Below are 55,970 nucleotides of genomic sequence, written 5' to 3'. Positions count from 1 at the left end.
TGCCCGACGAAAAAGGCAAAGCGCCCGAACAGCTCTTCCAGCCGAAGCAGCGTGCGAATGCGTTCGTTGAGCGGATATTCGTACAGGATCAAGCGCGTTGGCCCAGAAGTTGGCGCTTTTCAGCGTAATGGCGACATTCTAATGCCGGAATCTGTCGAGGCGCAACGCGAGTGGTCGCTCAATCGACGGTGGCGCGTGCGCGCGACGCCGTCCACGCACCCGCCAACATCGATCAACGACCTTCTGCCTGCGCCGCGAGCTTCAGATACGCGGCGTGCAAACGGTCGACCTGCGGGGCGAGCGAGGCATGCTGGGCGTCGTTGTCGATGACGTCGTCCGCCGCGGCAAGCCGTTGTTCCCGGCTCGCCTGCCGCGCCATGATCGCCAGCACCTGGTCGCGTGTGAAGCCGTTGCGGGACATGACGCGCGCGATCTGCGTCTGCTCGGTGCAGTCGACGACCAGCACGCGTTGCACGCGTTCGCGCCACCGACCGGATTCCACCAGCAGGGGCACAACGAAAATCAGATAGGGCCCTTGGGCTTCACTGGCGGCACGCTCGCACTCCGTGCGAATCAGCGGATGGGTAATGGCCTCCAGACGCGCCTTGGCGGCGTCGTTCGAGAAGACGGCTTCGCGCATGCGCGCACGGTCGAGCGAGCCGTCCGGGGCGACAAATGCGTCGCCGAACTCGCGCCGGATTGCGGGCATGGCCGCGCCGCCCGGGGCGGTGATGCCGTGCGCGATGGCATCGGTGTCGATGATGGCGATACCGTGCGTGGCGAACAGGTTGGCGACGGTCGTCTTGCCGCTGCCGATGCCGCCGGTCAGGCCGATGGCGTAAGTCATGGCGTTCCTCCAATCCAGATCATCAGACCGTTGCCGCCGAACAGCGTGGCGATGCCTGCTGCAGCGAGAAACGCGCCGAAAGGAAACATTTGGTCGCTGCGCAGTCGTCCAATGAGCCATGCGCTGCCGGCGATCACGATGGCGAGCAGGCACGCCAGCAGCAGGATCTGGAGCAGCGCGGTCCAGCCGAACCAGGCGCCCAGCGCCGCGTAGAGCTTGAAGTCGCCGAAGCCCATGCCTTCGCGACGACGTAGCCACCAGTAAACCCAATACAGCGCCCACAGGCTCAGATAGCCTGCCGCGGCCCCGATGACCGCGGCCGGGAGTGTTGCGAACCAGTGCCCGAGGTTGCACAGCAGGCCGGCCCACAGCAGCGGCAGCGTCAGGATGTCGGGCAGGAGCTGTGTGTCGTGGTCGATGTATGCGAGCGCGATGAGCGTCCAGACGAGGCCGAGTGCGCCGAGGCTCTGCCAGGTTGGACCGAGGCGCCACGCGACGGCGACGCTCAGCACGCCGCTGAGCAGAGATAGCTGCCAGCGGCGCGGCCGAGCGGTGTTGGCTAGCGGGGGCCGTGACGGCGTTGCTGAAGGGGCGGGCGACGCGGCGGGAGATGCATTAGGCAACGCGGCGGGTGATGCAGCGGGTGATGCCGCGGGTGATGTGGCAGGTGATGCGGCAGGCGAAGCGGCAGGCGAAGCGGCCAGTGATGGGCCGGATGCAATGGCGAGCGGCCCAGCCAGCACCAATGGCGCGCCGGGTGGGGCGGCCTGAGACACGGGGGCGTGCAGCGGCGACGGGTTCGCGGCGTCGACAGCCTGCATCTCTTCGAGCCACGCCCGTTCGATCGCAGCGGGCACGCGTCGGACGACGACATCGAGCCCAAGTCCGGCGACGACGCCCAATGCAGCGAACAGCGCGAAGCGCCAGTGAGGTTCCAGTTGCGCTAGCCAATCGATCGGCAGCAGCGCTGCGTAACCGCTTATGCCATTCATGCGACACCGTATCCGAGTTGGAACATCGGCAGGTACATGGCGAGGACCATGCCGCCGATCAGCAGGCCGAGAAGCGTAATCATCATGGGTTCCAGCGTCGCACAGGTACTCACCAGCGCGTGCGAGGCGTCTTCGTCGAGCAGGCCCGCGGCCTGGTTGAGCATGCGCCCGAGTGTACCCGATTCCTCCCCGATCACGGCGAGTTGCGCGATGACCAGGGGCCAGTGCGCATCGGCCTCGAGCGCGGTGGCGAGACGCATCCCCCGCGCGACCCCGCGGTGAACCTCGTGGGCCGCGCGCTGCATGACGAGGTTGCCGCATGCGCTCGCGGCGGCGTCCATAGCGTCGGGAAGCGCGACGCCCGCGTCGAGCAACGTGCCCAGGGTTCTGGCCCACCGGGCGGCGCTCAACATGCGCAGGATACGGCCGGCGCCCGGCAATCGTAAGCACAGACGATCGCGAAGCCGTCGCATTCGCGTGCTGCGGCGCAAAGTCGCCGCGATGACGAGCCCCGCGGCACCCAGCGTGGCCAGCAGCCACGGCCCGCTTGTCAGCGATGCGCGTGAGATGTCGATGAGCCATCGTGTGAGCATCGGCAGCGGTATGCCGCCTCCGGCGGCGCTGGCGAACAGACGCTCGAACTCGGGGATCACCCATTGGAGGAGCGCGATCACGACGGCCAACGCGACGCCCAGCACCGTCAACGGATAGGCGAGCGCGCGCTGGAGCTTCTCTCGCACACTGCGTGTGTGATCGTATTGTGTGCTCAGCCGCGCCAGCGTTGGGCCGAGCTGACCGCTCAGTTCCGCCGCGGCAATCAACTGGCAGTCAATGGCGCTGAAACGGCGGCTGGCCCGCGCCATGGCCTGCGCCAACGGATGCCCTCGCCCGACGTCCAGGCCGATGTCGGATGCGAGCCGCTTGAGTCCTCGCGTATGCGCGCCACGTGCGAGGACGTCGAGGGCTGATGTGAGCGGCACACCGGCCCCGAGCAAGGTGGCCAGGCGCCGGACGAGGTCGGTGGCATCGGCGGATCCGACACGCCCCACTGGGGTATATCGGCGCCCCGGGCGCAGATGCGTGACCGACAGGCGTTGGCCACGCAGCAGCAGACGCGCGGCGGCTTCACCGTGCGCGATGACCTCGCCGCGCCGGTATCGCCCGTCGGCGTCCTGACCTTGCCAGTGCCAGCGGCGGGGTTGCATCATCGGTGGCATGGGTCACCTCGTCGCGATGCGGCGCATGGCACGGGTGGCAGTGAGCGCACCGCCGCAATGTGCCCGGTGTATGCCAAGGCAAGCGACGCGTTGTGCCAGGCATGCGGCCTGCGGCGGTCAAGCGGGCGTTGTCGCATCGACATCCTCCTCGCTGACGGTGCCCGCGGCGCAATGCCAGAGCCCGGCTTCTCGCAACGTCATCACGCCTTCGCGCTGGGCTTGCGTCGCGAGTTCGTGCGGACTGCGTGCCTGCGCAATGTTGGTCGCCTGTGTCGCACTGATCGGCATCACCTGGAATGCGCCGATGCGCCCGGCGAAACCGGTGCCATGACAGCGCATGCACGGGTGTTCGGCCCGGGCAATGTTCCCTGGCGCACGACCGGGTTCGCAACCCGCCGGACATCGACGCCTGAGCAAGCGCTGTGCGCTGATGAGCAGCAACGTCGACGAGAGATTGAACGGTGCGACACCGAGATCGAACAAGCGTGCGAGGGTGCTCGTCGCATCGTTCGCATGCACGGTCGCGAAAACGAGGTGTCCGGTCTGAGCCGCCTGCACGGCGATCCCGGCGGTTTGCGCATCGCGAATCTCACCGACGACGAGTACGTCCGGATCCTGTCGGAGAAACGCGCGCAAGGCGGTCGCGAAGTCGAGCCCCGCGCGCTCGTTGAGATTGACCTGCGTGACACCCGGCAGACGGATTTCCACCGGGTCTTCGATGGTGACGATATTGCGCGACGTGTCGTTGAGCCGTCGCAGGCAACTGTAGAGCGAGACGGTCTTGCCGCTGCCTGTCGGTCCGGTCAGCAGGATCATGCCGTGGGGCCGGGCAATGGCGCGCGTGAGCGCTAGGTATTGCTTCGGCGTGTAGCCAAGACCTTCGAGCGAGAGTGGAACCTTTGCGCCGTCGAGCAAGCGCACCACAAGCTTCTCGCCGTGTAGCGTCGGCATCGCACTGACGCGGCACTCCACGGGCTCGCCCGCGTCGCGCCACACCATGCGTCCGTCCTGCGGCAGGCGCTTCTGGGCGATATCCAGATTGGCGAGCACCTTGAGGCGCGAGACGAGCATGTCGCGCCACGGCAAGGGCACATCGCAGTGCTCGTACAGATGGCCGTCGATCCGCAGCCGAATGCGAAAGCGTTGTGCCATCGGTTCGAAGTGCACATCGGACGCGCCTGCCCGAACCGCCTCGCCCAGCCGCTGTTCGAGAAACTGCAAGGGCGTCGTGGCGTCGCGCGAGGCGCGCGACCCGTCGGCTAAGGGTTCGGCTGCGGCTGCCGCGCTCTCGGATTGGGAAAAATGAAATGACATGACAGGGCCTGGCGAGTGCTGCGTGAAACGTCAGTCTCGTCAAAACCCTGGGGCGGCTCAATCGGAATTGCCCGAAAAATGGGCGGGTGTCACGTGCAGTGAACGGGGACGGCTCAATCCTGCGACGGCGTTCGCGTGCCCGGCTTGAACAGACGCACCATCTTGATTGCCTGATTGTCGATTTGCACGATTTCCATGCGAACGCCGCTGATCTCGAGGCTGACGGCCGCTTCGGGAATCTCGCGCAGCACTTCGAGGATCAGCCCGTTGAGCGTCTTCGGGCCATCCGTCGGCAGATGCAGGTTCAGCCGGCGGTTCAGGTCGCGCAGCCCCACGCCACCGCTGACCAGGCAATCGTCGTCCGACGTCCAGCCCGAGCGGCTGCCTCCCGTGCCCGGCATGCTGGTCGTGAACTCGCCGATGAGCTCCTCGATGATGTCCTCGGTGGTCAGCAGTCCTTCGACTTCGCCGTATTCGTTGACGACCAGACCCACGCGCCGGTGGTTCTCCTGGAAATACTGCAATTGGCGCAACGCGGGCGTGTCGCTCGGGATGAAGTACGGTTCGACGAGCAATGCGCGCAGCGTATCGGCCGAGAGATCGTCCGGGTGCTGCAGGGCGGCCAACGTGCGGCGCACCGGCAAAATACCGATGACGCGGTCGATGTCGCCGTCGTAGACCGGCAGCTTGTTGTGATAGCAGGTCGCGAGCTGCGAGAGGATCGTGTCGAGCGGCGCCGAGATGTCGAGCGCCTCGATGCGTGCGCGCGGCACCATCACGTCATCGACCGCGATGTTTTCGAGATCGAGCAGATTGAGCAACACGCTGCGCGGCTTGGTCGGCATGTAGTTGCCGGCTTCGAGCACGATGGTGCGCAGTTCTTCCGTCGTGAGGCGTGCTTCGCTCGCCGCGCGGCGCGTGTCGATGCGCAGCACGCGCAGCATGCCGCGCACGAAGCCGTTGAGCACCCAGACCAATGGCGCGGCCACCGTCACGATCGGTTTGAGTAGCGTGCTCGCCGGCAGTGCGATGCGTTCAGGATACGTTGCACCGACAATCTTCGGGCCGATCTCGGCAAAGATGATGATGAGCAGCGCAATGAGTGCTGTCGCGACCGATAGCGTAATGGCATCGTTACCGAAGTAGCGCACCGCGATCGACGTGGTGAGCACGGGCACGACGGTATTGATGACGTTGTTGCCGACGAGAATCGTCGAGAGCAGGGCTTCGGTGCGAGAGAGCAGCCCCTGCGTCGCACTGGCGCCGTGCACGTTCATCCTGACCAGGTGCTTCAGGCGATGGCGGTTGAGCGCCATCATGCTCGTTTCGGAAATGGAGAAGAATCCCGAGCAGACGATCAGGAGGGCGACGGCGCAAATCTGCGCCCACAAGGGCAAGGCTTCCAAGCGTTTGGGCGCGCGAGTGGCGCGAGCGGGTGGCAATGAGTTGCCACTATAGCAGAGGGGATGCGGGCGTCGTCCGAGCGGGTTGCGGGGTGAGCGGTACCGGCGCGTATGTGTTGGACGCCAAGCCATTCGCGCAACGTTGTTGACGCGTCGGCGCATCGAGATCGGCACCCATCTGCATTTGCAGCAGGCATAAAAAAACCGCCGGACGCGTCCGGCGGTTTTTTTGCTTTGCTCGTAAGCAAAGGTAATCCTGGTCGGGGTGAGAGGATTCGAACCTCCGGCCTCTACGTCCCGAACGTAGCGCTCTACCAGGCTAAGCTACACCCCGCTTCGATACTGCTACTTCGCCGTTAAGTGCGTCGCGCTATCGAGTAAGAACATAATTCTAGCAGGCTATTTTTGTAATGGGAAGAGGGGAGCGTAGAAATAATTTGTGCGGCAGCATCCGCTTCTTCTTTGGCGCGTGCGAGCGTGTAATCGAGCGCGCCGGTGCGCGTGATCGCGGCGAGGATCGGATCGAACTTGTCGGTGCCGCCGTTCTCGATGGCTTCGCGCACGAGTGCGCGTTCCGCGTCGGTGCCATGTTGCAGCACATGAATCAGCGGCAGCGTCGGCTTGCCCTCGCGCAGATCGTCGCCCGCGTTCTTGCCCATCGCGTCGGTGTCGCCGGCGTAGTCGAGCCAATCGTCCATCAACTGGAATGCCGTGCCGAGACGCCCACCGTATTCGCGCACGGCCGCTTCGGTTTGTGCATCGGCGTTGGCGAGCACGGCGGCGAGTTGCGTTGCCGCTTCGAACAGCGTGGCCGTCTTGTATTGAATGACCTGCAGATAGCGGGCTTCGTCGACGTCCGGGTCGTGCATGTTCAGCAACTGCAGCACTTCGCCTTCGGCAATCACGTTGGTGGTGCGCGCCAGAATCTGCATGACGCGCATGTTGTCCACGCTCACCATCATCTCGAAGGAGCGCGAATACAGGAAGTCGCCCACCAGCACCGATGCCGCGTTGCCGAACAGTGCGTTCGCCGTTTGCTTGCCGCGGCGCAGGTCGGATTCGTCGACGACGTCGTCGTGAAGCAGCGTCGATGTGTGAATGAACTCGATGACCGCTGCCAGTTCGAAGCGATGCGGCGAGGTCACGCCGAGCGCACCGGACACGAGCAGCAACAACGCCGGACGCAGCCGTTTACCGCCCGAATTGATGATGTATTCCGAGATCTGATTAATCAGGACCACCTCGGAGGCCAGCCGGTGGCGGATAAGCTGGTCGACGGCACGCATGTCGTCGGCGATGGCGGCCAGTACGTTCTGGGGAGAAGTCGAAGCAGTCAAGACAAGGCTCGGGTGAGGAAAAATTCGCCCCAAATTATATAGTGGGCACGGTGACTTTCGGGCGCCAGCCCCGCGGATTGACAGGTTTCACGGAAGTCTTTGACGCAAAAGGGGAAAGTCTGTATAATCCCCCGTTTTCGTGCGCGCATTCGTTGCGCCAAGTCTGAAAATACCTCGGTATGACGGTCTGCGGTGGTGCGATGGGCTGGTAAGTCGAGTCCTTTCGGGACCCTCGGCCTGCACGGAAAATTCTCTTGTTTATGAGTGAGGTTCAACAATGTACGCGGTCATAAAAACCGGCGGCAAGCAATATAAGGTTGCGGCTGGCGAAAAACTCAAAGTAGAACAGATACCGGCTGACATTGGCGCTGAAATCACCATCGACCAGGTTCTCGCCGTTGGCGAGGGCGAATCGATTAAGTTCGGTGCGCCGTTGGTCAGTGGGGCTTCCGTCAAGGCTACCGTTATTGCCCAAGGTCGTCACCCCAAGGTGAAGATTTTCAAGATGCGCCGTCGCAAGCACTACCAAAAGCGTCAAGGCCATCGCCAAAACTACACCGAGCTGCGTATCGACAGCATCAACGGCTAATCGATCGAGCTAGGTAAGGAGTTAAGTCATGGCACACAAAAAAGCAGGCGGATCGTCCCGTAACGGCCGCGATTCCGAGTCGAAGCGCCTTGGCGTGAAGGTGTACGGCGGTCAGGCGATCCTGGCTGGCGGCATCATCGTTCGCCAACGTGGTACTCGTATGCATGCCGGCGAAAACGTCGGTATTGGTAAGGACCACACGCTGTTTGCACTGGCCGACGGTCACGTGCAATTCGCCGTCAAGGGCGCAGCGAAGAAGCAAGTGGTTAGCGTGGTGCCGGCAGCGTAAGCTAAGCCTTTTGCCACCAAAAGGCTCCGCTCCCATGCGGAGCCTTTTTTGTTTTTCCCACCGATGCCCGGCGAACCGTCGGCACGTCGGGCGGGCCAATACACAGAGTTTGGATCGTCTGCGGACGGTCGATTGAGCGGAACGGACCTTCATGAAATTCATTGACGCAGCGCGCATCGAGGTGATCGCCGGGAACGGCGGCAACGGCTCGGCATCGATGCGCCGCGAGAAATTCGTGCCGTTCGGCGGACCCGACGGCGGCGACGGCGGTCGCGGCGGCAGCGTGTTTGCCGTGGCGGATCGCAACATCAACACCCTGATCGATTACCGTTATTCGAAGAAGCACCTGGCGAAAAACGGCGAATCCGGTCGCGGCTCGGATTGCTACGGCAAGGGCGGCGAGGACATTTTCCTGCGCATGCCCGTCGGCACCATCATCAGCGACATGGAGACCGGCGAGACCATCGCCGACCTGACCGAACACGGTCAGGAAGTCGTGCTCGCACAAGGCGGTGCGGGCGGTCTGGGCAACCTTCACTTCAAGTCGAGCACGAATCGCGCGCCCCGTCAGAAGACGGACGGCAAGCCGGGCGAGCGCCGCATGCTCCAGCTCGAGCTCAAGGTGCTCGCGGACGTCGGTCTGCTCGGCATGCCCAATGCGGGCAAGTCGACGTTCATCGCGTCGGTGTCGAATGCACGCCCGAAGATCGCCGATTATCCGTTCACGACGCTGCACCCCAATCTGGGGGTCGTGCGCACCGCGCCGGGCAAGAGCTTCGTGATTGCGGACATTCCCGGTCTGATCGAAGGCGCGGCCGAAGGCGCCGGACTCGGTCACCAGTTCCTGCGTCACTTGCAGCGCACGGGCCTGTTGCTTCACATCGTCGACATCGCGCCGTTCGACGACGGCGTCGATCCCGTGGCGGAGGCCAAGGCCATCGTCCTCGAACTCCAGAAGTACGACGAGCAACTGTTCCAGAAGCCGCGCTGGCTGGTGCTCAACAAGGTTGACATGGTGCCGGAGGCGGAGCGTGCCGAGCGCGTTGCCGACTTCCTGAAGCGCTTCGCATGGGATGGCCCGACCTTCGAGATTTCCGCCTTGACCGGGGAAGGCTGCGAGAAGCTGTGCCTGGCCGTGCAAGAGTATCTGTATCAACAACGGGGTGCCGTCGAAGAGGCCCTTGAAGACGCCGCGCAGGATCCGCGTTTTCGCGCAGGCAGTGCCGCCCCGGCGGTTGACGTCGCCCCGCAAACGCCCCCGGACGACGCGCCAAAGGCGTAGACTCCACCTCACTCAAACGCTGGCGATGGCGCGGCCTGTCATCGCACCCACGCCAGCGACTCGGCTGCGGTAGCGGCCCGTCTTCCCAATACATTCGCAGGAGAATCCAGTTCCATGCGTTCGGTCATCGCCGATGCCAAGCGGCTCGTGGTGAAAGTGGGATCCAGTCTCGTGACCAACGACGGTCGCGGGCTGGACGATGTCGCGATTGCGCGATGGGCACAACAGATCGCCGCGCTGCGGCACGGTGGCGAAGGGCGTCCGCCAAAGCAGGTGGTGCTCGTCAGCTCGGGCGCCATTGCCGAGGGGATGCAGCGCCTCGGCTGGGCGCGCCGTCCGACGGCCATCGATGAGCTGCAGGCCGCGGCAGCCGTGGGGCAGATGGGCCTCGCACAGGTCTACGAGACCCGCTTTGCCGAGCACGGCGTGCGCACCGCGCAGATTCTGCTCACGCACGCCGACCTGGCCGACCGCGAACGTTATCTGAACGCGCGGACGACCTTGCTGACGTTGCTGCGTCTGGGCGTGGTGCCGATCATCAACGAGAACGACACGGTTGTGACCGACGAAATCAAGTTCGGCGACAACGACACGTTGGGCGCGCTCGTGACGAACCTGATCGATGGCGATGCGCTGGTCATCCTGACGGATCAATCGGGTCTGTACACGGCCGATCCGCGCAAGGACCCCGAGGCCGCGTTCGTGCACGAGGCCGAAGCGGGCGACGAGCGCCTGGAAGCGATGGCCGGCGGGGCGGGCACTAATATCGGCCGCGGCGGCATGCTGACCAAAATCCTGGCGGCCAAGCGCGCGGCGACGAGTGGCGCGCATACGGTGATTGCGTCGGGGCGCGAGGGCGACGTGCTCGTGCGTCTGGCGAGCGGCGAGGCTATCGGCACGCAGTTGGTTGCGCGCACGGCGGTGCTGACGGCCCGCAAGCAATGGATGGCGGATCATTTGCAGGTGCGCGGTCGCGTCGTGATCGACGCGGGCGCGTCCAAGAAGCTCAGGCAAGAGGGCAAGAGTCTGTTGCCGATTGGCGTGATCGATGTCGAAGGCACGTTTGCGCGCGGCGAGGTGATTGCCTGCGTGGACGAGGGCGGTCACGAAGTCGCGCGGGGGCTGTCGAACTACAGCGCGTCGGAAGCGCGTCTGATTCGGCGTCACCCGAGCAGTGACATCGAGCAAGTGCTGGGCTTTGCGAACGAGCCCGAGCTGATCCATCGCGACAACCTGATCTTGCGCTGAGGCGCAGGGCGGGGCGAATGCCTCGCACCAGACAGGCGAAACGCCGGCACGCTATGCGTGACCGGCGTTTTTTTACGTCGGCGCTCAAGGGCGCTCGACCGTTCACCGCTCCTTACCGATAGTTCTGGTTCTGATCGAACTTCGGGAAGCGCAGGTTCTGCACGATTTCCCTGGCGTCACCCAGCGGCGTCTTGTCCCGACAGAGGTAGTCGCGGAACAGAATACCCTGATAGGCCGTCGACCCATACGGGCGAATCGGGCGCCATTCGCTGTTGCGCGCCGCGACCCATGTGCCATCCGGGCGACCCGTCGCGTACAGGCGCGATTCGAACGACGCGCAATGGATGCCTTCGAATGAGACGTTGCGCGCGCCTTGCTTGCTGCGGATCACGGCGACATAGCGGACCACGCCGTCCTTCGTCACCTGCACCGACTTTGTGTCGATCGCATAGTCGAGTGTGGCGTTCGGCAGGGTGGGGAAGCTCACCAGATCGGCGTCTTGCGGCGCCGTGGTCGGCAGGGTGGCTTCCGCTTCCTTCCACTTGCCCTTGGCGGCTTCCTGTTGGGCGACATATTCGTCGAAGTCCTGGGGAGGCTGCATCGTGCCGCTGCAGGCGGTGATCAGGGTTGTCAGCGCCAGCGCGGCCAGTGGCGTGAGGGCGGTCAGGCGCGGGGCGCGGCGAACGAAGGAAAGACGCATGGACTTGGGATCGAGATGTCGGTTGGACGGCGGTTGGACAGCGGATGAGCGATCGCGGACAATCCGCGCGGCATCCCGGAGGATGCCTGGGCTAAAGGAGAGGACGCGGGCATGACGCCCGCGACCGATGATGGGACAGGCCGACGGCGTGCCGGTTCAGTGCTCCCGAGGCGGTGTGCCGACACCGGCGGCGCTTGCCAATTCACCGGCGCCACTGGCCCCGCTACCGTCGTCGTCACTGCCGCAGGTGTCGTCATGCGCACGGGTCGCGCCCGGCGGCAATTCCCCGACCCGGGCTCCGGCGCGCGGAAACCGTCGCCGATCCTGCTGTGTGCGCGCGGCCGAGCGTCGCAGATAGCGCGAGAGTTCGTTCAGCGCGAGCTGGTACACCTCGCGCTTGAACTCGATCACGGCATCCAGCGGCACCCAGTATTCGTTCCAGCGCCAGGCATCGAACTCTGGATGCTCGGTGGCGCGCAGGCAGATATCGCAGTCGCGACCGACCATGCGCAGCAGGAACCAGATTTGCTTCTGGCCCCGGTAATGTCCGCGCACTTCGCGCTTGATGAATTTGTCCGGCACCTCATAACGCAGCCAGTCGCGTGTGCGACCGATGATTTTGACGTGTTCTGGCTTTAGCCCGGTTTCCTCGTGCAATTCTCGGAACATGGCCTGTTCGGGCGTTTCGCCGTACTTGATGCCGCCTTGCGGGAACTGCCAGGAGTGCTCGCCCAGCCGCTTGCCCCAGAACACTTCATTGCGTGCGTTTAAGAGGATGATGCCGACGTTCGGGCGAAAGCCTTCACGGTCAAGCATACAACCACCCTTGAATCCTTTAAAATTGCTTCGATTATAAACAGATAATCACCGGCGCGGCGGCCGGCGGCGGCTCGGGTGACCGGGGCGGCGTGTACGGCCGGCGGGTGTCTCAAGGGGCTGCGACGAGGTTCGGGCGCGCCCCGGCTTCGCTCCCGGCAACAGACCGAACCACCGCCCGTGCCGTTGACCCTCATTTTTCCCGGAAATCTGCATGAAAGCCTCTCGTTTCTTCATCGGCACCCTCAAGGAAGCCCCCGCCGACGCCGAAATCGTCAGCCACAAGCTGATGATGCGCGCCGGCATGATTCGCCGCGTGGCCGGCGGGATCTACGATTACCTGCCGATCGGCCTGCGCTCGATCCGCAAGGTCGAAGCCATCGTGCGTGAAGAAATGAACCGCGCCGGCGCGCTCGAACTGCTCATGCCGGCGGTCCAGCCGGCCGAACTGTGGCAGGAATCGGGGCGCTGGGAGAAGTACGGCCCGGAACTGCTGCGCCTGAAGGATCGCAACGATCGCGAATTCGTCGTCGGCCCGACCCACGAGGAAGTGGTGACGGACATCGCCCGCCGCGAAATCAAGAGCTACCGCCAACTGCCGGTGAACTTCTATCAGGTGCAGACGAAGTTCCGCGACGAGATTCGTCCGCGTTTCGGCGTGATGCGCGGGCGCGAATTCATCATGAAGGACGCCTATTCCTTCGATAAGGACCGTGCCGGCATGGAGGTGTCCTATCAGAAGATGTTCGACGCCTACGTGCGCATCTTCACGCGTCTGGGCCTGGAATTCCGCGCCGTGGTGGCCGACAACGGCTCCATCGGCGGCTCCGGTTCGCACGAGTTCCACGTGATTGCCGACACCGGCGAAGATGCCATCGCCTATTGCCCGACGTCCGACTATGCCGCTAACGTCGAAATGGCCGAGGCGCTTGCCCCCCAAGGCGAGCGCGCAGCGCCCGCCGAGACCATGGCCAAGACGGCCACGCCGGGCAAGGCCAAGTGCGAAGCCGTCGCGGAACTGCTCTCGATCCCGCTCGCGCGCACGGTCAAGTCGATCGTGCTCGCCACCGACAGCGAAGATGCCGGCACGACCGTCTGGCTGTTGCTGCTGCGCGGCGATCACGAGCTGAACGAGATCAAGGCGAGCAAGGTGCCGGGGCTGTCCGGCCTGCGCTTTGCCAGTGAAGCCGAGATCGTCGAGGCTTTCGGCACGCCGCCGGGCTATCTGGGCCCGATCGGCACGAAGCAGCCCGTGAAGCTCGTGGTCGATCGCACGGTCGCCACGATGAGCGACTTCGTAGTCGGCGCGAACGAGGTCAACTTCCACATCACCGGGGTGAACTGGGGGCGCGATCTGCCCGAGCCGGAAATCGTGGCCGATCTGCGCAACATCGTGCCGGGCGACGTTTCGCCGGACGGCAAGGGCGAGATCGCCCTGTGCCGCGGCATCGAAGTGGGTCACGTGTTCCAGTTGGGCACCAAGTATTCGGAGGCCATGGGCGCCACCTTCCTCGACGAGACCGGCAAGCCGGCGCCGATGGAGATGGGCTGCTACGGCATCGGCATCACGCGTATTCTCGGCGCGGCCATCGAACAGAACTTCGACGATCGCGGCATCATCTGGCCGGAATCGATCGCCCCGTTCGAAGTGGTGCTGTGCCCGATGGGCTACGACCGCAGCGACGCCGTGCGCGCGGCGGCCGATAAGCTCTACGACGATCTGCTGGCCGCCGGCGTCGATGTCATTCTCGATGATCGTGGCGAGCGTCCCGGCGTGATGTTCGCCGACTGGGAACTGATCGGCGTGCCGCATCGCGTGGTGATCGGCGATCGGGGTCTGAAGGACGGCAAGCTCGAGTATCAGGGGCGCCGCGATACCGAAGCCCAGTTGCTCGACGTTGCCGGCGTCGCGGACGTCGTCATCGGCAAGGTGCGCGCCGCCAAGGCGGTCTGATCACGTGCCGTGCCGGTGGGCGTAAGCTCGCCGGTGCGCCAGTCATGAAAGCAGAAAGGCATGACTGGCATGACTCGTATGACTCGTATGACAAAGGGGCCTCGCGGGCCCCTTTGTCGTCAGATGCGTACGGGATGTCGTCCCGCGGCGGCGCTCAGCGCGGCGTGGTCAGCGCGCGGATCGCCGGCAGGTTGCGCCAGTAGCCCTTGGCATCCATGCCGCAACCGAAGACGTAGCGGTCCGGCACAGTGAAGCCGCAGAAATCCGGATGCGACGGCTTATCCTTCGTCAGGATCTTCTCGCACAGCACCGCGCTGTAAAACTTCGAGGCGCCCATTTCCAGGATCCGGTCGCGAATCGCCGCCATGGTGGCGCCTTCGTCGAGGATGTCGTCGAGCACGAGCACCACGCGATCGCGCACCGAGTCGCGCGGCGCCACGCGCCATTGCATCGCACCGCCTGTCGTAGTGTTGTTGTAGCGCGAGAGGTGGATATAGTCGAACTCCAGCGGGAAGTCCAGGCGCGGCAGCAGCATGCCGGTAAAGACGGCCGCGCCGCCCATGACCGAGAGCACCATCGGGAACTCGTCGCCAATGGCGTCCTTGATGGCCTTGGCCATCGTGTCGACGGACCGGTTCACCTCGTCGGCCGAGACGATCTCTTCGGAATTGCGGAATACTTCGAGGGCTTCTTCGCGGTTCATATGGGGCGACCCTGGGGAACGTGTTGCGGGGAGATGGCGCGATGTGCGGCCCGGAGTATATCCGGAATGCCCGCCGGCGTGAGCGGCGGCCACCGGATAGGCCCCGGTCAGCGCATACCGGGCATCATGCCTTTCATGCTGCGCATCATCTTCATCATGCCGCCGCCTTTGAGCTTCTTCATCATGGTGCGCATCTGGTCGTACTGATTGAGCATGCGGTTGACCTCCTGCACCTGAACGCCCGCGCCGGCGGCAATACGGCGCTTGCGGCTCGCCTTGATCAGTTCCGGCTTGGCGCGCTCGGACGGTGTCATCGCGTTGATGATGCCCTCCATGCGACGCACCTGCTTCTCGGCCTGATCCATGTTGGTCTGGCTGGCGGCCGCCTGGAATTGCGCAGGCAGCTTGTCCATGAGCGACGACAGGCCGCCCATGTTCTTCATCTGGCCGATTTGCGCCTTGAAGTCGTTCAGGTCGAAGTCGCCGCCTTTCTTGACCTTCTCCGCGAGCTTTTGCGCGGCTTGCACGTCGACGCCGCGTTGCGCTTCCTCGACGAGCGCGAGGATGTCGCCCATGCCGAGAATCCGGTTCGCCATGCGATCCGGGTAGAAGACTTCGAGGCCGTCGAGCTTTTCGCCCACACCGACGAACTTGATCGGCTTGCCGGTGATGTGACGCACCGACAGCGCCGCACCGCCGCGCGAGTCGCCGTCGAGTTTGGTCAGCACCACACCGGTGAGCGGCAGCGCGTCGTTGAAGGCGCGCGCGGTGTTGACGGCGTCCTGGCCGAGCATGGCGTCGACGACGAACAGCGTTTCGATCGGCTTCAACTCGGCGTGCAGGGCGCTGATTTCCTGCATCATCGCTTCGTCGATGCCCAACCGGCCGGCCGTGTCGACGAGCAGCACGTCGTGGTGATGGCGTCGGGCCCAGTCGACGGCCGCACGGGCAATGTCTACCGGTTTCTGATCGGGTTGCGACGGGAAGAAGTCGGCATCGACCTGCTTCGTCACCGTCTCCAACTGGGCGATGGCGGCAGGGCGATAGACGTCGGTGGAAACCGTGAGAACCTTCTTCTTCTGGCCGCGCAGCAGCTTGGCGAGCTTGCCGACGGTGGTCGTCTTGCCGGCGCCTTGCAGACCGGCCATCAGGATGATGGCGGGCGGCGTGGTCGCGAGATTGAGTTCGGCGGCGCGGCCTTCGTAATCGCCGCCCATGAGCGCGGTCAGTTCGCGTTGCACCACGCCGACGAGCGCCTGGCCCGGCGAGAGGCTGGAAATGACTTCCTCGCCGAGCGCCTTTTCCTTGACCTTGGCGACGAAATCGCGCACCACGGGCAGGGCGACGTCGGCCTCGAGCAGCGCGAGACGCACTTCACGCAGCATTTCCTGCGTGTTGGCCTCGGTCAGGCGGGCTTCGCCGCGCAGCGTCTTGACGACCTTGGCGAGGCGCGTAGTGAGATTGTCGAGCATGAAACGTATCCTGTAAGACCTGCAGCGGCCCCGTTCGCCCCACCGTTCGGCCCGTGGGGGGCGGATGTGGGGACGGCAGCGCGCCCGTCATGGGCTGGTGTAAACTTCAAACATGACTATTTTACTGTATGCGCTGACCGCCATCCTCTATGCCGGATTGGCGGTTTGTTCGTGGCAAGGGTACCGACGCAACGCCGCGCTCGCACTGGCGGGCGGGCAGGTCGCGCCTGCGCCGGTCGCGGGCACGCCGTCGCGCTGGCCGATGCAGCTTTCGCTGTTCGTCACGCTCGCATTGCACGGGGTGTTGCTGCATCAAACGATCTTCCGCGCCGAGAGCATGCACTTCGGTTTCGCGTACATGCTCTCGGCCATGCTGTGGCTCTCGGTCGGCATCTACTGGATCGAGAGTTTCTTCTTCCCGCTCGACAGCTTGCGGTTGATGGTCACGCCCGTGGCCGCGGTGGCCTGCGTGCTGCCGATGATTTTTCCGGATGTTCGCATTCTCGGCTTTGCGGCGGAGCCGATTTTCAAGGCGCACTTCATCATTGCCAACATGGCTTACGGGCTGTTCGCACTGGCCGCGCTGCACGCGCTGCTCATGCTCTACGCCGAGCGGCAGTTGCATCCGTCGCGTCGCGGCGACGCCACTGGCTGGCTCTCGCACTGGCTCGAGACGCTGCCGCCGCTGCTCACGATGGAAAAGCTGTTGTTCCGGCTGATCGGTGCCGGGTTCGTGCTGCTGACGCTGACGCTGATCTCCGGTGTGATGTTCTCCGAGGCGCTGTTCGGGCGTGCGGTGCGCATCGATCACAAGACCGTGTTCGCGGTGGTGTCGTGGCTGATGTTCGGCGCGGTGCTGCTGGGCCGGCATTTTTATGGGTGGCGCGGCAAGGTCGCGCTGCGTTGGGTTCTGGCGTCGTTTGTGGCGCTGTTGTTGGCGTATGTCGGTTCTCGCTTCGTGCTTGAGGTGGTGCTGCATCGCATGACGGAGACTTGAGGCGCGATGCGCAATATCCTGTTGTTACTGGTGCTGTTGATCGTTGGCACATGGTGGATGCGAAGCAACGAGCGCAAGCGCAATACCGAGCGTATGCGCCCGCCGGGCGCGAACGATGCGCGCACGACGGCGCGTCAGGCGCTGCCGCCGGCCGAGCGCATGGTGCGATGCAGCGAGTGCGATACCTATCTTCCCGAGAGCGAGGCCGTGGCCGGCGCGGGCGGCAAGCATTTTTGCAGCGGTGAACACCGCGACGCCTATCTGACGCGCGAACCCCGCGCCTGAGTCCCGCTGTGCGGCCAAGCCGCGCAGCGCCGCGACATTCTCCTGTCGTTCCCATCATGGCACCTGCATGCGCCGGCTTGCGCATGCCTGCTGCATGCACTAAAACACAGTAACCGGCCCCGCTCACAAACTCACAAACAGAATAATCATCGAGGGGCGCGACGACAGGAGGGCGCAACATGCTAATGCGCAGACGGATGTACTTTCTTCTTCCCGATCTGGCGAGTGCCCAGCGCACGATGAGCGATTTGTTGCTCTCCCGGGTCGAGGAGCGTCACATCCACTTCATGGCACGTGACGAAATGGAGTTGGAGGGACTGCACGAGGCTAACCTGCTACAGACGTCCGATATCGTGCACGGCGCTGAAGCCGGGCTCGTGATCGGCGGGTTCTGTGGTTTGGCAGTCGGTGCAGTCGCCGCGTTTTTCCCCATCGTGGGCACGCGCCCCCAGTGGGAGTTGATGATTGTGACGGCACCGCTCGGCGCGTTATTTGGCGCCTGGGTGTCGAGCATGATCGGCGTGTCGGTGCCGAACTCGCGACTCAAGGCGTTTCGCGAGCCGCTCGAGCGCGGCATGATTCTGCTGATGGTGGATGTGCGTGACGGTCGCGTCGATGAGATTCGCGAGATGCTCAAGGCCCATCACCCCGAAGCGCACATGGAAGGGGTGGAGTCCGCCATTCCAGCCTTTCCTTGATCGATGGCGATCATGGCGATAAGCGAGGGCACCGTATCGAAAGCGATGACAGGGTTGGCGAAGACGATCTGTTTCACCGGCCGGCAACGGCCAGGAGCGTCGCACCTGTGAGCGGCGCGGGATGGTGGGCGTGTCGTACGACACGCGAGCGACACCATCCCCGGGCGTGGTCACGCCCACAGAAGCCTCTCGGCCGGGTATGGCGAGGGGCTTCTTCTTTGGGGGATGCCCTTGGCGGCACGACGAAAGTCGACGAGCTGCCCGCCGCGCGTGGCGGGATCGCGTTCCGTCCGTTTTGTCGGTTTGGCCCGCGTCGTCCGCGTCGTCCGCACTGCCCGTATTCCTCGCGCTGCCTGCACCGCGCGCGCAGGGCATGCCTGACCTGCCGCCGGCGGTGTCACGACAAGTCGGCTACAATGGCGCCCCTCGCTCTACGGGAGAGTCCGCCGTGCCCGTCATGCTCCAGACATCCGCTTGTTCTGCCCTTGCGCCCCGGTCGTGCGACCGCGGCATGACGCGTGCCTTGCCGCAGCGAGGTGACGCATGAACGCGTCCGACATCGGCCCGGCGCTTACGCTCGACGCCGACGGTTGGGTGCGCGAAGCCGAGCGGCTGCCGTCGCCGAACTTCGACCGGCGTCCGGAGGGCATGCCGACCGACCTGCTCGTGGTGCACAACATCTCGTTGCCGCCGGGACAATTCGGCGGCGACGAGATCGCAGCGTTCTTCCAGAATCGACTCGATCACGATGCGCATCCGTTCTTCGACGGGATCCGCGGCGTGCAGGTTTCGTCGCACTTTCTGGTGCGACGCGATGGTGCGCTGCAACAGTTCGTGTCGTGCGACGCGCGCGCCTGGCATGCCGGGGCATCGTCGTTCGACGGACGAACGCGCTGCAACGATTTTTCGATCGGCGTGGAGCTGGAGGGCACTGACGACCTGCCATATACGGCAGCCCAGTACGATACGCTGGCGGCGCTCACGCGCGCACTGCGTGAGCATTATCCGATTCAGGCCGTGGCCGGACATGCCGATATCGCACCGGGGCGGAAGACTGATCCGGGGCCGCACTTCGAGTGGCAGCGATTGCGCCGGATGGCAGCGCTGAGCGCGGAAGCGCTGCCGTTTCAGCCGGCCGAATAGTCCCCATCCCGGGACAGGTTTTGCTTGACACGGCGACGCCACGGGCCTTCCCGGCGAGAGAAATTTTTGGGTTTGCGGAGTGCGTCATCTCCACTATACTTAGTGCCAATTCCAGCGCCGACCACTACATCTAGTGGTTGATGTCGAGATCGGCGCAGAATGCAATAGCCATCAATACCGTGCTTTTCCTGCGGCGTTTTTGCGGGGCGGCACTGCAGCAAAGCCGTGCAGCGGACACCTGAACCCTTGGCCGTCCGTCGGTCGTGCGGTATCCAGCACTTCGCTCCATCGGCGCCCCAAGGGCGTATTTTTGCCGGCCGTAACCCTGGTAAGAACGCGCTAACAGCACCATCTCATTGGAACGGGAGTTTTTACATGCAGACTAACGAAAACCTCACCCGCCCGACCCCGACGCCTGCCGCGACCGCTGGCAGTGGTACGGGTGCGTCGGCGCCCCAGACGACGGGCGCCTTCGAGCCGGCGACCCACGCCGACTTCAAAGTGATTCGACGCAACGGCGCGGTGGTGGGTTTCGAGCCGTCGAAGATCGCGATCGCCGTGACCAAGGCCTTCCTCGCCGTGAACGGCGGACAGGGCGCGGCATCGGCCCGCGTACGCGAACTCGTGGAGCAGTTGACGGAGAACGTCGTGCGCGCCTTGATGCGCAGCCGTCCGAATGGCGGTACGTTCCACATTGAAGACATCCAGGATCAGGTCGAACTTGCGCTGATGCGTGAGGGCGAGCACAACGTGGCGCGCGCCTACGTGCTGTATCGCGAGAAGCGTTCGCAAGAGCGCGCGCACGCGGTCGAGACCACGCAAGAGGCGGCCACGCCCGACGCCCCGGTGCTGCATGTCACCGACAACGGCGTGGTCCGTGCGCTCGATATGGCGGCGCTGCGCGGTGTGGTGCAGGCTGCCTGCGAAAATCTCGGCGACGAAGTCGTTGCCGAGCCGATCCTGACCGAGACCCTCAAGAATCTGTACGACGGCGTACCGTTGTCGCAGGTCTACGACTCGGCGATCCTCGCCTCGCGTACTCTGATCGAGAAGGAACCGGCATACAGCCAGGTCACGGCGCGTATCCTGATGCACACGATCCGCCGCGAGATCCTCGGCGAAGAAGTGCCGCAGGGCGAAATGGCCGCGCGCTACATCGAGTACTTCCCGCGCTTCATCAAGCAGGGTGTCGAGGCTGAACTGCTCGACGAGCAACTGCTCTCGTTCGATCTGGCCAAGCTGAGTGCCGCGCTCGACGCCTCGCGCGACCTGCAATTCAACTATCTGGGTCTGCAGACGCTGTACGACCGCTACTTCCTGCATATCGACAGTCACCGCATCGAAATGCCGCAGGCGTTCTACATGCGCGTGGCGATGGGTCTGGCCCTGAACGAAGTCGAGCGCGAAGCGCGCGCGATCGAGTTCTACCAGATTCTGTCGAGCTTCGACTTCATGAGCTCGACGCCGACGCTGTTCAACTCGGGCACGCGTCGCTCGCAGCTCTCGTCGTGCTACCTGACGACGGTCTCCGACGACCTGGAAGGCATCTACGAAGCCCTCAAGGAAAACGCGCTGCTCTCGAAGTTCGCCGGCGGTCTGGGCAACGACTGGACGCAGGTTCGCGCGCTCGGCTCGCACATCAAGGGCACGAACGGCAAGAGCCAGGGCGTGGTGCCGTTCCTGAAGGTGGTCAACGACACGGCCGTGGCCGTGAACCAGGGCGGCAAGCGCAAGGGCGCCGTGTGCGCCTACCTGGAAACGTGGCACCTGGACATCGAAGAGTTCCTCGAGCTGCGCAAGAACACGGGCGACGACCGTCGCCGCACGCACGACATGAACACGGCGAACTGGATTCCCGATCTGTTCATGAAGCGCGTGATGGAAGGCGCCGAGTGGACGCTGTTCTCGCCGGCCACCTGCCCGGACCTGCACGACAAGTACGGCAAGGCGTTCGAGCAGGCTTACACCGCCTACGAAGACAAGGCCGCGCGCGGCGAAATCAAGCTGTTCAAGAAGGTGCCGGCGCAAGCGCTCTGGCGCAAGATGCTGGGCATGCTGTTCGAAACCGGCCATCCGTGGATCACGTTCAAGGATCCGTGCAACATCCGCTCGCCGCAGCAACATGTGGGTGTGGTGCACTCGTCGAACCTGTGCACGGAAATCACGCTCAACACGAGCGAGACCGAAATCGCCGTGTGCAACCTCGGCTCGGTGAACCTCGTGGCGCACCTGAAGCAGACCGCGAACGGTTACGAACTCGATCACGACAAGCTGCAGCGCACCGTGCGCGTGGCGATGCGCATGCTCGACAACGTCATCGACATCAACTACTACGCGGTGGCGAAGGCGCGCAATTCGAACCTGCATCACCGTCCGGTGGGCATGGGCATCATGGGTTTCCAGGACTGCCTGCACCTGCTGCGCACGCCCTACGCCTCGAACGCCGCCGTCGAGTTCGCCGACCGTTCGATGGAAGCCGTGTGCTACTACGCCTACTGGGCGTCGACCGAGCTGGCGAAGGAGCGCGGTCAGTATTCGTCGTACAAGGGCTCGCTGTGGGATCGTGGCATCCTGCCGCAAGACTCCCTCAAGCTGCTGGCCGAAGAACGCGGCGGCTACATCGACGTCGACCTGTCGGCAACGCTCGACTGGGACAGCCTGCGCAAGCACATCGCGTCGTACGGCATGCGCAACTCGAACTGCGTGGCGATCGCCCCGACCGCCACGATCTCGAACATCATCGGCGTCTCGGCCTGTATCGAGCCGACGTTCCAGAACCTGTACGTGAAGTCGAACCTCTCGGGCGAATTCACGGTGGTCAACGAGTACCTGGTGCGTGACCTGAAGGCGCGTGGCCTGTGGGACGAAGTGATGGTCGCCGACCTGAAGTACTTCGACGGCTCGCTCGCCCGCATCGACCGCGTGCCGGCCGACCTGCGCGAGATCTATGCCACGGCGTTCGAAGTCGAGCCGAAGTGGCTGGTCGAGGCGGCGTCGCGTCGTCAGAAGTGGATCGATCAGGCGCAGTCGCTCAACATCTACATGGCGGGCGCTTCGGGCAAGAAGCTCGACGAGACGTACAAGCTGGCATGGACGCGTGGCCTGAAGACCACGTACTACCTGCGTACGATGGCCGCGACGCACGTCGAGAAGTCGACGGTGAGCCACGGGGCGTTGAATGCGGTGCCGAGTTCGGGGGGGATGTCGGGTGGCTTCTCGGCCGAACCGTCCTCGCCGCTGGCGCAGCCGATGCCGGAAGCCGAAGGCGCGGTGTGCACGATGCGTCCGGGCGACCCGGGCTTCGAAGAGTGCGAAGCTTGCCAGTAAGCGTAATCCGCTTGCGGTGAGATTGGGGCCAGTCCCGAGGTTTGCGCCTCGGCACTGGCCCCAAGCGCTTCTGGTGCGCAGACGGGGCGACGGTGCTCCCGCCACCGGGTGCTCAGGTCAGATCGATGCGCATCGACAGTTCGAGCGTCTGCCCGTGCGAGACCACGGCGTGATCGTCGTCGAACTCGCCGACCCGGTGCGTCGACGGTTCCAGGCAGAGGTAGGGACGTCCGGCAGGCGAGTGGATCACGAGCCAGGTGGCATCGCTGCTGCGCACCGTGGCCGAGCGCAGACCGCCGGCGTAGTCGATGCGCGCGTCGAATCGGCCTGACTCGACCGGCACCTCGGCGAACCAGGTGGACCGCCCGCCGGTATCGAGTCCGCCGCCCACCGACACCACTTCGATCTCGCCGACGTGCACGCGCTGCTCGCTCGGCCAACGAATCTCCTCGGACGGCGAGCGCCAGATCGCCTCCGAGGCGAACGTCAATCGCGCGCCGGCCGGCCATTGGAAGTAAGGATGCATGCCGAGTCCGGTAGGCATGTCCTGCGCCGAGAGATTGGTGATCGACAGTTGCATGTCGACGCCCAGTTCGTCGAGCGTCACCGAGAGGTACGCCTGATAGTGCCAGGGCCATTCCGGTTGTGCGGGACTGTCGAGCTGCAGCACGCAACAGTGCGGGCTTTCGTCGACGACGTCCCACTCGCGACGCAGCCCCCAGCCGTGCAGCGAACTCGATGCCGCCGGTGTTTCGCGAACGAGGATCGTGCGGCCCCGCCAGTGCAGTGTGTCGTCGCGCAACATATTGGTATACGGCAGCATCGGAAAGGCACCGGCCTTCGGCCATTCGTCCGACGCGAACGGTTCGCTGCCGAGCGGGACGAGGTAGTCGAAGACATCGCCGTGTGTGTCGTGGCGAGCGAGTCGTGCGAGCCGTGCACCGCAGCCCGGTTGAATCTCGGCCACGAGCGAGCCGTTGGACAAGCGGATCGGTTTGGCGGGGGTGAGGGTGCGCGGTGTCGGCCCCGGCGAGCCTGCCGTTCCCGGTGCGTTGTCGGCGCCTGCGAATGTCATCGTCGGACTCTCCTTCATCGACGTTTTCCGAGGGGGCGCGCGCCGGAGTCTGTCGTTCCGGTCCGCCGTCGCGACAGGATACGCCAATGTGACGCCGCGCCCCCGTCGACGCACCATCATCGCTGTCGCGCGGCGCCGTTTCGTGGCAAGATGCCGGTCCCGCAAGGCTGGCTGCCAGGCCGGCGGGAGTGCCGGTAAACACTAGGTATAGTGGTTATCGTGCAGTGCGGCACTAGATGTAGTGTTGCGTGCTGGAACGAGTGACGTAATTGTGCTAAATTGGAGGCATTCAATTCGACGTCGGGAGGTCATGATGTTGTTGCGGCTCTCGCGTCGGCGTTGTTGTTCAAAACTGCGCCATTGCGCATCTGCATCACCCCCGAAATACGGCAATGCTCCCGGTGGACTTCGTGCTTCCGGTGATCGCTTGCCGGTCGTCGAATCGCAAATTTATCGTCAGCCTTCGCACGCGAACGGCTGATCTGTCACTTCGGCGATGCGCGCGCGTGCATCGCATCAACCTGAACGGACTGAGACCCTATGCTGAACTGGGAAGAAGACACCACCACGGCCAAATCGGCTGCCCCCATCGCTACCCCGGCCGCGGCGTCGAACCTGCTTGCCTCGCAAGGGGAAACCCCGAGTGTGATCGCCTCGCAGTCGACACGTCGCGTGAGCGCCTCCGACAAGCGCGTGATCAACGGCACGACGGATGTGAATCAACTGGTGCCCTTCAAGTACAAGTGGGCCTGGGAAAAGTATCTGGCCGGTTGCGCGAACCACTGGATGCCGCAGGAAATCAACATGTCGCGCGACATCGCCCTGTGGAAAGACCCGAACGGTCTGACCGAAGACGAGCGCCGCATCATCAAGCGCAATCTCGGCTTCTTCGTGACGGCCGACTCGCTTGCGGCGAACAACATCGTGCTGGGCACCTATCGCCACATCACCGCACCGGAGTGCCGCCAGTTCCTGCTGCGCCAGGCCTTCGAAGAGGCGATCCACACGCACGCCTATCAGTACATCGTCGAGAGCCTGGGGCTGGACGAAGGCGAGATCTTCAACGCGTATCACGAAGTGCCGTCGATTCGCGACAAGGACGAATTCCTGCTGCCGTTCATTGAAGTGGTGGCGGACCCGTCGTTCCAGACCGGCACCCAGGAAGCCGATCAGAAGCTGTTGCGCTCGCTCATCGTGTTCGCCTGCATCATGGAAGGTCTGTTCTTCTACGTCGGCTTCACGCAGATCCTCGCGCTGGGTCGTCAGAACAAGATGACCGGTGCTGCAGAGCAATATCAGTACATCCTGCGCGACGAGTCGATGCACTGCAACTTCGGCATCGATCTGATCAACCAGGTAAAGCTGGAAAACCCGAACCTGTGGACGCCGGAGTTCCGCGAAGAGATTCGCGAGCTGTTCAAGAAGGCGGTCGAGCTGGAGTATCGCTACGCTGAAGATACGATGCCGCGCGGCGTGCTCGGTTTGAACGCGGGCATGTTCAAGAGCTATCTGCGCTTCATCGCGAACCGTCGCTGTTCCCAAATTGGTCTCGAGGCGCTCTATCCGAACGAAGAGAATCCGTTCCCGTGGATGAGCGAGATGATCGATCTGAAGAAGGAGCGCAACTTCTTCGAAACGCGAGTGATCGAGTACCAGACCGGTGGCGCGCTGAGCTGGGACTGAGCGCGGATCGAGCAGGAAGTGAAATTTGGATGCTGGCTGCAAAGCCAGTATCCATGCGGGTTTCGAGAGGATGGTGTGAGCGTGCGCAGCACGAGGGCGCGCCAGCAAGAGAAGTCAAAGAGAAGGCGCAGGTCACGCACATCCTCCTGTCTCGCACGTCGTCACGCTCGCTTCGCATGCCTCGATATGCGAATGCCATGTGCATCAAATACAACAGATTGACTTCTTCGTTGCGAACGTTGTGCGATTTTTTACGCGCAAAGTATTAACATCGCATCACAAAAGAATTATGATTCGCTCAAATAAATTGCAGTCTCGATGAACACACGAAAGCACATTGCTTTCCTCCCGCGACAGAGAGCTGGTAGTTACGGAGCGTAAAAACCTTGGTGCATAGCAAGCAGTATCGCTTATCCGCTATCGCAATCTCCTCCCTCCCGATGACGGGACAGGCAAGCTACCCCCCGAAGAATCTGGCGAATCCCCTTTCTCAAGACAATCGAATTGCTGGCGGCAATGTCGCCGGCAATTTTTTTGCGCGCGTGACCACTCACGGTCAGCGTCATGCGCGCAGCGCCGAATTCATTAGCGTAAGCCGTCGAAGTCCGATGCGTACGCCGATGAATAGCCCGCTCGCCGGCGGTTCGCCGCATGGTGGTCGGGTTTCCTTCTCAGGTGGTTTTGTTTGAGTGATCTCTCACGTTAAGGAGCAAAGTGATGGCTACTACTGCTAAGAAAAAACCCGCAGCCAAGAAGGCTGTTGCCAAGAAGCCGGTAGCGAAGAAGGCTGCCGCCGCCAAGAAGCCTGTGGCCGCCAAGAAGCCGGTCGCGAAGAAGGCTGTGGCCGCCAAGAAGCCGGCAGCGAAGAAGGTCGCCGCCAAGAAGCCGGCAGCCAAGAAGGTTGCGGTGAAGAAGGTTGCCGCCAAGAAGCCGGTCGCCAAGAAGGCAGCGGTGAAGAAGGTTGCCGCCAAGAAGCCGGTCGCCAAGAAGGCGGCGGTGAAGAAGGTTGCCGCCAAGAAGCCGGTTGCCAAGAAGGCCGCAGTCAAGAAGGTCGCTGCCAAGAAGCCGGTCGCCAAGAAGGCCGCAGTGAAGAAGGTCGCTGCCAAGAAGCCGGCGGCCAAGAAGGCGGCAGTGAAGAAGGTTGCGGCGAAGAAGCCGGCGGCGAAGAAGCCTGCTGCGGCGGCGAAGAAGCCGGCCGTGAAGAAGGCTGCCGCCAAGCCTGCCGCCAAGCCTGCCGCAGCCCCGGCTGCAGCACCGGCAGCAGCACCGAAGACGGCGCTGAACCCGGCAGCGGCATGGCCGTTCCCGACCGGCAGCCGTCCGTAATTCGATTGCCGATGCAGGAACCAAGGCACGTGAGTGCCGTTTGATCGAGTAGGCCTACTCGATCCGAAACCCGCTGTGATGAGTCATCGTCGCAGCGGGTTTTTTCTTGCTCGCTCAGTGCGTCACACGCGTGACGCCGCCGCTCGAGAGCAGACGCACGCGCTGCCCCGGCTGGAATGCTTCGTCGGCATCCTGCGTGATCGCGCGCAGCTCGCCGTTGTCGAGTCGCACGGTGATCTCCAGGCCCGCTTTCTTGCTCATGCGGTTTTCGACGGCCTGGCCAGCCACGGCACCCAACAGACCGCCGATGATGCCCGTGGCGATCGACCCGCGACCGCCACCGATGGCACTGCCGCCGACGGCGCCCAGCGCACCGCCACCCACCACGCCGAGAATGCCCGGATCGCCGTTGCTGCTATCGATCGTGACCGGGCGCACCGATTCGACCGTCCCCATGCGCACGACTTGCTCGCGCTGCGCCTGGCGGCTGCTGTAGACGCTCGCGGAATTGCTCGGGCCGAACGCCGTGCAGGCGGACAGCGAGAGCGACGCGGCGGCGGTGAGAAGGATGAGCGATGTGGTCAGTCGTGCCATGGTTGTGTCGTTCCTCAAGTCATGCAAAGCGGTAGCCAAACGCGGCTTCGAAGTGTGCGTCGATCTCGGCGCGCGTCGGCGCGTAAGTCTGCGGGCCCTGCTCGGCAATCTTGAGCGAACCCATCAGACTGGCCAGGCGGCCGGTGGTCGGCCAGTCGAGGCCCTTGTCGATACCGTATAGCAATCCGCCACGGAAGGCATCGCCGCACCCGGTGGGGTCGACGACACGCGTGGCCGTCACGGCGGGAATGTCGTGCTGCTTGCCGCCGGCGAAGATCAGGGCCCCGTGTTCTCCGCGCGTGACGACAAGTGCCTCGACGCGCGACTGGAGGTCATCCATCGACCAGCCGGTCTTCGTGCAGAGGAGCTTGGCTTCGTAGTCGTTGACCGCAAGGTACGTGGCGAGTTCCACCATGCGACGCAGCGCCTCCGGCGAGAGCAGCGGCAGGCCCTGGCCCGGATCGAACACGAACGGCACCCCGGTGGCGGCGAAGCCTTCGGCGTGGGTGAGCATGGCGTCGGGGGCGTCCGGTGCGACGATGCCGAGTGTCGCGCCGCTGACATCGGCCACGCGGTTGCGCGCCGAGAACATCATCGCGCCCGGGTGGAAGGCGGTGATCTGGTTGTTGTCCAGATCGGTGGTGATCATCGCATTGGCCGTCATGCTGTCCGTGACCATGCGAACGAAGTCCGTGGTCATGCCGAGCGACTGGAAGCGCTCGACATAGGGCGCGCCGTCTTCACCGACGGTGGCCATGACCACCGGTGCGCCGCCCAGCAGATGCAGGCTGTAGCCGATGTTGCCGGCACAGCCGCCGAAGTTGCGGCGCATCGTCGGCACCAGGAAGCTGACGTTCAGGATATGTACCTGATCGGGCAGGATGTGCTCGCCGAAGCGGCCTTCGAACGTCATGATGTTGTCGTAGGCGAGCGAGCCGCAGATCACGGTAGTCACGGGGGATATCCTTGCGAAAGGGGAAGCGGGGGCCAATCAGGGAGGGCAGACGGTTGGCCAGTCGCGCTGCCGGGGCATGCTGGAAAACTGGCCGGTGCCATCACCGCACCGGCACGGGCACTGCGATCCGGCCGCGCACCGGGTTTGCCGGGCGGGCCAGAGATACGCCGATGGGCGAAGTGGCTTACGACAACGCGGCGAGTGCGGCGTCGTAGTTCGGCTCGTTCTTGATCTCGGGCACGAGCTCGGCGTGGACGACGCGGTTATCGGCATCGAGCACGACGACGGCACGCGCCGACACGCCGGCGAGCGGGCCGGTGGTGATCGCCACGCCGTATTGCTTGAGGAACTCTCGGCCACGCATGGTCGAGAGCGTGACGACGTTGTTCAGGCCTTCGGTGGCGCAGAAGCGGCTCATCGCGAACGGCAGGTCAGCCGAGATCACGAGCACGACCGTGTTGTCGAGCTTGCCTGCGGCTTCGTTGAACTTGCGAGTCGAGGTGGCGCAGGTCGGCGTGTCGAGACTCGGCACGATGTTGAGTACCTTGCGCTTGCCCGCGAAGTCGTCGAGCGAGACGTCCTGCAACTTGGCATTGACCAGCGAAAAGGCCGGTGCGGTCTGCCCCTTCTGCGGGAACTGGCCGTCGACTTCGATGGGGTTGCCCCCGAGTGTGACTTGGGACATCTGTATCTCCTAGGTTGAATGCAACAGCGCTATCACGGATAAAACGCGAGCACCCGGTAGTTACTGGCTAGCGCTGCCTGCGCCGTCAATCGTAACCGAATCGTGCGTTCGTTGTGTGGCGCCAGGCCCGCGACACGCAGCGTGGCGTCGGCGACGTAATCGCTCGCCGAAAACACGCGTCGCACGACCGGTTTGCCGTCGATGTCCGACAGCGTGAGTTCGAGCGACGGCCAGGCCACCGCGTAGTCGGCCTGGTTGCGGATGAAGACGGTGAGCGTCATCGGCACGGCCTCGCCCGAGGTGGCGTTGCTCGCGGGGGTTCCGGTGGTCACGTCGGTCGTGCCAGGCGCGTCCGTGACCAGCGTCACGCTCGAGATCTGGACCTTGTCCGGCTGGCGTGGCGGCGCGATCGTCACGTGTATTGGCCGACCGATCGCCGCGAACACGCCGCGCAACGCCGGCACGCGATCGACGAGTGCGGCACGTTCGATCCACGCCCATTGCGCAAGCAGACCGGCGATGGCCAGCGCGATCAGCAGGCGCCAGACCATGCGACTGGCGCCGGGGCGCGAGGGGTGTCCGCCGAGGCGGGACGACGTCGGAGCATCGGTCGCCATCGCCGACGTGGGAGACGCCATTGACGCGGTGGGTGCCGCGAGAGTCGTGGCATCGTCGTCGATATAGCGACCCGGACCGTGTCGCATCTGCGCACGGCTCTCGTCGGGCGTGCCCAGCAGCGCAGCGATCGCGGTGGGCGTGAGCATCTCGGGTACCGCGGGCCGTTCGGCGGACGTCGCGGGTTCGTTAGCTGGCGCCGGCGCCGCGTCAACAGGCGTTTCGTGAGGCACCGGCGACGTCGGCCATGCCGCGCTCATGTCGGACTGACTGATGCTACCGGTGGTGCTGTTGGGGGTGTCGGGCGCGTCGGCGGCGTCGGCCGTGTCGGCAGCGTCGCCGCGAACATTGGCATCGGCATTCGCCTCGACATCGGTGCTCGACGTGGACATCGCGTCGGGCGAGGCAGTGTCGCTCTCGTGCGCTTCGCCGGGCGGCTCGCACAGATAGGCCTGACCGTCGAACACCTCGCGGCAAGTGCCGCAGCGCACGAGGCCGTCGCGCAGCTTGAGCTGATCCGCCACCACGCGAAAGACGGTATGGCAGTGAGGGCAGCGGGTAGCGAGAACGCGCGAGGGGCGGGGCATGGGCGTCGAGGCGTCGAGAACGAGAACCCGGAGACTCGGCGCGTCGTGTGCGACTTAGCTGGCGGCCTGCCCGTGCAGGCAGACCCAGCCGTCGTGAGCACGCCAGACCGACATCTTCATATAGGGCGCGTAGGCGGCAATCACCTCGTCCGCCTGACGCTCCAGCACGCCGGACAGCGCGAGTCGTCCACCCGGCGCCACGCGCGAGGTCAGCATCGATGCGAGCAGTTTGAGCGGATTCGACAGGATGTTGGCGACCACGATATTGAATTGACCGTCGCGCAGATCGGCGGGCAGTCCGTATTCGACCGTCGCCTGATTGCGCTCGCTGTTATAGCGGGCGGACTCGACGGCCTGTGGATCGATGTCGATACCGATCACCGGATCGGCGCCGCACTTGCGCGCCAGAATGGCCAGAATGCCCGAGCCGCAGCCGTAGTCGAGCAACGATTGACCCGGCTGAACATGCTGTTCGAGCCACTCCATGCACAGCCGCGTGGTCGGGTGGCTGCCGGTGCCGAACGCGAGGCCCGGGTCGAGTTCAAGGATCAGGGCGTCGGTGTCCGGGGCGTCGTGCCACGACGGCACGACCCAGATACGCTGGCCGATCTGCATCGGTTCGAACTGCGATTGCGTGAGGCGCACCCAGTCCTGCTCTTCCACATCACGCAACGTGAACGCGGGCGACTCGGTGAGCCCAAGTTCGTTGACGGCCGCCGCGAGCAGCACGGCGGCGTCCTGGTCTTCCCCCACCAGCGCGACCACGCGCGAGTGTTGCCACGCGGTGTCCGGCGGGGTCAGGCCCGGCTCGCCGAACATCGGTTGCTCGTCGGGCGTGTCGGCGTCCGCGTCTTCCACGGAGACCGACAGCACGCCCAGATCGAGCAGGGCGTCCGACAGGGCCTCGGCTTGGGCGCGGGCAACTTCTACGACGAGTTCGCGATACATGGCGAGTGATTTCCTGCTGATGAACGGCGAATCCGCCGCTTAGTTGCTACCGACGGCCGACTTCTGCGCCAGCTTGTGTTCCAGATAATGGATGCTCGTACCGCCTTCGACAAACTTGGCGTCGAGCATCAGTTCCCGGTGCAGCGGAATATTCGTCTGGATACCTTCGATCACGATTTCCGACAGCGCGACACGCATGCGGCGAATGGCCTGCTCGCGCGTTGCGCCGTAGGCGATCAACTTGCCGATCATCGAGTCGTAGTTCGGCGGCACGAAGTAGCCGTTATAGGCGTGCGAGTCGACGCGAATGCCGGGGCCGCCCGGCATATGCCAGGCCGTGATGCGACCCGGCGACGGCGTGAACTTGAATGGATCTTCGGCGTTGATGCGGCACTCGATCGCGTGACCCTGGAACTGGATGTCGCGCTGACGGAACGCGAGCTTCTCACCGGCCGCGATGCGAATCTGTTCCTGCACGATATCGATACCGGTGATCATTTCCGTGACCGGGTGCTCGACCTGCACGCGCGTGTTCATTTCGATGAAGTAGAACTCACCGTTCTCGAACAGGAATTCGAACGTGCCGGCACCGACGTAACCCATCTTCTTGCACGCGTCGGCGCAGCGATCGCCGATGCGCTCGATCAGACGACGCGGAACCAGCGGCGCGGTGGCCTCTTCGATCACCTTCTGGTGGCGGCGCTGCATCGAGCAGTCGCGCTCGCCCAGCCAGACGGCGTTCTTGTGCTTGTCGGCGAGGATCTGGATTTCGATATGGCGCGGGTTCTCGAGGAACTTCTCCATATAGACTTCCGGGTTGCCGAAAGCGCGGCCGGCTTCTTCACGGGTCATGTTGACCGCGTTCACGAGCGCCGCTTCCGTATGCACCACGCGCATGCCGCGACCGCCGCCGCCGCCGGCGGCCTTGATGATCACCGGATAGCCGATCTGACGTGCGATACGCACGATTTCCTTGGGATCGTCGGGCAACGCGCCTTCCGAGCCCGGCACGCACGGCACGCCGGTCTTGATCATCGTCTGCTTGGCCGAGACCTTGTCGCCCATCAGGCGAATGGTGTCGGGGCGCGGGCCGATGAACGTGAAACCCGATTGCTCGACGCGTTCGGCGAAGTCGGCGTTCTCGGAGAGAAAGCCGTAACCCGGGTGGATGGCCTGGGCGTCGGTGACTTCCGCCGCGCTGATGAGCGCCGGCATGTTCAGATAGCTTTGCGGCGAGGGCGCCGGACCGATACAGACGGCTTCGTCGGCGAGCTTGACGTACTTCGCTTCCTTGTCGGCTTCGGAATAGACGACAACGGTCTTGATGCCCATCTCACGGCACGCGCGCTGGATGCGCAGAGCGATTTCGCCGCGGTTGGCGATGAGGATTTTTTCAAACATTATGTGCAGTCCTGCCCGTAAGGGGAGAGGAGCGGGGCCGGACGCCGCATGCCGCTGCGTGGGCGGGGCGTCCGACAACCGGCATTAGCCGATCACGAACAGCGGTTGACCGTATTCCACGGCCTGACCGTTCTCGACGAGGATTTCCTTGATCACGCCGGTCTTGTCCGACTCGATCTCGTTGAGCAGCTTCATCGCTTCGATGATGCACAGCGTCTGGCCTTCCTTGACCGAGTCGCCGACTTGCGCAAACGGATCGGCACCCGGCGACGGGGCGCGATAGAACGTACCGACCATCGGCGACGTCACGATATGACCTTGCGGCAGGACCGGGGCTGCCGGTGCCGCTGCCGGTGCGGCGACCGCTGCCGCGGGAGCTTGCGCGGCGACCTGCGGGTAGGCGGCCGGCATGGCCATCTGCATCGGCGCGGCGATGACCTGGGGCGGCGCCTTGACGATGCGGACCTTGCCTTCGCCTTCAGTGACTTCGAGTTCGGAAATACCCGATTCGGCCACGAGATCGATCAACGTCTTGAGTTTGCGCAAATCCATGAAGGAAGCTCCTTAATTCGGTATCGACGCGGGGGCAACCCCCGCGAGGGGAAATAGGGGATGAGAAGGCTACCCGCCGGCGAGTCGCCGCAGGGCAAATTCGAGTGCGAAGGTGTAGCCGCGCCAGCCCAGGCCGCAGATCACGCCTTGCGCGATATCGGAAAAGTACGAGTGATGCCGGAAGGCCTCGCGCGCATGGACGTTCGAGAGATGAACCTCGACGAACGGAATGCCCACGCCGGCCAGCGCGTCGCGTATCGCCACGCTGGTATGCGTGTAGGCCGCGGGGTTGATGACGATGAAGTCGATCGACGCGTCGCGTGCCGCCTGAATCCGGTCAACCAGTGCGCCTTCGTGATTGCTCTGGAACGTCTCCAGCTCGGCGCCCGCCGCCTTGGCCTGCGCCTCGAGGGCCGTGTCGATGTCTGTCAGCGTCGTGTGACCGTACACCGCCGGCTCGCGAGTACCGAGCAGGTTGAGATTGGGGCCGTGGAGCACGAGAATGCGGTGAGGCATTGGCGAATCAAATTTCACGAAATTGGGCGCAATTAAACGCCAGTTGGTGGATTTTGTCCAGTGGGGTGAAAATGAGGCACCGTTCGGAACCCCGTCACTCACGTCTGGCGGGACTTCCCGCGATCCCGGGCGTCGCGGCGCGGAATCAGCGCAGTGCTTTGAGCGCCGAGCGCACCTCGTCCGGCGTAACGCGGCCGAGCTTTTTGTAGTGCAGGCGGCCTTGTGGGTCAATCACTACGGTAAACGGTAGCGCACCGGCCTTGTCGCCCAGCACGCGGGCCAGGTCGGTGCCCGCGTAGCCTGCCACGAGCAGCGGGTAATTGACTTTCACCTTTTGCTCGAAGGCGATCATGTTCTGAGCCGAATCGATGCCGATTCCAACGAATTGAACGTTTTTCCCCCCGAATTCGGTCGCCAGCGCCTGAAGATCGGGCATTTCTTCGACGCAGGGGCCGCACCAAGGCGCCCAGAAGTTGACGACGAGCGTCTTGCCTCGCCATTGCGAGACGGCCTGCTCGTTACCACTCAGGTCTGGCAGCCGCGTCGCGAGCAGTTGGGCGACCGCGGCGTCCGGCACGCTTGTCGGCTGCTCGTTCCGCTGACCGAACCAGAAACCGGCTGCCAGTCCCGCGAGGGCCAGAATCAGGAGAATAACGATGCGTTTTGCCATGAAATGGGGGGCGAATGTGCCGGAAGTCCACAATAGACGAAAAACGGGCGCCAATTGCGGAGAAATTAAGCGGAGACTAGACAGCGTGAGGGGGAAATCGCGGCAATCGCAATATACCCCCGAGCGTCGATCAGTGGCTGGATGCTTGCTCCGTGACCTCGGTACTGGCGATCAGTGTGCGCAGACCGTCCGCGTCGGCGCGAACCGGCCGGCCATTCCCGTCGGTGGCCTTGAGTGCGCCACGCATGTCGTCCATGGAGTAAAGTGACACGTGCACCCCTGCCGGTTCACCGAGCTGCCCCCGCTCGCGCCATAGGAAACTCAGCGTCTCGACCATGCCGCGACCGTTGAAATGGCGACTTTCCGAGACTTCGTAGTCGATGCCCCGGTTGAGCAGATCGATGGCGAATTCCTTTGGGTTGTCGCAAAATGCCTGCAAGTAGATATCGGATAGCGACGTTGCCGTTCCGTTATAGACGGCGCCCGTGATGTAAGGCCGGTAGCGCGCCAGCGAAGTCATGACTGCCAGTGCGACCTGACGCAGATGCGCCAGCTCGGCCGGCTGCGTATCCGACAGGAACGTCTGGACGTACTCGCGGACTTCTGCTTCGATCTGATCGTTATCTGGCAGCAATTCACCTGCAATTCGCGTCTCGCCGGTCACCTGCTTCGCCGCCTTGCGTTTCGCGCTCGCATAGTCGGCGCCCTCCTCGGCGATGAGGCGGGCGGCCACCAGGGCGATTTCCTCGCGCAGGCGTTGGGCGTCGGTCCAGGATTTGCGTGTCATGCCTGCGATCATACCCGAAAGGCATTGCGCTCCACGCCACGGGTACAATGGCGATTCCGGCTGTTCGGCCTTCCCCATTCCTTGTACGGGCGCGGCCCGTCCTCACCTCGCTCCCCATCCATGCATATTCATATTCTTGGCATCTGCGGCACGTTCATGGGCGGTCTTGCGGTGCTCGCGCGGCAGGCCGGGCATACCGTGACCGGTTGCGACGCCAACGTCTATCCGCCGATGAGCACCCAATTGGAGGCGCAGGGCATTCGGCTGATCGAAGGGTTCGATGCGGATCAGGTTGCGCTCAAGCCAGACCTGTTTGTCATCGGTAACGTGGTGTCGCGCGGCAATCCGCTGATGGAAGAGATCCTCAACCGGAATCTGCCGTACACGTCGGGCCCGCAATGGCTCGGTGAGCACGTGCTGTCGAAGAAGTGGGTGCTGGCCGTGGCGGGAACGCACGGGAAAACGACGACGACGTCGATGCTTGCCTGGATTCTCGAAGACGCGGGGTACCACCCGGGCTTTCTCGTCGGAGGCGTGCCGATGAACTTTGGCATCTCGGCGCGATTGACCGACAGCGATTTCTTCGTGATCGAGGCCGACGAATACGATACGGCGTTCTTCGACAAGCGCTCCAAGTTCGTTCATTACCATCCGCGCACCGCCATCCTGAACAATCTCGAGTTCGATCACGCGGACATCTTCCCCGATCTGACGGCGATCGAGACGCAATTCCATCATCTGGTGCGCACCGTGCCGGGCCAGGGCCGCCTGATCGTCAACGGTCGCGAGGCCGCGCTCGAGCGCGTGCTGGCGCGCGGCTGCTGGAGCGAGGTGGAGCGCTTCGGCGTGACCGACGGCTGGCATGTCGCCCAGGCCAACGATGCGCTTGCGCCGTGGCAGGAAGCCTTCTGGGTCCATCACGGCGCGACGGCAGCCGGGGAAGTGAAGTGGTCGCTGCAGGGCGAGCACAATCGGATGAACGCGCTGGCGGCGGTAGCTGCCGCACGACACGTAGGTGTGCCGCCGGAGCAGGGCGCGGCATCGCTGGGCAAGTTCCAGAATGTGAAGCGTCGTATGGAGATGCGCGGCGAAGCGGCTGGCGTCACTGTGTACGACGATTTCGCTCACCATCCGACCGCCATTCAGACGACGCTGGCCGGATTGCGTCGCCGCGCCGGCAGCGCCCGTATCCTGGCGGTGCTTGAGCCGCGCTCGAATACGATGAAGCTCGGCGTGATGAAGGCCCAACTGCCGGCCAGCCTGGCGGATGCCGATCTGGTGTTCGGCTACGGCGCGCCGTCCGGGAAGGACGCCCTTGGCTGGAATCTCGCCGAGGCGCTCGCGCCGCTCGGCGCCCGCGCGCAGGCGTTCAGCGACATCGACGGGCTGGTGCGAGCAGTGAGCGCGGCGGCACAGCCGGGTGACCAGGTCGTGGTGATGAGTAACGGCGGCTTCGGTGGCATTCACCAGAAATTGCTCGATGCGCTCGCGGCGCGCGCCTGATGTGCGCGTCTTTGTGTCCGAGTACTGACCTGCTTTTATCGGGGCTCATATTCCTATGATTCTCTATTTGCATGGCTTCCGTTCGTCGCCGCGCTCCTTCAAGGCGCAATTGATGGCTGCCCGCATGCACCGGCTTGGCCTGGGGCGTGAGTGGGCTTGCCCGCAGTTGCCGCCGTCGCCGCTGGCTGCGGTGGTCGACGCGCAGCGTCTGCTCACCGGTGTGAAGGCCGAAACGTTGACCATCGTGGGCAGTTCGCTGGGCGGTTACTACGCCACCTACCTGGCCGAGAAGCTCGGCTGCCGCGCAGTGTTGCTCAATCCGGCAACGCGCCCTTACGACGATCTGGGCAAATGGCTGGGCGAACAGCCGATGTGGCACGGCGGCGGCACCATCGTCGTCGAGCCGCGGCATCTGGACGAGCTGCGCATGATCGACGTGGCGCAGATCACGCGTCCCGAGCGCTACTACCTCGTCGCTGCGACCGGCGATCAGACGCTAGACTACCGTGACATGGTGGCGAAGTTTGCGGGGGCGAAGCTGACCCTGATCGACGGCAGCGACCATGGCATTTCCGATTTCGCCAACTATATGGACGACGTGCTGCGCTTCGCCGGCATCGACGTCCCCCCTTCGCCCGGTGCCGCCGGCCCGTTCGCGGGCGAATAACGCGTTTGCCCGTTCCGCCCTAAACCGCCGCACGTTGGCGGGCTACAATGTCGCCTATTGCGATCGATGGCTGTTTCATGAACATTTTTTTTGAGGAATCCGGCGGCTTCAAGGCTGGCACGGTGTTGTCGCAGCAAGGTGAGTCGTACCAGGTGGAGCTGCCCGGCGGACGCCGCAGCAAGATCAAGGGGCGCGACGTGCTGCTGCGGTTCGAGTCGCCTTCGCCCGCCGAGATGATCACGCAGGCACAGGCCGCCGCGCAGGACCTCGACATGAGTTTCCTGTGGGAATGCGCGCCGGCCGAGGAATTTGCGTTTCCGGTGCTGGCCGCCGAATACTTCGGCGAAGGGGCGAGCGTGGCGCAACAGGCCGGGCTGGCGCTGGCCCTGCAGGCCTCGCCGGTGTATTTCCGCCGCAAGGGTCGCGGCCAATACCAACGCGCGCCGCAGGAGCAGTTGCAGGCCGCGCTCGCGGGACTCGCCCGCAAGCAACAGCAGGCGGAATTGCAGGCCGGCTATGCCGATCAACTGATCGCCGGCACGCTGCCGGACGCGCTCAAGGGCAAGGAGCTGCTGCTGCTGTTCCGCCCCGACAAAAACGCCATCGAGTGGAAGGCGCTCGACGCCGCCGCCATCGCGCTGGGCAAGACACACGCCGAGGTGATGCTCGCCTGCGGCGGCATTTCGTCGCCGCGCGCCTATCACGAGGCGGCGTTCCTCTACGAACACTTTCCGCGCGGCACCGGCTTCCCCGAACTGGGACCGACGCCGCTGCCCGGCGACGACTTGCCGCTGGCCGACGTGCAGGCGTTTTCCATCGACGATTCGACGACGACCGAGATCGATGACGCGCTCTCGGTGCAGGTGCTGCCCGACGGACTGTTGCGCGTGGGCATCCACATCGCGGCGCCGGCGCTTGGCATCACGCGCGGCGACGCCATCGACGAGATCGCGCGCGTGCGCCTGTCGACGGTCTACGCGCCGGGCGAGAAGATCACGATGCTGCCCGATGCCGTGGTTGAGGCATACACGCTTGCCGAAGGGGGCGCGCGTCCGGCGTTGTCGCTGTACGTCGTTGTGAAGGCCGACACCTACGAGATCATCGCCACGGAAACGCACGCGGAACGGGTGCCGATCTCCGCGAACCTGCGCCACAACGAACTCGACGCGATCATTACGGCCGAGACACTCGCCGACGGCAGCGGCGACTATCCGCACAAGGAAGAACTGCGGTTGCTGTGGCCGTTCGCGCAGTCGCTCTACGACAAGCGCCAGGCCGCGCGCGTGGGCTACGGCCTTCGTCCGGAAGTGCAGAACAAGACTGACTTCAATTTCTACGTCGAGGGCGAGCAGGTCACGATCAAGCAGCGCATGCGTGGCGCGCCGTTGGATCTGATCGTCGCCGAGATGGCGATTCTCGCGAACAGCCGGTGGGGACGCTTGCTGGCCGAATGCGGTGTGCCCGGCATCTACCGTGCCCAGCGTGCCTACGGGGTGAATCGCACGCGCATGCAGACGTCGCCCGCACCCCACGAAGGCCTGGGCGTCGAGCAGTACGCGTGGAGCACGTCGCCGCTGCGTCGCTACGTCGATCTGGTGAACCAGTGGCAGTTGATCGCATGCGTGCGTCACGGCGTGACGGCCAAGCTGGCGGCGCCCTTCAAGCCGAAGGATGCCGATCTTTATGTGACCGTCTCGAGCTTCGAAGCTGCTTATGCGGCCTATGCCGAGCATCAGAGCCGGATGGAGCGCTACTGGTGCCTGCGCTGGCTGATCCAGGAGAACAAGTCGCAGGTGCAGGCGAGTGTGCTCAAGGGGGACACGGTACGCCTGAACGACATTCCGCTGACGCTGATCGTCCTGGGGCTCGGCCCGCACGCGCGCGGTACGCAGATCATGCTCGACGTGCTCTCGCTCGACCTCGTGACGCTCAGCATCTCGGTGCGTGTTGCGCAAGTGCTTGGCGCCAGCCAGACCACCCTCGGCGACGACGATGACGAAGGGGCGGGCGGTGCAGGTGACGGCGGCGACGGTAGCGACGGGGCTGACAGTGCCGACAGTGCCGACAGTGCCGACAGCGCTGATGGGCCCGATCGCGCGCATGGCGAGAGGGGGGGCGACGATGCCGATGGGGAACCCGGGAGCGAAGGCGACGTCGGCGACGTCGCTGACGACTGCGACGAAACCCAAGGTGATGTCGATGCCTCGGCGGCGTCGTCCGACGCCGCCACTTCGCAAACCGTTGCGATCGCCTCCGGTACCTTGCCGCTTGCTGCCGCGCTGATGGCGGCCGGCGAGCGCGACGCGTCTGCCAGTTCGGCGTGCTGAAGCCGGCATTTGCCTCCGGCAACCTGAGCGCGGCGCGACGCCGCGGGTGGTCATTCATGCGCGAGCATCCGCTCGCCACGGGGCTGGCCATTTCCGCGGTGGTTCATCTGCTTGCGCTGGCGGTGCATTTCGTCGCGCCCGATCGTTTCCGGCTGCACAGTGCCGACACGCCGCTCGACGTCGTCCTCGTGAACGCGAAGTCGGCCAACGCCCCCGAGAAGGCTACGGCGCTGGCGCAAGCCAACCTCGTGGGCGGCGGCGAGCATGACGGCGAGCGTGCGACGTCACCGCTGCCATCGCGCGCGCTCGATCGTGACGGCGCGCCCGTCGCGCAGATCCAGCGCAATGTGAGTGAGCTGGAGGCGGTGCAGGAAAAGCTGCTCACGCAACTGCGCAACCAGTACGCCGCCACGCCGGCCTCGCCGCGCCATCGCGCCGACGCGCCGCAGCACGGGCAAGGGCTTGACGATCAGAACGTCGACCAGAAAATCGCCCGTCTGCAGGCGGAAATCGACAAGCAGTTGCGTGCCTATCAGACCCGCCCGAAACGTGGACAGGTCACGGCCAATACCCGTGAAGTGGCGTACGCGCGCTATTTCGACACACTGCGCCATCGCGTCGAACGCTACGGCACGGCGCACTTTCCCCAGATCGGCAACGAGCGACTTTACGGCGAGCTGATCGTCACGCTCAACGTCAATCAGCGGGGGGGGCTCGGTTATCACAAGGATGGTTGGAACGTCGCGGGCGTAGAAGTCACGCGCAGCTCCGGCAATCGCGATCTGGATCGCCGCGCGGTGGCGATCGTGCAGGCGAACGCGCCGTTTGGCGACTTCTCCGCCGAGATGAAGCAGCGCTACGACATTCTCGAAATCGTGACGCGCATGACCTTCTCGCGTCAGGGCGTGCAGGCCGAGACGCTCGCGGCACCGCCGGGCGCGGCGGCGCAGTAAGACACCCTGTGGGGACCGTCAGCAAACGCCTGAGCGCATGGGGCGCCGTGTACTATTCGGTGAAATGAAATGGGCACGGTCCGGCGGCGTCGAGATGTGAGGGTTCCGGCGACTGATGTCCGCCGAGTCTCGGCCAAACACAGTATTTGATGCACGCATTTGCGGCGCCTGCGCGAAAGCCCGGCGCCGCGTCTTTGACAACGATGACAAACCAAACGCTACCCGGGGAACTGCCGGCCGATCGCTACGCCGTGATCGGTCATCCCGTCGAACACAGCCAGTCGCCGTTCATTCACGCCGAGTTCGCGCGCGAAACTGGCCAGCATCTCACTTATGAGCGCCTGCTCGCGCCCCTCGATGCGTTCGCCGCCACCGTGCGCGCGTTCATCGAGCACGGCGCTCGGGGAGCCAACGTGACCGTGCCGTTCAAGCTCGAGGCGCATGCACTGGCGGATCACCTGACCGAACGCGCGCAGGCGGCGGGCGCCGTCAACACGCTGGTATTCGACGCGCGGGGCATCACGGGCGACAACACCGATGGCGTGGGACTTGTGCGCGACATCGAAGGCGCGCTTGGCGTGTCGCTCAAAGGCCGCCGCGTGTTGCTGCTCGGCGCGGGCGGCGCGTCGCGCGGTGCGATGCTGCCGCTGATCGAGGCGGGACCGGCAGTGCTGTTTATCGCCAATCGCACGGCGGCGCGTGCCGACGAACTCGTCGCACGTTTCGCGCAGGCGGCCGAGCGTCATGGTGTCGCGCTCGCCGGTGGCGGCTGGGACGCGGTGCCTGCAGCATTTGATGTCATTATCAACGCCACGGCCGGCAGCCTTCAGGGCGATGTGCCGCCGCTGCCTGCCGATGTCTACGCCGCTGGATCGCTGGCTTACGACATGATGTACGGCGCACAGCCGACGGTGTTCATGACGCACGCCTTGGCGGCCGGGGCGACGCGTGCCGCGGACGGTCTCGGTATGCTCGTCGAGCAGGCGGCCGAAGCGTTCGCGGTATGGCGCGGCGTGCGTCCGTCGACCGATGCCGTGCGCGCGGCCCTGCGCGCCCGGCTCGCCGCGAAAGGCTGATTTTTCCGATGGCCGCGCCGCGACGCGCCTCGCGCACGACCCGCCATCGCCACTGGGGGCCGTGGCAGTGGACAGCCTACGTCGTCACGTTGTTGTTTGTCGGCGTGCTGGCCACGCAACTCTATTACTTTGTGCAGATTGGCTGGTGGGTGCACTTCGATCCTTCGTCGACGGCGTTCATGCGCGCGGCCGAAGCGCGCTTGCGCGAGACGGATCCAAGGGCGACACTCAAGCACGAATGGGTGCCGTACGATCAGATCTCGCGCCATCTGAAACGCGCGATCATCGCGAGCGAAGATGCAAATTTCGTCAATCACGATGGGTTTGAGATCGACGCGATGCTCGGTGCGTGGGAGAAGAATCAGAAGAAGGGACGCATCGTCGCGGGCGGCTCGACCCTCTCCCAGCAACTGGCGAAGAATCTCTTCCTGTCGAGTGAGAGAAGCTACCTGCGCAAGGCCGAGGAATTGAGCATCACATGGATGCTCGAGTTCTGGATGAACAAGCAGCGGATCTTCGAGATCTATCTCAACTCGGTGGAGTGGGGCGAGGGCGTGTTCGGCGCACAGGCCGCCGCGCGCCACTACTACGGCATTCCTGCCTCGAAGCTCTCCGCGTGGCAGGCGGCGCGGCTGGCGGTGATGCTGCCGCGTCCGCGCTACTTCGATACCCATCGCAATTCGCCCTATCTCGCGCAACGCGCCGGTGTGATCGCGCGTCGCATGGGGGCGGCGGAGTTGCCGCCGTAACCCCTCGTCCGCGCGCGAACATTCGTGCGGGCGGCGTGCGGCTTGCGGTGTTGGGTGTGCGATCTGCGTCCGGCGCGAGTCGCGGCCTAGTGCCGCGAGGGCGCCGCGTCCGGCATCGGCTGTGCGCTCACGTGCATGACGGTGCGCGTCGGGAACGGGAGCGAGCAACCCACGGCCTCGACCGTCTCCTTGACGCCGCGCTGGAGATCCCAATAGAGGCCCCAGTAGTTACCCAGCAGCGACCACACTCGCACATTCACGATCACGGCGCTGTCGCCGACCTGCTTGACCATGACTTCCGGTGCTGGTTTGTCGAGCACTCGCGCGTCCTCTGCCACGCGGGCGCGCAGTGCGGTGATGGCGGCATCGAGATCGTCGTCGAGCGCGATGCCCACGGTGACCTCCATGCGACGCGTGGCGTTGCGGCTGAAGTTCGTGATCGGCTGGCCCCAGATCTGGTTGTTCGGCACGCAGACATAGATGCCGTCGGCATTGGTGAGCGTAGTGGTGAACAGGCTGATTTCGTCGACCGTGCCGGCCACCGATGCCCCGGCCGTGATGTAGTCGCCGTTACGGAACGGTCGCAGCACCAGTAGCATTGTGCCCGCCGCGATGTTCTGCAATGTGCCCTGCAGGGCCAGGCCGATGGCCAGGCCTGCGGCACCGAGCACCGCGATGATGCTGGCCGTCTGCACACCGAACTGGGCAAGCACGGCGACGAGCGTGACGATGCGCACCGACCACAGTACGACCGACTGGATCAGCGGCTTGAGCGTCGCGTCGAAGTGCGGCGAACGGCTCAACGCTCGCTGCACGAAGCGCGCCAAGCGCGTCGCGATCCAGAAGCCGATCAGCAGAATCAGCACGGCTTGCACGAACGACAGGCCGTAGCGAACGGCGTTGGCCGCCAAAAAACCCATCACGGCGTCGACAGACGCGAGCGGGGGAGTGACCTCAGTCATGTTGGGAATCTCCATGTCGATAGGCACCCGAGAGCGCCGATAACAAGATTGACGCCAAGTGTCCGGATTGGTTCGGCCAGCCGGCGCTCGCAGGCGATCGGTGGGGCGGGATACGTTGACGGAAGGGCGCGCCCGGCGAGCGATTGCGCTGCCGAACGACATGGCCTCGCACGCTTGATGCGACGCGCCGGCGCTTGCCCGTGACGTATCGGCGGCGTGCCTGCTACACTTGGCGTCGCCGCTTAGCAGGGAGACCCTCGTTTGATCAATGCCTTCGTTATCCATCAAGGCCGCCTGCAACAGGTGACGTGTGACCACCCCAGCGACCTGGCCAGCGTCTCGCCGGTCTGGGTCGATTTGCACAGCGAGTCGGAAGCGGAGCGGCGCTGGGTCGAGGAGGCCTACCACGTCAAGCTGCCGTCACGCGATGAAGTGACCGATATCGAGGCGTCGGCCCGCTACTATGAAGACGATGGCGGCGTGCTGCACATTCGCACCGACTTCCTGCTCGACGACGAAGAGCAATCGCGCAATGTGCCGGTCGCGTTCGTGGTGCTCAAGGACTTGTTGATTTCCATTCACGATGAAGACTTGCCGGTGTTCCGACTGGTGCGCATGCGTGCGCGCATTCGTCCGGGGTCGGTCCGCGACGCGATGGACGTGCTGCTCGATCTCTACTCCACCGATGCTGAGTACTCGGCCGATGCGCTCGAAGGAGTGTATGCCGCGCTCGAAGCGGTGAGCAAGCGGGTGCTTGGCAAGAATCTCACCGATGCGGACGCCGCCAAGGCGCTCGAGAGCATCGCCGCCGAGGAGGATTTGAACGGCCGCATTCGTCGCAACGTGATGGATACGCGCCGCGCGGTTTCATTTCTCATGCGCGCCCGCATGCTCAAGGACGAGCAGTACCAGGAGGGCAAGCAGATCCTGCGTGACATCGAGTCGCTCGACAACCATACGGCGTATCTGTTCGACAAGATCAACTTTCTGATGGACGCGACGATCGGTTTCATCAACATCAATCAGAACAAGATCATCAAGATCTTCTCGGTGGCGGCGGTGGCGTTTCTGCCGCCAACGTTGATCGCCAGTATTTACGGCATGAACTTCCAGTTGATGCCGGAGTTGCGCTGGGAAGTGGGCTATCCATTTGCCATCGGTCTGATGGTGCTCTCGGCGATCGCACCCTTCCTGTACTTCCGTCATCGCGGCTGGCTCGATTGAGCGTCGTGCGCCGCGCGCGTTGGCCATGCGTGGCAGCGGTGGAGCACTGATGTGGCGGCAGTGAGACGACGGTAATGCGGCCGTGAGTCAGCGCTAAGTCAGTGATCAGTCAGCGGTAAGTGAGTGGTAGGTCGGCGGTGAGTGAGCGGTGAGTGAGCGGTGAGACGGCGGTGAGCCAGCGATGTGGCGGCCTCCATCGGTGCGAGCGCCGGAGGTGGGGGGGCGAAGCAGGTAAAATAGCGTCTTTGCTGGAAGGAATCAGCGTCGAATCACCCTCCGTCGGAAATATCGCCGCCGGAACCCTGCCGGAACTCCGTCATGACATTCACAGAAGCACTCAGCGCTGCCTGGACGCGCAACAATTCTTTGCTTTGCGTGGGCCTGGATCCTGAGCCGTCGCGCATCCCTGCGCATCTGCAAGCGCAGCCGGACGCGATTTTCGAGTTCTGCCGCCAGATCGTGGATGCCACCGCCCCCTACGCGTGTGCCTTCAAGCCGCAGATTGCCTACTTCGCCGCGCATCGCGCCGAAGATCAGCTCGAGCGACTGATCGCGCACATCCACGCCGATCATCCGGGTCTGCCGGTGATTCTGGACGCCAAGCGTGGCGACATCGGCAGCACTGCCGAACAGTATGCGCGCGAAGCGTTCGAGCGCTATCGTGCCGATGCCGTGACGGTCAATCCGTATATGGGCTTCGATTCGCTGGAGCCGTATCTGGCGCACGCCGAGAAAGGGGTCATCGTGTTGTGCCGTACGTCGAATCCGGGCGGCAGCGATCTGCAATTCCTCGATGTCGATGGCAAGCCCCTGTATCAGACGGTGGCGCGCCTGGCCGCGGGGCCGTGGAATACGAGTGGTCAGATCGGCCTGGTGGTCGGCGCGACGTTCCCGGCGGAGATCGCCGCGGTGCGCGGCATCGTCGGCGACATGCCGCTGCTGATTCCCGGCGTGGGTGCCCAGGGCGGTGACGTCGAAGCGACGGTCAAGGCCGGCCGCACCGCGAACGGCACGGGCATGATGATCAACTCGTCGCGCGCCATCATCTACGCGGGTCGCGACGAGCACTTCGCGGCGGCGGCGGCCACCGCTGCGCAGAAGACGCGCGACAGCATCAACGCTTATCGCTGACCGGCTCGCGCGCCGATGCGCGGCGCGTCGTCATGCGACGCGGGACGTCATCATGACCGGTGATTGCGGGTGAGGGTTACGCCTCTGCCTTGTCCAGGAAATCGATGACGCCGCGCAGCGCGTGTTGCGCGGCCTGATTGCGCACCTGCGTGCGGTCCCCCTTGAAGCGCTTTGTCTCGACGAGGGTCGTGACACGGTTGCTCCACGCGAAGCACACCATACCCACCGGCTTGTCCGGCGTACCGCCGCCGGGGCCCGCCACGCCAGTGATCGACAGCGAGACGTGAGCACGACTGTTCAGCAGTGCTCCCTCGGCCATGGCGCGAGCCACCGGTTCGCTCACGGCGCCGTGCTTGTCGATCAGCTCGGGCGGAACCCCGATCATCTCGGACTTGGCTTGATTCGAGTAGGTCACGAAGCCGCGCTCGAACCATTGGCTACTGCCGGAGATGTCGGTAATCGCCGCCGCGACAAGGCCGCCGGTGCACGACTCGGCAGTGGTCAGCATCAACCGTTCGTCACGCAGACGATTGCCGACTTTGACCGACAGTTGGGCCAGAAGATTTTGTTCGGAGACCACGGGACGACGCCTTCAATAAGTCGATGCAACGAATACGTAACGGGTACCAACATTGGGTACCTGCGGGGGCGCCGCCAGCGAGGCGCCCATCATGGCCCGGTTTGTGCCAGCGTGCGGCGGCAAGCCGGGTCCGATCAGATCGAGCGCCACAGCGCGATCACGAGCAGCGTGCAAAAGGCCGCGACGAGATCGTCCAGCATGATGCCGAGGCCCCCCTTGACCGTGCGGTCGAAATAACGGATCGGCGGCGGCTTGACGGCATCGAAGAAACGAAACAGCACGAATGCCACCAGTTGGCTGACGAAGCTCGCCGGGGTAATGAGCAGCAACACAATCCAGAACGCGACGATCTCGTCCCAGACGACAGGACTTGGATCCGACGTGCCAAGCTTGCGCGCCGTATAGGCACAGATCCAGATACCACCAACGACGGACGCGGCGATCAGCACGCCCCAGCCCGTGACCGTCAGATACAGGTTGAGCACCAGATACGACGCCCAGCCGAAAAGCGTGCCCACCGTGCCCGGCGCGAACGCCGACAGGCCCGTGCCGAAGCCGAGCGAAAACAGGTGGGCGGGGTGCGACAGCAGGAACCGCGAGTTCGGCCGGCGCGGGCCGCTGCCCGGGTTGACGGCGGCCGTTTGATCAGTGCTCATTGGAAATGGTCGAAACTTTTGAAATCGGCAGCGACGGACGCGCCAGTCTTGTCGTGGAGGTCTAGCCTCGGGTGGCGCGTGTCGGGAAGCGCTATTGTACCGATACGCGTGAGGCGTATGCCGAGTTCGTTGCCGATCGCCTCGATTCGCGGCCGTTGCACGCTGTCGGCGCAGAAGCACAATTGGTAGTCGTCGCCGCCTGCCAGTACGCACATTCGCTGAATCGCGGGTGTTTGCGCCGCCAGCAGGGCGGAGCGCGGCACGACGTCGACGTTTACCCGCGCGCTCATGCTGGAGCGCTCCAGGATATGGCCGAGGTCGCCCAGCAGCCCATCGGACACGTCGAGGGCGGCGCGAGCCACGCCACGCAGCGCCAGCCCGAGCGCCACCTGCGGCTCGGGCCAGTCCAGGGCGCGGCGTGCGAGCGCGAGGTCGGTGCTCGACAACGTCCATTCGCCTCGTATTGCGCCGAGCGCCAGCCGGGCATCGCCGAGCGTGCCGGAAACCCAGATGTCGTCGCCGGGTTGCGCCGCATCGCGGCGCAAGGCCTGAGCGCCGGGCACGCTGCCGAAGACCGTCACGCAGAGGTTGCGCGGGCCACGCGTGGTGTCGCCTCCGATCAGTGGGCATGCATAGCGGTCGGCCAGCGCCGCGAGGCCCTCGGCGAACGGCGCGAGCCAGGCCGCGTCACTGTCGGGTAGGGCGATCGCCAATGTGAAGCCCAGTGGCCGCGCGCCCATGGCCGCCAGATCCGATAGGTTGACGGCGAGGGTCTTGTGGCCGAGTGCGCGCGGATCAACATCGGCAAAGAAGTGGCGGCCCTCCACGAGCATGTCGGTCGAAATCGCGAGCTGTTCGCCGGCGGGCGGACGCAGCAGGGCGCAGTCGTCCCCGATGCCGAGCGTGACATGCTCGCCCTGCCGCGTCGCGCGGGCGAAAAAGCGGTCGATCAGCGAGAACTCGGACAGCGGCGAAGTTGAGGAGGATGTCGGGGTCATGAGCAACGGCGCGATTGCCGGCCTTGGTCGGGCGCTTCGCGTTGCGGGACCACTCCGGTGCAACGCGGGGCGCCAAGGGACATCAGGCGGTGGGCAAAGAATAAAGGGCTGCGGTGATGCACAGGCAAGCCCCTATTCTAAGAGGCGTCCCCCGCTTTCCCAAGCAGACAAAGCGGGGACGCCGCGATTTCAGCCGGATTCTCAGGCCCGTCTCGGACAAGCCCTTGGTTGAAACACATCCGCGGTCCGAAAACGCGCGTGATGGTGCGATGCAGCGTTGAATTTTCCCGCATTATTGGCCACTATCGGCGGGGAAGCCGTACAGCGCAGGTGCAGCCCCTATCCGCTTTTTGCATAAATGGCGTGAATAAATAGGGCTACAATTTGCACTGAAAATCCGACCCCATTCTGTTCGTCAAGAGCCTCCCCTCATGCCCACGCCGATCGATCCGAAACTGCGCGAAGCTGCGCTCGAATATCACGAATTCCCCACCCCCGGCAAAATCGCTATCGCGCCGACCAAGCAACTGCTCAACCAGCGCGATCTGGCACTGGCGTATTCGCCGGGCGTTGCGGCCGCGTGTGAGGAAATCGTCGTCGACCCGCTCAATGCGTCGCGCTACACGGCGCGCGGCAATCTGGTCGGTGTGATCACGAACGGCACGGCCGTGCTCGGTCTGGGCGATATCGGCCCGCTGGCATCGAAGCCGGTGATGGAAGGCAAGGGCGTGTTGTTCAAGAAATTCGCCAATATCGACGTGTTCGATATCGAAATCGCCGAGAAAGACCCCGAAAAGCTCGTCGATATCATCGCAGCGCTGGAGCCGACCTTCGGCGCCATCAACCTCGAAGACATCAAGGCGCCCGAGTGCTTCATCGTGGAGCGCAAGTTGCGCGAGCGCATGAAGATTCCGGTCTTCCACGACGATCAGCACGGCACGGCCATCGTGGTGGCCGCGGCGCTGATCAACGGCCTGAAGGTCGTCGGCAAGGATCTCAAGTCCGTGAAGGTGGTGACGTCCGGCGCCGGCGCCGCCGCGCTCGCATGCCTGGATCTGCTCGTCGACATGGGGCTACCTGTCGAGAACATCTGGGTGACCGACCTGGCGGGGGTGGTGTACGAGGGCCGCACCGAACTGATGGATCCGGAGAAAATCCGGTTCTCGCAGAAGACCGACGCGCGCGGGCTGGCCGAGGTGATCGGCGGTGCCGACGTGTTTCTCGGGCTGTCGGCCGCCGGCGTGCTGAAGCCGGAAATGGTCAAGACGATGGCCGACAAACCCCTGATCTTCGCGCTGGCCAACCCGAATCCGGAAATCACGCCCGAACTCGCGAAGGAAGTGCGTCCCGATTGCGTCATGGCAACGGGCCGCACCGACTACCCGAATCAGGTCAACAACGTCCTTTGCTTCCCGTTCATCTTCCGCGGTGCCATCGATGTGGGCGCCACGACGATCACGCGGTCGATGGAAATCGCGGCGGTCAATGCGCTGGCGGAATTGGCGCGTCAGGAGCAGAGCGATATCGTGGCGTCGGCCTACGGGATCAAGAACCTGTCGTTCGGCCCCGAATACCTGATTCCGAAGCCGTTCGATCCGCGACTGCTGGTCAAGGTTGCCACCGCCGTGGCCGAAGCGGCGATGGCCGCCGGTGTCGCCACGCGTCCGCTCGCCGATGTGGACGCCTATGCGCAGTCGCTCCAGCAGTTCGTGTACCACAGCGGCGGACTGATGAAGCCGCTGTTCTCGGTAGCGCGCAGCGTGCCGGCCAACAGCAAGCGCATTGCCTTTGCCGAGGGCGAAGAGGAACGCGTGCTGCGCGCCGTGCAGGTGCTCGTGGACGAACGTGTCGCCACGCCCATCCTGGTCGGGCGTCCGGCCGTGATCGAACATCGCATTCAGCAATATGGCCTGCGCCTGACGCCGGGTGTCGACTTCACCGTCGTCAACCCGGAGCACGATGAGCGCTATCGCGATTACTGGGAGACGTATCACCAGTTGACCAATCGCAAGGGCGTGACGGCGTCTTACGCGCGTGTCGAGATGCGTCGGCGCACGACCTTGATCGCCGCCATGCTGGTGCGCAAGGGCGAGGCCGACGGCATGATCTGCGGTACGGTGTCGACCCCGGGCCGCCACCTGCACTTCATCGATCGCGTGATCGGCAAGCGAGCCGGCGGGCACGTGTACGCGGCGATGAACGCGCTGATCTTGCCGAACCGGCAGATTTTCCTGGTCGATACGCACATCAATCAGGATCCGAGCGCCGAGGACCTGGCCGAAATCACACTGATGGCGGCCGACGAGATTCGCCGCTTCGGCATTCAGCCGAAGGTGGCCTTGTTGTCGCACTCGAACTTCGGCACCAGTGATGCTGCCTGCGCGCGCAAGATGCGCGAAACGTTGGCCATCCTGCAAGATCGCGCGCCCGATCTGGAGGTCGATGGCGAAATGCACGGCGATTGCGCACTCGATCCGGAGCTGCGCGCGCGCATCATGCCCGAGTCGACGCTGACCGGCGCGGCAAACCTGCTCGTCATGCCGAATATCGATGCCGCGAACATCGCCTACAACCTGCTCAAGACGGCGGCGGGCAATAACGTGGCGATCGGGCCGATCCTGCTGGGGGCTGCCAAGCCGGTGCACATTCTGACCGAGTCGGCCACGGTGCGGCGCATCATCAATATGGTCGCGTTGGTCGTGGCCGATGCGGCGGCGCAACAACCAGCGCGCTGATCCCTCCGGTGTGTGCGGCGGTTCGCCGCCGTTTGCCACATTTTAACGACAAATCGCCGCACCCGTTCGGGGCGGCGATTTGCGATTTTGACGACGCATTTTGCAGATCTTACATATTCATGTGTGCGCTCACTCTCGCGAAAAACCCTTTTTTTCATGAATTTGTTGACTTGTTTCGTTGCAAAATGTAAGCCGACATTGATTCTCTGGACCAATAGCGATAACCTTACGGCTTCAACCACCAGAACAAGCCCGCGGCGCAATACGGCGTCGGGCGACAGGCTAGCTATGACCATGGCACGTTGGCTTCACCGGAGCATCGTGGCGCTGACGGCGGCTGGAAGTGTGTTTCTGGGGTCCAATGCCGTGGCGCGCGAGACCGCGCCATCCGTCATCGATTTCCCGGTAACGGTCTCCGTTGCCGAATTGCCTCGCGAAGCGCAGCGCACGCTGACGCTGATTGCCCAGGGCGGGCCGTTCCCCTACGCCAAGGATGGCGTCGTGTTCGGGAACTACGAAAAGCGTCTGCCCAAAATGCGGCGAGGCTATTACCATGAGTACACGGTGCCGACGCCCGGTGCCCGCAATCGGGGCGCCAGGCGCATCATTTGTGGCGGCGACCCGCGCACGGTCGATCCTTGTTACTACACCCAAGACCACTACAACAGCTTTAGACGCATAAGGGAATGACAGCAGTATGAGTGAGCCGGTTTTCGCACAGGAACGCGGGAAAGATCGTATGGCAGATCCATTCGGTGCGGGCGAGGGCAACTTGTTCAAGCAGGTGCTGGGCCTGCATGCTGTCGCGCGGGCCGGCCGCCGCCATACCTTATCGGAAGAGGGAGATATGAGTCTTTTCAAGACCGTCAGGCCGAATATCGTGCAGTCGATCCGCGCATTCCGCGTGCCGGAATTGGCCGCGGAGGCCGAGCGACTCGGGCAGCACTTCCTCTATGCCAATTGTTCGCAGGCGCAGAGCAAGGCCGAGGTGCTGGAGACGATCGCCACGTCGTTCCTGTTTCCCAAGCATTTCGGGAAGAATTACGACGCCTTGCACGATTGTCTGACCGATCTGGTGCATCACGCCGGGCCGCAACCCGGTTTTGTTGTCGTGCTCGAAGGCTTGCCAGTGGCGACGAAGTTCGACAAGGATGGCCGTGAAACCCTGCTCGACGTATTCCGTGATGCCGCCGAGTTCTGGGCAGAGCGTCGTATCACTTTCCGCGTCTTCTACTCGTTCGCCTGACGGCTTGGCGGGGCTTTCTGGAACGGCGATGAGCGATGTCGGAAACATCGTCCGGCGTCGTTGAGATTCCCCCGGGCGCATGCAGATGTTACGTCGCCCCCAATGAAAAAGGTCCGCACTGCGGACCTTTTTGCGTTTTCAGTCGGGGATTGTCGGATGCTCCGATAGTTGCCCCGCCAGTCGTGCGTCAGCCAGTCCGGCCGCCGAGGAATTGCTGAGCCAGGCTCGCCAGATCGAGATGGCCTTGCGGCAGGTCGCCGTTCGGCGTGAGGTGATCGATTACCTCCGGCAGCAGCGACGATAGCTGTTGCGCCGCTTCATCCGGACTCACGCCCGCCGACGCGGCCAGTTGCTGCAGATGACCGCCGGGGCCAAGCGCCTGGCTCACCTGATCGGCGGACACCGGCTGATTGCTGCCGGTGCCGACCCACGAGCGCATGGCATCGCCCAGCCCTCCGTTTTCCAGCACCTGCGCCAATCCCCCCAGTCCACCGAGCGCACCGACCAGATCGCCAGGTGAGGTCGTGGACGTGCCGGCATCACCCTGCTGCGGCGCTTGTCCTCCGCCCAACAGCCCGCCCAGTAGTCCGCCCAGGCCCCCACCGCCGCCCGCCGCCGCGCCACCGCCCAGCATTCCGCTGAGTGCGCCCCCCAGCGAGCCGAGCACGTCGCCGCCTTGGGCGCCTTGGCCCTGCGCGTTACCGGAACGGTTGGCGATCATCGCCAGCAAGCCCATCAGCAGCAACATCTTGGTGTTGCCGCCGCTACCGCTGCCACCATCGGCTGGATTGCCGGACATACCGCCGAGAATGGAATCGAGGATACCCATGTGGATGACTCCTTAAGGCTAATGAGGCCGATTTTCAAATCGTCGAGGCTTACCAACCGCCCCAGCGCGCGGCCAACGCCGCAAGTACCGCGATACCGGCTGTTTCGGTCCGCAGGATGCGCTCGCCAAGGCGAATCGCAGTAAAACCTGTCTCGCGAGCGAGCGATTCTTCATGCGGTGCCAGTCCACCTTCCGGGCCGAAGAGCAAAACGCCTGGCTGAGACGGTGCGTTGCGCGGTAGCGAGTCGAAACCGCTGTCCGCTCTAGGTGACAATAGCACACGCCATCCGTCGTCTGTCACCGTGTTCTGTTCCCGCAGCCAGGCGACGATCGGGCGAATCGGCAGGATGCGCGGCACGCGATTTCGTCCGCACTGCTCGCAGGCGGCCTGGGCGAGCGCCTGCCAATGCGCGACGCGCTTGGCCGCTCGTTCGCCTTCGAGTCGGATCACCGAGCGCTCGGTGATCAGCGGCTGAATGTCCGTCACGCCCAGTTCGATGGCCTTTTCGATCAGCCAGTCCATCTTGTCGCCACCGGCGATGCCCTGCGCCAGCGTGACGCGATACGGCGTTTCCACCTCGCGTGCCTCCCGTTCCCCAAGCTGCGCCGTGGCGTGGCGCTTTTCGAGCGTCGTGAGCACGGCGGGATACTCGCCGCCGGTGCCGTCAAAAAGCGTGAGCGCGTCGCCGATCTTCAGACGCAATACCTGAACGTGGCGAACCACGGTCTCGGGGAGGTCCAGCAGTGCGCCGGCGTGCAGCGGCACATCGATAAAAAAGCGAGGCATACGGACGGAGGATGAAGGAGGCGGTCGCAAGTGGCGTCGGGGACAGAAGCATACCGCACCGCCTCAGGAGGCGCGGGCTCAGCGTCGCGGTGCGACAGGACGGGCGAAGCCCCAGCGATAGCCGTCCGGGTCTTCCAGTTGGCAGAAACGGTCGCCCCAGAATTGGTCGCTGGGTGGCGTCAGGCCCTTGGCCCCGGCGGCGATTGCCTGCGCGTACAACGCATCGACGTCTTCCGTGTAGACATAGAAGCTCTGCGGTGCTTCCACGCCCGAGGTGCGCGGCGTGCGTGCCGTACTGGCGAACGCGCCTTCGGGGGCGAACATCACGATCAACTGCCCTTGATAGAACATTTCAACATGCATGACGATGCCGTCGTCGTTCACCATGTCATGCACCATGAAGCCAAACGCCTGCGCGTAGAACGTCGCCGCCGCTTTGGCGTCGCGCACAGTCAGATAGGGAGTCAACCACGGCACATGGGCGGGACGAGGGTCGGGCATGGCAGTGCTCCGGTATGGCGTCGGCCAGGGGCGACACGTGCACGTTCCAACGCACGAAGGCGCGAACGGGCAGCCGCCGACGGTTGCGACAAGTCTTCAATATACAAGGAACGCGGGTTCGATTCACTCGCCGCGCGTTTTCTCGTTCGGGCTATCTCGCTCACGTTATCTGGTTATCGCCTGGTGTCTGCCGATCACCGAGCACGTCGGTCAGTTCCGGTGGAATGTCGAACAGCGCCGCGTGTCGGTCAGTCGAATAGTGGCGCAGCGGATGCCGCAATGACAGTGCTTGGGTCGCAGCGCTCACATTGCCACCACGCACGTCGAGCGAATCGCTGGCGAACGCCAGCGCCCACAACGTGCCATACAGCGGCACGTAGGTTGTCATCGGCTGGACGACGCTGAACACCGAGCGCAGGGCATCGAGCATGCGTGCGACTTGATCGGCTTCGAACCATGGCGCTCCCAGTTGCAGGGCGACGCCGCCGCGCGGGCCGAGCAACGCGCGGCATTTGGCGAAGAAGCGCGCGTCGTGCAGCGTGGCGGCGTCGCCGTCGGCGTCGGTCAGGTCGAAAATGACGGCGTCGAACGATTCTCCGCGCGCGAGTGCGGCGTCGACGAGATCCCGGGCGTCGCCGATGACAAGCGTGGTGCGAGGATCGTCGAACGCGCCGCCCGCCAACGCCGGCATATATTGGAGAATGGTCGCCGGCACCTGGGGATCGAGTTCGGCGACGACGACCTCGCGCACGCTCGCATGGCGCAACGCCTCGTGCGCCGAGCCGCCGTCGCCGCCGCCCAGCACCAGTACGCGCCGGGCGGTGCCGTGCGCGAGCAGTAGCGGATGCACCATGCACTCGTGGCAGATATGTGCGTCGGCAAGCGAGGCCATGAACCGGCCATCGAGCCGGTACGCCCGGCCGAGCGCCCCGAATGCCGGCAAGTCCACGACCTCGATGTGCTGATGGGGCGACGTTGTGGCGAACACGGGGTGGGCGGCAAAGGTGTAGCCCGCCCATCGCCCGAGCGGCGCCGTGCAAGGACGCGGCGCGGCGCGCGATGGGTCTTCGGTGATGTCACGTTTGGCGGGCATTGGCAGGGCAACTTCCTTCAATTCATGGCAATCACGCCACTTCTTCGCATGATTCCACGTTCCCGTCGAATGGGGAAGTTCGCGGCGAACGACCCGGGCAATGGCCGTATCTGGTAAAATCCCGGACTTTCTCCCGCATTTGAATTTCGCGCGGCAGCTCGCGGCAACGGGGCACGCCCGCTCTTCCGGCTGGTCACCATGACGAACTCCTCTTCTGCTACGGCTGCGCTGATGGCCTCTGCCATTCGCGTCCTCTCCATGGACGCGGTTCAACAGGCCAACTCCGGTCACCCTGGCGCGCCGATGGGCATGGCCGATATCGCGGTCGCGCTGTGGGGCCGTCACCTCAAGCACAACCCCGTCAACCCGCATTGGTTCGATCGCGACCGTTTCGTGCTGTCGAACGGCCACGGTTCGATGCTCATCTATTCGTTGCTGCATCTGACGGGCTATGACCTGCCGATCGACGAGCTGAAGCATTTCCGTCAACTGCACAGCAAGACGCCGGGTCACCCGGAAGTGGGTGTCACGCCGGGCATCGAGACGACCACCGGTCCGCTGGGTCAGGGCATCACCAACGCCGTGGGCTTTGCGCTGGCCGAGGCACTGCTTGCTCAGGAATTCAACCGTCCGGGCAATGACATCGTCGACCACTATACCTATGCGTTCGTCGGCGACGGCTGCCTGATGGAAGGCATCTCGCACGAAGCCTGCTCGCTCGCGGGCACGCTGCGTCTGAACAAACTGATCGCGCTTTACGACGATAACGGCATTTCGATCGACGGCGACGTCGAATACTGGTTTGCCGACGACACGCCGAAGCGCTTCGAGGCGTATGGCTGGAACGTGATTCGCGGCATCGATGGCCATGATGTCGATGCCGTCGACGCCGCCATCGCGCAGGCCAAGACCTCGGATCGTCCGACGCTGATCTGCTGCAAGACGC

Annotated in this window: 55 protein-coding genes and 1 tRNA gene (2 of these 56 only partly in view); 25 read left to right on the top strand and 31 right to left on the bottom strand. The window is 64.2% G+C overall.

Annotated elements, in window-relative coordinates; all coding sequences use genetic code 11:
* The 8 genes from zapD to PEP31012_RS03815 all read right to left on the bottom strand — a co-directional run.
* Window positions 1–92 carry the 5' end (the start) of a cell division protein ZapD gene (gene zapD, locus PEP31012_RS03855; RefSeq protein WP_017234742.1) on the bottom strand. 664 nt of this gene lie to the left of the window's left edge, so the window shows 92 of its 756 coding nt (coding positions 1–92); the start codon lies at window positions 90–92; its stop codon lies beyond the left edge, outside the window.
* Between the two features lie 140 nt (window positions 93–232).
* On the bottom strand, window positions 233–847 hold the full coding sequence (coaE, locus tag PEP31012_RS03850) for a dephospho-CoA kinase (RefSeq protein ID WP_150587974.1): 615 nt from the start codon (window positions 845–847) through the stop codon (window positions 233–235).
* The gene (locus tag PEP31012_RS24125) at window positions 844–1,839 is read right to left on the bottom strand and encodes a prepilin peptidase (RefSeq protein ID WP_281355405.1); all 996 of its coding nucleotides are present in this window, start codon (window positions 1,837–1,839) and stop codon (window positions 844–846) included. The genes coaE and PEP31012_RS24125 overlap by 4 nt, the downstream gene beginning before the upstream one ends.
* Entirely contained in the window at window positions 1,836–3,056 is a 1,221-nt protein-coding gene (locus PEP31012_RS03835; RefSeq protein ID WP_150587971.1) for a type II secretion system F family protein, read from the bottom strand. The genes PEP31012_RS24125 and PEP31012_RS03835 overlap by 4 nt, the downstream gene beginning before the upstream one ends.
* Before the next feature lie 117 nt (window positions 3,057–3,173).
* Entirely contained in the window at window positions 3,174–4,370 is a 1,197-nt protein-coding gene (locus tag PEP31012_RS03830; protein ID WP_150587970.1) for a GspE/PulE family protein, read from the bottom strand.
* Window positions 4,371–4,483: 113 nt separating this feature from the next.
* Window positions 4,484–5,776, bottom strand: coding sequence for an HlyC/CorC family transporter (locus PEP31012_RS03825; protein WP_174978094.1), 1,293 nt, complete (start codon window positions 5,774–5,776; stop codon window positions 4,484–4,486).
* 254 nt (window positions 5,777–6,030) lie between these two features.
* Window positions 6,031–6,107 (bottom strand) — tRNA-Pro (locus PEP31012_RS03820).
* A 22-nt stretch (window positions 6,108–6,129) separates the two neighbouring features.
* The gene (locus PEP31012_RS03815) at window positions 6,130–7,059 is read right to left on the bottom strand and encodes a polyprenyl synthetase family protein (RefSeq protein WP_246171138.1); all 930 of its coding nucleotides are present in this window, start codon (window positions 7,057–7,059) and stop codon (window positions 6,130–6,132) included.
* A 328-nt stretch (window positions 7,060–7,387) separates the two neighbouring features.
* Between PEP31012_RS03815 and rplU the strand changes: the two genes are divergently transcribed.
* The 4 genes from rplU (at window position 7,388) to proB (ending at window position 10,518) form a co-directional block, all read left to right on the top strand.
* Window positions 7,388–7,699 carry a 50S ribosomal protein L21 gene (rplU, locus tag PEP31012_RS03810; RefSeq protein WP_010803930.1) on the top strand — a complete coding sequence of 104 codons (312 nt, stop codon included), beginning with the start codon at window positions 7,388–7,390 and terminating at the stop codon, window positions 7,697–7,699.
* 28 nt (window positions 7,700–7,727) lie between these two features.
* On the top strand, window positions 7,728–7,988 hold the full coding sequence (rpmA, locus tag PEP31012_RS03805; RefSeq protein ID WP_010803931.1) for a 50S ribosomal protein L27: 261 nt from the start codon (window positions 7,728–7,730) through the stop codon (window positions 7,986–7,988).
* Window positions 7,989–8,139: 151 nt separating this feature from the next.
* A complete protein-coding gene (gene cgtA / locus PEP31012_RS03800; RefSeq protein ID WP_150587968.1) occupies window positions 8,140–9,270 on the top strand; it encodes an Obg family GTPase CgtA in 1,131 nt (376 codons plus the stop codon).
* A gap of 114 nt (window positions 9,271–9,384) precedes the next feature.
* Window positions 9,385–10,518: a glutamate 5-kinase gene (proB, locus tag PEP31012_RS03795; protein ID WP_150587967.1), complete on the top strand. Its 1,134-nt coding sequence runs from the start codon at window positions 9,385–9,387 to the stop codon at window positions 10,516–10,518.
* 112 nt (window positions 10,519–10,630) lie between these two features.
* On the opposite strand, the gene PEP31012_RS03790 is transcribed toward proB, so the two are convergent.
* Both PEP31012_RS03790 and PEP31012_RS03785 read right to left on the bottom strand, forming a co-directional pair.
* Window positions 10,631–11,218, bottom strand: a complete 588-nt coding sequence (locus tag PEP31012_RS03790) for a CNP1-like family protein (protein WP_150587966.1) — start codon at window positions 11,216–11,218, stop codon at window positions 10,631–10,633.
* Between the two features lie 156 nt (window positions 11,219–11,374).
* On the bottom strand, window positions 11,375–12,034 hold the full coding sequence (locus tag PEP31012_RS03785; RefSeq protein ID WP_150587965.1) for an RNA pyrophosphohydrolase: 660 nt from the start codon (window positions 12,032–12,034) through the stop codon (window positions 11,375–11,377).
* 214 nt (window positions 12,035–12,248) lie between these two features.
* Between PEP31012_RS03785 and PEP31012_RS03780 the strand changes: the two genes are divergently transcribed.
* Window positions 12,249–13,988 (top strand): proline--tRNA ligase, encoded by a 1,740-nt coding sequence (locus tag PEP31012_RS03780; RefSeq protein WP_150587964.1) that lies wholly within the window; start codon window positions 12,249–12,251, stop codon window positions 13,986–13,988.
* A gap of 154 nt (window positions 13,989–14,142) precedes the next feature.
* On the opposite strand, the gene PEP31012_RS03775 is transcribed toward PEP31012_RS03780, so the two are convergent.
* Window positions 14,143–14,691, bottom strand: coding sequence for a hypoxanthine-guanine phosphoribosyltransferase (locus tag PEP31012_RS03775; protein ID WP_150587963.1), 549 nt, complete (start codon window positions 14,689–14,691; stop codon window positions 14,143–14,145).
* Between the two features lie 107 nt (window positions 14,692–14,798).
* Complete coding sequence (gene ffh / locus PEP31012_RS03770; protein ID WP_150587962.1) at window positions 14,799–16,163, bottom strand: signal recognition particle protein; 1,365 nt, start codon at window positions 16,161–16,163, stop codon at window positions 14,799–14,801.
* Window positions 16,164–16,275: 112 nt separating this feature from the next.
* On the opposite strand from ffh, the gene PEP31012_RS03765 reads away from it, so the two are divergent.
* From PEP31012_RS03765 to PEP31012_RS03745, 5 genes are all read left to right on the top strand, one after another.
* On the top strand, window positions 16,276–17,160 hold the full coding sequence (locus tag PEP31012_RS03765; RefSeq protein ID WP_150587961.1) for a cytochrome C assembly family protein: 885 nt from the start codon (window positions 16,276–16,278) through the stop codon (window positions 17,158–17,160).
* Window positions 17,161–17,166: 6 nt separating this feature from the next.
* Window positions 17,167–17,445 carry a PP0621 family protein gene (locus PEP31012_RS03760; RefSeq protein WP_150587960.1) on the top strand — a complete coding sequence of 93 codons (279 nt, stop codon included), beginning with the start codon at window positions 17,167–17,169 and terminating at the stop codon, window positions 17,443–17,445.
* 185 nt (window positions 17,446–17,630) lie between these two features.
* The gene (locus PEP31012_RS03755) at window positions 17,631–18,143 is read left to right on the top strand and encodes a DUF1269 domain-containing protein (protein WP_150588079.1); all 513 of its coding nucleotides are present in this window, start codon (window positions 17,631–17,633) and stop codon (window positions 18,141–18,143) included.
* Window positions 18,144–18,686: 543 nt separating this feature from the next.
* Window positions 18,687–19,286, top strand: a complete 600-nt coding sequence (ampD, locus tag PEP31012_RS03750; RefSeq protein ID WP_150587959.1) for a 1,6-anhydro-N-acetylmuramyl-L-alanine amidase AmpD — start codon at window positions 18,687–18,689, stop codon at window positions 19,284–19,286.
* Window positions 19,287–19,661: 375 nt separating this feature from the next.
* Window positions 19,662–22,613 (top strand): ribonucleoside-diphosphate reductase subunit alpha, encoded by a 2,952-nt coding sequence (locus PEP31012_RS03745; RefSeq protein ID WP_150587958.1) that lies wholly within the window; start codon window positions 19,662–19,664, stop codon window positions 22,611–22,613.
* 112 nt (window positions 22,614–22,725) lie between these two features.
* On the opposite strand, the gene PEP31012_RS03740 is transcribed toward PEP31012_RS03745, so the two are convergent.
* Entirely contained in the window at window positions 22,726–23,688 is a 963-nt protein-coding gene (locus PEP31012_RS03740) for an aldose epimerase family protein (RefSeq protein ID WP_174978093.1), read from the bottom strand.
* A gap of 540 nt (window positions 23,689–24,228) precedes the next feature.
* Between PEP31012_RS03740 and PEP31012_RS03735 the strand changes: the two genes are divergently transcribed.
* The 3 genes from PEP31012_RS03735 (at window position 24,229) to PEP31012_RS03725 (ending at window position 26,697) form a co-directional block, all read left to right on the top strand.
* Window positions 24,229–25,371 (top strand): ribonucleotide-diphosphate reductase subunit beta, encoded by a 1,143-nt coding sequence (locus tag PEP31012_RS03735; RefSeq protein ID WP_150587956.1) that lies wholly within the window; start codon window positions 24,229–24,231, stop codon window positions 25,369–25,371.
* Between the two features lie 386 nt (window positions 25,372–25,757).
* Complete coding sequence (locus PEP31012_RS03730) at window positions 25,758–26,060, top strand: hypothetical protein (protein WP_150550492.1); 303 nt, start codon at window positions 25,758–25,760, stop codon at window positions 26,058–26,060.
* 28 nt (window positions 26,061–26,088) lie between these two features.
* A complete protein-coding gene (locus PEP31012_RS03725) occupies window positions 26,089–26,697 on the top strand; it encodes a histone H1-like DNA-binding protein (RefSeq protein ID WP_150587955.1) in 609 nt (202 codons plus the stop codon).
* A 114-nt stretch (window positions 26,698–26,811) separates the two neighbouring features.
* Here PEP31012_RS03725 and PEP31012_RS03720 read toward each other — a convergent pair whose 3' ends face one another.
* The 10 genes from PEP31012_RS03720 to PEP31012_RS03675 form a co-directional block, all read right to left on the bottom strand.
* Window positions 26,812–27,291 (bottom strand): outer membrane lipoprotein, encoded by a 480-nt coding sequence (locus tag PEP31012_RS03720; protein WP_150587954.1) that lies wholly within the window; start codon window positions 27,289–27,291, stop codon window positions 26,812–26,814.
* Window positions 27,292–27,310: 19 nt separating this feature from the next.
* On the bottom strand, window positions 27,311–28,246 hold the full coding sequence (locus tag PEP31012_RS03715) for a carbohydrate kinase family protein (protein WP_150587953.1): 936 nt from the start codon (window positions 28,244–28,246) through the stop codon (window positions 27,311–27,313).
* Between the two features lie 184 nt (window positions 28,247–28,430).
* Entirely contained in the window at window positions 28,431–28,931 is a 501-nt protein-coding gene (gene tpx / locus PEP31012_RS03710; RefSeq protein ID WP_150587952.1) for a thiol peroxidase, read from the bottom strand.
* Window positions 28,932–28,963: 32 nt separating this feature from the next.
* A complete protein-coding gene (locus PEP31012_RS03705) occupies window positions 28,964–30,133 on the bottom strand; it encodes a DUF3426 domain-containing protein (protein WP_150587951.1) in 1,170 nt (389 codons plus the stop codon).
* Between the two features lie 54 nt (window positions 30,134–30,187).
* Window positions 30,188–31,081, bottom strand: coding sequence for a 50S ribosomal protein L11 methyltransferase (gene prmA, locus PEP31012_RS03700; RefSeq protein ID WP_150587950.1), 894 nt, complete (start codon window positions 31,079–31,081; stop codon window positions 30,188–30,190).
* A gap of 39 nt (window positions 31,082–31,120) precedes the next feature.
* A complete protein-coding gene (gene accC / locus PEP31012_RS03695; RefSeq protein WP_150587949.1) occupies window positions 31,121–32,482 on the bottom strand; it encodes an acetyl-CoA carboxylase biotin carboxylase subunit in 1,362 nt (453 codons plus the stop codon).
* An 84-nt stretch (window positions 32,483–32,566) separates the two neighbouring features.
* On the bottom strand, window positions 32,567–33,034 hold the full coding sequence (accB, locus tag PEP31012_RS03690; RefSeq protein ID WP_150587948.1) for an acetyl-CoA carboxylase biotin carboxyl carrier protein: 468 nt from the start codon (window positions 33,032–33,034) through the stop codon (window positions 32,567–32,569).
* Between the two features lie 69 nt (window positions 33,035–33,103).
* Entirely contained in the window at window positions 33,104–33,550 is a 447-nt protein-coding gene (gene aroQ / locus PEP31012_RS03685) for a type II 3-dehydroquinate dehydratase (protein WP_150587947.1), read from the bottom strand.
* A gap of 145 nt (window positions 33,551–33,695) precedes the next feature.
* On the bottom strand, window positions 33,696–34,220 hold the full coding sequence (locus tag PEP31012_RS03680; RefSeq protein WP_150588078.1) for a TlpA family protein disulfide reductase: 525 nt from the start codon (window positions 34,218–34,220) through the stop codon (window positions 33,696–33,698).
* A gap of 130 nt (window positions 34,221–34,350) precedes the next feature.
* Entirely contained in the window at window positions 34,351–35,007 is a 657-nt protein-coding gene (locus PEP31012_RS03675) for a UDP-N-acetylmuramate--alanine ligase (protein ID WP_150587946.1), read from the bottom strand.
* Window positions 35,008–35,127: 120 nt separating this feature from the next.
* Here PEP31012_RS03675 and mpl point away from each other — a divergent pair, with 120 nt between their 5' ends.
* From mpl to mtgA, 6 genes are all read left to right on the top strand, one after another.
* Complete coding sequence (mpl, locus tag PEP31012_RS03670) at window positions 35,128–36,510, top strand: UDP-N-acetylmuramate:L-alanyl-gamma-D-glutamyl-meso-diaminopimelate ligase (protein ID WP_150587945.1); 1,383 nt, start codon at window positions 35,128–35,130, stop codon at window positions 36,508–36,510.
* A 55-nt stretch (window positions 36,511–36,565) separates the two neighbouring features.
* A complete protein-coding gene (locus PEP31012_RS03665) occupies window positions 36,566–37,177 on the top strand; it encodes a YqiA/YcfP family alpha/beta fold hydrolase (protein ID WP_150587944.1) in 612 nt (203 codons plus the stop codon).
* Between the two features lie 77 nt (window positions 37,178–37,254).
* Complete coding sequence (locus tag PEP31012_RS03660) at window positions 37,255–39,504, top strand: ribonuclease catalytic domain-containing protein (RefSeq protein WP_246171121.1); 2,250 nt, start codon at window positions 37,255–37,257, stop codon at window positions 39,502–39,504.
* Window positions 39,498–40,457, top strand: a complete 960-nt coding sequence (locus PEP31012_RS03655) for an energy transducer TonB family protein (RefSeq protein WP_246171120.1) — start codon at window positions 39,498–39,500, stop codon at window positions 40,455–40,457. Before PEP31012_RS03660 ends, PEP31012_RS03655 begins: the two co-directional genes overlap by 7 nt.
* Window positions 40,458–40,660: 203 nt before the next feature.
* Window positions 40,661–41,533: a shikimate dehydrogenase gene (gene aroE, locus PEP31012_RS03650; protein WP_150587942.1), complete on the top strand. Its 873-nt coding sequence runs from the start codon at window positions 40,661–40,663 to the stop codon at window positions 41,531–41,533.
* 8 nt (window positions 41,534–41,541) lie between these two features.
* A complete protein-coding gene (mtgA, locus tag PEP31012_RS03645) occupies window positions 41,542–42,282 on the top strand; it encodes a monofunctional biosynthetic peptidoglycan transglycosylase (RefSeq protein WP_150587941.1) in 741 nt (246 codons plus the stop codon).
* Between the two features lie 86 nt (window positions 42,283–42,368).
* On the opposite strand, the gene PEP31012_RS03640 is transcribed toward mtgA, so the two are convergent.
* Window positions 42,369–43,244, bottom strand: coding sequence for a mechanosensitive ion channel family protein (locus PEP31012_RS03640; protein WP_150587940.1), 876 nt, complete (start codon window positions 43,242–43,244; stop codon window positions 42,369–42,371).
* Window positions 43,245–43,505: 261 nt separating this feature from the next.
* Between PEP31012_RS03640 and corA the strand changes: the two genes are divergently transcribed.
* Both corA and pyrF read left to right on the top strand, forming a co-directional pair.
* Window positions 43,506–44,468 carry a magnesium/cobalt transporter CorA gene (gene corA, locus PEP31012_RS03635; RefSeq protein ID WP_150587939.1) on the top strand — a complete coding sequence of 321 codons (963 nt, stop codon included), beginning with the start codon at window positions 43,506–43,508 and terminating at the stop codon, window positions 44,466–44,468.
* A 318-nt stretch (window positions 44,469–44,786) separates the two neighbouring features.
* Entirely contained in the window at window positions 44,787–45,599 is an 813-nt protein-coding gene (gene pyrF / locus PEP31012_RS03630) for an orotidine-5'-phosphate decarboxylase (protein WP_150587938.1), read from the top strand.
* A 76-nt stretch (window positions 45,600–45,675) separates the two neighbouring features.
* On the opposite strand, the gene PEP31012_RS03625 is transcribed toward pyrF, so the two are convergent.
* The 3 genes from PEP31012_RS03625 to thiL all read right to left on the bottom strand — a co-directional run bounded on the left by PEP31012_RS03625 (window position 45,676) and on the right by thiL (window position 47,833).
* Entirely contained in the window at window positions 45,676–46,179 is a 504-nt protein-coding gene (locus PEP31012_RS03625; protein ID WP_150587937.1) for a CinA family protein, read from the bottom strand.
* 134 nt (window positions 46,180–46,313) lie between these two features.
* Complete coding sequence (locus PEP31012_RS03620; protein ID WP_150587936.1) at window positions 46,314–46,835, bottom strand: phosphatidylglycerophosphatase A family protein; 522 nt, start codon at window positions 46,833–46,835, stop codon at window positions 46,314–46,316.
* Window positions 46,832–47,833 (bottom strand): thiamine-phosphate kinase, encoded by a 1,002-nt coding sequence (gene thiL, locus PEP31012_RS03615; RefSeq protein WP_150587935.1) that lies wholly within the window; start codon window positions 47,831–47,833, stop codon window positions 46,832–46,834. The genes PEP31012_RS03620 and thiL overlap by 4 nt, the downstream gene beginning before the upstream one ends.
* Before the next feature lie 431 nt (window positions 47,834–48,264).
* On the opposite strand from thiL, the gene PEP31012_RS03610 reads away from it, so the two are divergent.
* The 3 genes from PEP31012_RS03610 (at window position 48,265) to PEP31012_RS03600 (ending at window position 51,814) form a co-directional block, all read left to right on the top strand.
* The gene (locus tag PEP31012_RS03610) at window positions 48,265–50,568 is read left to right on the top strand and encodes an NADP-dependent malic enzyme (protein WP_150587934.1); all 2,304 of its coding nucleotides are present in this window, start codon (window positions 48,265–48,267) and stop codon (window positions 50,566–50,568) included.
* Window positions 50,569–50,862: 294 nt separating this feature from the next.
* The gene (locus PEP31012_RS03605) at window positions 50,863–51,258 is read left to right on the top strand and encodes a guanyl-specific ribonuclease (protein ID WP_150587933.1); all 396 of its coding nucleotides are present in this window, start codon (window positions 50,863–50,865) and stop codon (window positions 51,256–51,258) included.
* 7 nt (window positions 51,259–51,265) lie between these two features.
* Entirely contained in the window at window positions 51,266–51,814 is a 549-nt protein-coding gene (locus PEP31012_RS03600) for a barstar family protein (protein WP_026131557.1), read from the top strand.
* Between the two features lie 187 nt (window positions 51,815–52,001).
* On the opposite strand, the gene PEP31012_RS03595 is transcribed toward PEP31012_RS03600, so the two are convergent.
* The 4 genes from PEP31012_RS03595 to PEP31012_RS03580 all read right to left on the bottom strand — a co-directional run bounded on the left by PEP31012_RS03595 (window position 52,002) and on the right by PEP31012_RS03580 (window position 55,024).
* Window positions 52,002–52,643, bottom strand: a complete 642-nt coding sequence (locus tag PEP31012_RS03595) for a YidB family protein (protein ID WP_150587932.1) — start codon at window positions 52,641–52,643, stop codon at window positions 52,002–52,004.
* Window positions 52,644–52,692: 49 nt separating this feature from the next.
* A complete protein-coding gene (locus tag PEP31012_RS03590) occupies window positions 52,693–53,430 on the bottom strand; it encodes a 16S rRNA (uracil(1498)-N(3))-methyltransferase (protein ID WP_150587931.1) in 738 nt (245 codons plus the stop codon).
* Between the two features lie 78 nt (window positions 53,431–53,508).
* A complete protein-coding gene (locus tag PEP31012_RS03585; protein WP_150587930.1) occupies window positions 53,509–53,931 on the bottom strand; it encodes a VOC family protein in 423 nt (140 codons plus the stop codon).
* A gap of 160 nt (window positions 53,932–54,091) precedes the next feature.
* Complete coding sequence (locus PEP31012_RS03580; protein ID WP_150587929.1) at window positions 54,092–55,024, bottom strand: spermine/spermidine synthase domain-containing protein; 933 nt, start codon at window positions 55,022–55,024, stop codon at window positions 54,092–54,094.
* A 198-nt stretch (window positions 55,025–55,222) separates the two neighbouring features.
* Here PEP31012_RS03580 and tkt point away from each other — a divergent pair, with 198 nt between their 5' ends.
* Window positions 55,223–55,970, top strand: the beginning of a protein-coding gene (gene tkt / locus PEP31012_RS03575; RefSeq protein ID WP_150587928.1) for a transketolase. The gene runs 1,265 nt beyond the window's last position; only the first 748 of its 2,013 coding nucleotides appear in the window; its start codon is at window positions 55,223–55,225; its stop codon lies beyond the right edge, outside the window.

It is taken from the genome of Pandoraea eparura (genome assembly GCF_902459725.1).
GTDB classification, from domain to species: domain Bacteria; phylum Pseudomonadota; class Gammaproteobacteria; order Burkholderiales; family Burkholderiaceae; genus Pandoraea; species Pandoraea eparura.
The sequence above is the reverse complement of the archived record's forward strand: the minus strand, read 5'-3'. Positions and strand labels throughout refer to the sequence as shown.

Bases quoted from the DNA above. Each gene is read 5' to 3' on its own strand.
- PEP31012_RS03835 (WP_150587971.1), bottom strand. From the start codon at position 3,056: ATGCCACCGATGATGCAACCCCGCCGCTGGCACTGGCAAGGTCAGGAC.
- PEP31012_RS03585 (WP_150587930.1), bottom strand. From the start codon at position 53,931: ATGCCCGACCCTCGTCCCGCCCATGTGCCGTGGTTGACTCCCTATCTG.
- PEP31012_RS03830 (WP_150587970.1), bottom strand. From the start codon at position 4,370: ATGTCATTTCATTTTTCCCAATCCGAGAGCGCGGCAGCCGCAGCCGAA.
- PEP31012_RS03665 (WP_150587944.1), top strand. From the start codon at position 36,566: ATGATTCTCTATTTGCATGGCTTCCGTTCGTCGCCGCGCTCCTTCAAG.
- PEP31012_RS03775 (WP_150587963.1), bottom strand. From the start codon at position 14,691: ATGAACCGCGAAGAAGCCCTCGAAGTATTCCGCAATTCCGAAGAGATC.
- PEP31012_RS03780 (WP_150587964.1), top strand. From the start codon at position 12,249: ATGAAAGCCTCTCGTTTCTTCATCGGCACCCTCAAGGAAGCCCCCGCC.
- PEP31012_RS03675 (WP_150587946.1), bottom strand. From the start codon at position 35,007: ATGACACGCAAATCCTGGACCGACGCCCAACGCCTGCGCGAGGAAATC.
- PEP31012_RS03595 (WP_150587932.1), bottom strand. From the start codon at position 52,643: ATGGGTATCCTCGATTCCATTCTCGGCGGTATGTCCGGCAATCCAGCC.
- PEP31012_RS03580 (WP_150587929.1), bottom strand. From the start codon at position 55,024: ATGCCCGCCAAACGTGACATCACCGAAGACCCATCGCGCGCCGCGCCG.
- accC (WP_150587949.1), bottom strand. From the start codon at position 32,482: ATGTTTGAAAAAATCCTCATCGCCAACCGCGGCGAAATCGCTCTGCGC.
- PEP31012_RS03745 (WP_150587958.1), top strand. From the start codon at position 19,662: ATGCAGACTAACGAAAACCTCACCCGCCCGACCCCGACGCCTGCCGCG.
- prmA (WP_150587950.1), bottom strand. From the start codon at position 31,081: ATGTATCGCGAACTCGTCGTAGAAGTTGCCCGCGCCCAAGCCGAGGCC.
- accB (WP_150587948.1), bottom strand. From the start codon at position 33,034: ATGGATTTGCGCAAACTCAAGACGTTGATCGATCTCGTGGCCGAATCG.
- aroQ (WP_150587947.1), bottom strand. From the start codon at position 33,550: ATGCCTCACCGCATTCTCGTGCTCCACGGCCCCAATCTCAACCTGCTC.
- PEP31012_RS03815 (WP_246171138.1), bottom strand. From the start codon at position 7,059: ATGCGTGCCGTCGACCAGCTTATCCGCCACCGGCTGGCCTCCGAGGTG.
- rplU (WP_010803930.1), top strand. From the start codon at position 7,388: ATGTACGCGGTCATAAAAACCGGCGGCAAGCAATATAAGGTTGCGGCT.
- PEP31012_RS03705 (WP_150587951.1), bottom strand. From the start codon at position 30,133: ATGCCCCGCCCCTCGCGCGTTCTCGCTACCCGCTGCCCTCACTGCCAT.
- coaE (WP_150587974.1), bottom strand. From the start codon at position 847: ATGACTTACGCCATCGGCCTGACCGGCGGCATCGGCAGCGGCAAGACG.
- cgtA (WP_150587968.1), top strand. From the start codon at position 8,140: ATGAAATTCATTGACGCAGCGCGCATCGAGGTGATCGCCGGGAACGGC.
- PEP31012_RS03760 (WP_150587960.1), top strand. From the start codon at position 17,167: ATGCGCAATATCCTGTTGTTACTGGTGCTGTTGATCGTTGGCACATGG.
- PEP31012_RS03755 (WP_150588079.1), top strand. From the start codon at position 17,631: ATGCGCAGACGGATGTACTTTCTTCTTCCCGATCTGGCGAGTGCCCAG.
- PEP31012_RS03725 (WP_150587955.1), top strand. From the start codon at position 26,089: ATGGCTACTACTGCTAAGAAAAAACCCGCAGCCAAGAAGGCTGTTGCC.
- PEP31012_RS03765 (WP_150587961.1), top strand. From the start codon at position 16,276: ATGACTATTTTACTGTATGCGCTGACCGCCATCCTCTATGCCGGATTG.
- PEP31012_RS03620 (WP_150587936.1), bottom strand. From the start codon at position 46,835: ATGAGCACTGATCAAACGGCCGCCGTCAACCCGGGCAGCGGCCCGCGC.
- PEP31012_RS03590 (WP_150587931.1), bottom strand. From the start codon at position 53,430: ATGCCTCGCTTTTTTATCGATGTGCCGCTGCACGCCGGCGCACTGCTG.
- aroE (WP_150587942.1), top strand. From the start codon at position 40,661: ATGACAAACCAAACGCTACCCGGGGAACTGCCGGCCGATCGCTACGCC.
- mpl (WP_150587945.1), top strand. From the start codon at position 35,128: ATGCATATTCATATTCTTGGCATCTGCGGCACGTTCATGGGCGGTCTT.
- ffh (WP_150587962.1), bottom strand. From the start codon at position 16,163: ATGCTCGACAATCTCACTACGCGCCTCGCCAAGGTCGTCAAGACGCTG.
- PEP31012_RS03660 (WP_246171121.1), top strand. From the start codon at position 37,255: ATGAACATTTTTTTTGAGGAATCCGGCGGCTTCAAGGCTGGCACGGTG.
- PEP31012_RS03605 (WP_150587933.1), top strand. From the start codon at position 50,863: ATGGCACGTTGGCTTCACCGGAGCATCGTGGCGCTGACGGCGGCTGGA.
- PEP31012_RS03720 (WP_150587954.1), bottom strand. From the start codon at position 27,291: ATGGCACGACTGACCACATCGCTCATCCTTCTCACCGCCGCCGCGTCG.
- ampD (WP_150587959.1), top strand. From the start codon at position 18,687: ATGAACGCGTCCGACATCGGCCCGGCGCTTACGCTCGACGCCGACGGT.
- PEP31012_RS03735 (WP_150587956.1), top strand. From the start codon at position 24,229: ATGCTGAACTGGGAAGAAGACACCACCACGGCCAAATCGGCTGCCCCC.
- PEP31012_RS03740 (WP_174978093.1), bottom strand. From the start codon at position 23,688: ATGACATTCGCAGGCGCCGACAACGCACCGGGAACGGCAGGCTCGCCG.
- tpx (WP_150587952.1), bottom strand. From the start codon at position 28,931: ATGTCCCAAGTCACACTCGGGGGCAACCCCATCGAAGTCGACGGCCAG.
- rpmA (WP_010803931.1), top strand. From the start codon at position 7,728: ATGGCACACAAAAAAGCAGGCGGATCGTCCCGTAACGGCCGCGATTCC.
- PEP31012_RS03790 (WP_150587966.1), bottom strand. From the start codon at position 11,218: ATGCGTCTTTCCTTCGTTCGCCGCGCCCCGCGCCTGACCGCCCTCACG.
- PEP31012_RS03610 (WP_150587934.1), top strand. From the start codon at position 48,265: ATGCCCACGCCGATCGATCCGAAACTGCGCGAAGCTGCGCTCGAATAT.
- pyrF (WP_150587938.1), top strand. From the start codon at position 44,787: ATGACATTCACAGAAGCACTCAGCGCTGCCTGGACGCGCAACAATTCT.
- thiL (WP_150587935.1), bottom strand. From the start codon at position 47,833: ATGACCCCGACATCCTCCTCAACTTCGCCGCTGTCCGAGTTCTCGCTG.
- PEP31012_RS03785 (WP_150587965.1), bottom strand. From the start codon at position 12,034: ATGCTTGACCGTGAAGGCTTTCGCCCGAACGTCGGCATCATCCTCTTA.
- mtgA (WP_150587941.1), top strand. From the start codon at position 41,542: ATGGCCGCGCCGCGACGCGCCTCGCGCACGACCCGCCATCGCCACTGG.
- PEP31012_RS24125 (WP_281355405.1), bottom strand. From the start codon at position 1,839: ATGAATGGCATAAGCGGTTACGCAGCGCTGCTGCCGATCGATTGGCTA.
- PEP31012_RS03600 (WP_026131557.1), top strand. From the start codon at position 51,266: ATGAGTGAGCCGGTTTTCGCACAGGAACGCGGGAAAGATCGTATGGCA.
- PEP31012_RS03680 (WP_150588078.1), bottom strand. From the start codon at position 34,220: ATGGCAAAACGCATCGTTATTCTCCTGATTCTGGCCCTCGCGGGACTG.
- proB (WP_150587967.1), top strand. From the start codon at position 9,385: ATGCGTTCGGTCATCGCCGATGCCAAGCGGCTCGTGGTGAAAGTGGGA.
- PEP31012_RS03640 (WP_150587940.1), bottom strand. From the start codon at position 43,244: ATGACTGAGGTCACTCCCCCGCTCGCGTCTGTCGACGCCGTGATGGGT.